Here is a 57,671-nt window from a genome sequence, read left to right as displayed (position 1 = left end):
GGCTGAATAATTCTTATGCAACGACCGAGTTTGCAATGGCTGAAATGGGATTTAGAAGCGAAGCTGAAGCCGTTGGTTTAGCGCTTGCTACCTATCCACCCGCTGCCGATGGTGCGCCGCCAATTAAATACCAAGGTTTGCAAGCCGCCGTGATTACCCTAGATGGGATTGAGTTTTATGATTATCGATTAGATCCTAATTGGGATTGGACCAAGGGATTAAGGCCGCGCAGACGTGAATGGTATAAAAACCAGCATTTTATACCCTTGCTCGAAGGTGGAGTGGGCGTCCCCACTTACAGCCCAGATGGAAATCATTTGTTTGTGAATGCTCGACACGGACGCGGGGTTCTTCATTTCCAACGTGATCCTTCAAGTGGGAATCTACAGCGGTCTGGTCATGTTGCGAGTGATCTGTCCGGCGTGCTTGGTGTCGCAGCATGTGAATTCAACGACAGACTACAGATTCGGATTGCGACCGAAACGATGTTCAAACTGTTCGAGCGAGATGAAGCAGGTAACTGGTCTGAATTGGGGTAATGATTGATCACTACCGTCAAGCAAAGTAGTCCTATGAAAATAGGAGTGCAGCCAAAACGGGCGGCAGCTTTATGTCGCCCATTTCGTCGTGGAAAGCAAAACTGTCGATGTTCCGAGGTTGAATTTGCCTACAAAAATAGATGCGTCATAGGGAAGGGGAACAAAAAGTGAAAGCAATTTTGCTTTCCGCTACGTCCGGGAAAGAGCAAATAACAGAACAGTATGGCAAAGCCAAGCCGGTTGCGGTCGCACCGGCGTTGATCGATCAATGCTAAAAGAAACGAAGGCAAGAACTGCGAGAATCGCCAACGCCAGCGCATAACCACGCTAAACCATCACGTATGCTGCCCGAGCTACTCTAAATGTGGGCGAGGGATGATGGCTCTACGGCGGGCAGCATCAGGTGGTTCCCTGCCAAGTGCCAACCACATTAAGATTAGAAATGGTGATAGTACAATCAGACTGATCGGTGGGACAGGTATTCAGTACAAAGAAATAGCCTGTTTCAGAGCCGGTGGGCCCTGCCAATGTCGCCGTGCCTATGTTACTGTTGACGCTGTTGGAGACGCTGACCGCAATCGTGCCATCGGAATTGGTGGAAAAGTTTGCAGTGATGGAACCTGTCCAAGGTCCAGTTGCGCTGCCAGGATAGATGACGACCTGTTCGCCTTGGCCTGCAAAATTGCTGTTCAACCCATCGCCAGGTCCCCACCGGCTTTCAATGAAATCGACTTCCTGGGTGTTCTGCCAAGCCTTGCAATAAATCCAGAATGCAAGCCAAATGGCGCTGCCGTCCGACTTGGTGTAGTTGACCACCTCGAAATCGAAAGTGATCTGGGTAACTCCACCGGTTCCCAGGAGGAAGTTGCATAAATTATTGGTGCAGATGGTGCGACAGTCGTCGCCCGCGTTGATGGCGATACTATCGGCGTTAATCGTGGTGTATTGCAACCAGTTGGGGTTGCATGTGCCACCTGGCTTTCCGTCTGGAGTCTGTTGCATACACCCGACGGTGCCGTCATCGCCGCACACACTGCCAGTAAACAGTGCTGGCCAATTGGAGGGCCACTGACTTTGCACGCTATCACACGGACAGGCGTTGGTTCCCCACGCTACATTGGTCTGGATGAAGAGGCCTGCCACCACATTTTCTGCGGCAACATCGCAAACATTGTAATAATTCGGAGCGCCCTGAATAGAAATTGCGAGACCTGGCGTAACACTGACAGTGCCAATGGTTGGGATGATGGAAGACTGCGCAGCGGATACAGTACCCATTACGATACTGTTCTGCGTAATTTGAATTTCGCCTAGTGAACTGTAATTTGCGACAGAAATAGAAACAAGATTGTTTGCCATAAATTGCTCCGAGGTGGTTTGCTGGTCGCTGTGGATGCTGGTGCCTATCATCATAAATCCGCTCAGATGGCCTTTCGTGTTGGCGTAGTAAGGAAACATACTTACAGCCTGGAAACGCGAGAAGCTGGGGAGGTCGATTGCTTCATTTATAAAGTGCAAAACTTGGCAATTAATTATTATTTAAGTTAGCTATTATTACAAGTGAAAAAAGGTTAACTTTTTTAGCCCCGTTCCATCAATCGAATCTTCATTCCATTCCACGTATCAGAACCAAATTCTAGAAGCTTACAGATTATTCAAGCTAGCGAAGGCTGCGAACTTAGAGCCCCTGAGAGCAAAAATCCATTTCTGAACAATGTCACTCGGCGCTTAAGTTTGGGCGTCCAAAAAACAAATTATCTACGCACACGAGGTTGGACAAAAGGGCAAACGATTTGGCGGCTTTGGGGCGATTCCGGCCCTTCGCTGAGTGCCGCAGTGGGCTGGAACTCGCCATCTGGAAAACAACCTTATGCATATGCAAGGAATCTGTGGCCGTCCGCCAGTCGCAGTTATTGTCGGTTCGCGCCGATGGATTGCAGGTCGGCGCAGCTGAATGCAGGTCGGAGCGTTTTCAAACGCAGGTTGCTACAGCTAAGCCCTGGTTTATGAACTGGGTAAGCTGTACACGAGGACAGGAAGTCCAGAGTCCATCACGTTTAATTTGGCTGATCTGAATATACGGGAGCTGGTCGGCGAGGATGGTGACGACCTGGCAGAGCTGTCCAGGAAAGAGTTGATCGCACGCTGTATGGCCATGGTCGCGCTGAGCCTATTTGATTCGTGGCAATAGGTACCGGATGTTTACGTTTGCACCCAATTTCTTTGGAGGTGCTTCCAATACCTCGTCGCCTGGCTCCATTTCCGCGTACATCACATTGCAACAAGTAGGCATCAAATGGTTAGGACCAGGATAACCGCCAACCGTTCTGTGCAGTGCGCCAGCGTGGACGTCAAGGTGGGCTACTCCTGCATCAATTGCCTCATTGAACATTTTCTGTAATGCAGTTTGGAAATCCAGTTTTGCGAGGCGAAATTCCTCTATCTGGCTTTGGTCCCGCATCGACGATCCTGGTCGACTGCATGTCGGTGTAGCCACTTCCTGGCGTGGTGATTGTTGGAATGTCGCTGCCTTGCCAGTAAGTGGGTCGAACTGGCACACTTCCATTTCAGGTAACTGGTCGGTGACGATCTCACCAATCTGTTGTCGGCCTTGACGGCGTTCGTCAAAGTTGCCCAGCGATATGTGTACTATGTACACTACAGTGGGATCGGATGGTTGATCATCACTCTCGAGAAACCGCACGGGTCGTGCAGGTGATGCGATGCCCGGTTTGTCGACGATTCATTGTTCATTGCCTGCACCTATGCAGCAACTGTCGAAGAACTCTCGACGCACACTGTCCAAGAAAACGGCCGCAACCCATCATTATTGCCCTGGCTGCTCGCCGCTATTGTGGTATCGCCCGTGCAGACTCAAGTGGGAACGGAAATTTTGACGGACGTGTATATCGGTGTCGAAGATGTTCACGTCGACAATGCGGACCACGTCTTTGATTTCGTGGCAAAGCATCGAACGATACGAATTGAAGATCAGTTCAAGGCACTGGTAGACAGGGGTGAAATTGATATCGCCGCCGCAAGCAAGACCGGGATTGGGCAGAGAACGATAAAGCGTCTCTCGCGGCTGCTGGACGCGGAGTAATATCACAAGGCGAAAGGGGGGGCGTGAGCCCCCATTCTTTATTTCAGCAGGCACACGATTGTAGTGCGACCTGACCTACAGAATTCCTGAAATCACTACATAGATCATAACAAGATGACTTTTGGTAATTTTTAGGCTTACAAGCAATTTCCGGCCATAACTCGGCGGCCCCAATTTCACGTGGCGTAGTGGAAAGCAAATTTGTCGACGTTGTGAGGCCCAATTTGTCTACAAAAATGGTCGCTTAATAGGGGAGGTAACAAAAAGTGTAGGCAAATTTGGTTTCCGCTACGATTTTCCATTAGACTTCATATCTTTACATAATTACAATTTGCTGGGGTAGCGGCGAAATAAAAAAAGAATGAAAAAAAATATCTTGGAATTCTGGCGAATCATGGAGTTGGCCAACTTGCCTGATGCGCCGAACGGCAAAATAGAAGAGCAGCTTCCGTGGAAAAAAGAAACAACAGGCAAAGCGGAGACAAATTTCTTGTATGTTGTCTATATTGGTATCTCTTCCAAGCGTAATATCGTGGAATGGTGGCAAAACGCCGTCCTCGAACCATCGACTCTCGACGAGGATACCTATGAGCGGGTAGGGCCAGGAGATAGTTGGCTAGCCGCGTTTGCTGTAGATTCAACCGGGAAGATAATGCCCGACACCTACATTCAGGCAGGCTACTCTGCTACACCAAGTTTGATGAAACTCGGTCAACTCGATCGTATTTCAGGACTACTGTCGGATGCCACGCAAGACTTTAAAGATCGGCACACGAATAGTCCTCTTGTCGACGCAGTGGATGAAACGGATATATGTAACGAATTCAAATTTTTAAAAGATCGAACTGATGTTGCAGAGCTGAAAATCAAGTACGATTATCAGATCAAAAAGATCTACATCAAATCTTCCGTAGACGCTTCAACACAAATCATTCAATTCTTAAATTCGTTCTTTCTTGATGATCTTCAGATCGCAATCAAGGAGGTTGACACTGAATTGAGTGCGCCACTTAGCAGGTATCTCAATAGTGAAAAGCCTCCAGAACGTGTAACTGACTTGTTAGAGAATACCCATTCGTTGGTCGCACATGTCAATCCAACACAATTTGGCATTGGCCGTTGGCCCGCATCTGCAAAATATCATTTAGCTGTGGCACAGCAGGCCGCAGTAAGCGAAATACTGAAGCTCTCTGATACATCTGGGTTGGTTGCTGTGAATGGGCCGCCTGGTACGGGAAAGACCACGCTGCTTTGCGATGTCATTGCAGATATAATTGTCCAGCGAGGACTAAGACTTGCAGCATTGTCCAATCCAGATGGGCTATTTCTTGCCGGGATTAAAATTAGTGATTCAAGTTTTTATCCAATTGCTCCAGAGATAATGGACGGCAGTGAAATTGTCGTTGCTAGCAGCAATAATTCAGCTGTAGAAAACATTAGCCTTGATCTTCCAAACATCAAGAAAATCGATGGAATCGAGCATCCCTCTGCAACATATTTTGTGAGAAATGTTGGAGCGTTGCTGAAACGGCAATCGATCAACAACCCAAGCGTTGACGACAATGAATATATTGAGTCAACAGATCGACCGGAAATTGAAGGTTGGGGCATCATTGCCGCTGCTGCTGGGAAGAGCAGCAATCGGAAGAAAATAGCTAACGTGGTTAGTGACATCAAAAATGAATTATTTTATAGTACTCAACAGATTCAATCTGAACAAGTCGCTGATTGGCTAAAGGCTAAATGGCAAGAAGAAAAGGATCACTTGCTGCGAAGCGTACTCGCTTTCAAAGAGGAGCAGGTAAAACTGAATGAACTGTTTGAGGCAGTAATCCTGCTGAACTATGTGAAGCACAAAGAGAAAGTCGAACACGCCATAACATCCGCCCAAGTTTTACGCAATAAATTGAGAAGCGATCCGAGAAATTCGTTTTTTAGCGTTTGGCAAAACACGAAACTAGCCTTTGAAAGCAAACGTAAACTACTTGACGCGAGAAAGCCGAATGGATTTTTGGAGTTCGTGCTTCGACTATTTTGGCGTAAATCGAAGGCTGAAAAAGCATGGGACGCCGAAGAACTAGCATTCAAAAAGTCCGTTTGGGCACTTGACTATGCTACAGCATGCGCACGTTTAGAGGAGAGGGAGAAGATATTTGACAATCGAATACAAAGTATTCAGCTTCATTGGCGAATGTATTCTGATACGTACAAATCAAATTATCCAACGCTAGATACATCGCATCTCTTCTCGTCACAGGAATACCAAAACCGAATAGAACTGATTAGAAATGTACGTTTCAAGTCGGATAAGAAAAACGATTTCATCGACATCGCGGACAAAGTTTTTTTCTCCACTAGGCTGAAGAGACACAATCGCAGTCTATGGGTGTCAAGAGATTTTGATTTGTTGCGTGCACAAATATTTGTGCACGCAGTACGGCTGCATGAATTGACGATCCGAGTTCAAGCCGGGAAATTTTCAGCGAATCTTGAAATCGTTCAGCAGATGCTATTCGGCGCAAGTGCCAGTCAAAAAATTGGCGCAACCCAATTTCCTGTCGTGTGGCAATCCTTATTTTTCCTAATTCCAGTCATATCGACCACATTGGCTTCGATGTCAAAACTGATGCGCAATATAGGGAAGGAGCAAATAGGCTGGATGTTGATCGACGAGGCTGGGCAAGCAACTCCGCAATCGCTCGTGGGCGCACTTCAAAGAAGCCGCCGTGCCGTGATAGTTGGAGATCCGCTACAGATCGAACCAGTTGTCACAACTTCGCCAAAGATAGCAAGCATGCTTCAGCAGCATTTCAAAGTGACGAATGCATGGAATCCACTCATTCAGTCCGCACAGACGCTCGCCGACCGAACCATGAACATCGGTGCCAACGTGAATTCGAAATGGACAGGACTTCCGCTGCGGTCACACAGACGCTGTGATGATCCTATGTTCTCAATTTCAAATATAGTTGCTTACAACGAGCAGATGGTGTCGGCGACTAACAATGATTGTCTGATCTGCGCAATTCCTAACAGCATTTGGATCGACGTACAAACCCATTCACCGACAAAGGTCAACAACCAAGAACTAAATGCATTGAAAGAAATAATTTCTACATTTTCTCAAAACTGGCCGACGACGATAGACAGTAAAGGAGGAAAAACGGTCGCTAAAGTGTATGTGATTACACCATTTCGCGACGTAAAGGACGCAATTGAAGAAACTTTAAAACCTTTCATGAAGAAAGGGGTCGGCCTGCTGGAATTTGGGACTACTCATACCTTTCAAGGTAAAGAGGCTCCTGTGGTGATATTCGTTTTGGGGTCAATTACAGGCGACAAGGGACTCGGTAGTCGGACATGGGCATCGAAATCTCCGAACCTTTTAAACGTCGCTGTAAGCCGAGCAAAGTCTTTGTTTGTGGTAATTGGAAATTACAAGGATTGGTCATCATTGGAACACTTCAAAGTTCTTGCACGGAAAATTCGTCGTGTTGAGCGCAGCTTTGTCTCCGAAATACTATCTCAGCAAACACTCATAACCTCTCCCGAATCTCAGAATATTGACCAGGTTTTCCACTCCGTCAAGCAAAGTAATCCTGTGAAAAAAACGAAGTAAAAGTGCCAACAAATGGATGGATTTTTTCAATCAGTCGAACAGAACCAATACAAAGCATCCACTTACCAATTTTGGTTTGTTCGCAGAATTACTTCGCTTGACGCTAATCTTCGTCCGCTGATGTATCAGCACTTCCGTCCGGGCTGGAGAGTTCTTCCTGGAACTGAACCATCATGTTTGCTTGTAAGCGGGTCGATTGGTCAACGGATAGAAAGTCAATCCGTCCGTTCGGCAACATCCGAACTCGCTGCAGACCGTCGATGCCACGAACGACGTTCGATGAAAAATACATTTTTCCCTGCCGAAGCTGTTCTCGAAGCAGATGCAACCGCCGTTCGAATTCAGCGCGCGTCTGCGGGGATTTCATTGGTTTTATCATGGTGCTAGTTTAACTTGTTTAGTTTATTGTCGATCACAAGGACAGGCTCTTGATTGACCATTACAGTCCAGACTAGAAAGCTTCCAGCCGGAAGCTGAATAGCAGCTTTGCGGACTCCAAGCATGCATCCCTCGTTTTCAGGCATGCCAACATTATGGACCTCGAACGAGCGCCCATTCCGCCAAGTTTTTTGTATGATATCGCAGCCAGCCACGGCGGCGGCGCTCATGAAGGACGGTGAAGGGACGGCCGGCGGGAACGTGCCGAACAGGGTCTCGTGATACTGAGCCGCGAGTGGTCGCTGCAAAAAGGGAAAGTCATCGTCTTTAGTGCTGCTCCCCAATGGACCGGATAGCGGGTGGAATGCGCCCCAATTCCGCCCGTCCTGTGTCTATGCCTGTAAGCCCGACAAGTTGGGTGGGAGCTGTTGTTGTATCGATGCCGCCTCTGATGAGAGCGAGGTCACAAGTTCGAGTTGAGACTGGAGCTCCTAGCTGTGAAATTTCCAGTTCCGCCCCCCTGTTGTTGCCGTCTATCTTTCCAAATGAGCGGACCTCTCCGGAGAGAATTTCAAATTGACTATTCTTGCCACGAGGTTCCAGTATTTTGTGGAATAGGTGTACAAGAAAACGATTAAGTGCATAGGCTTTCGTAAAGTGGCCCTTGAGAGTAACAATGGTTACTTTTTTTACGTCCTTACGAAGCATTGAGCGAATGGCGCGGCGTAGCCTATATCCCTCAATCTTTACGAGTTCGGAAACGATATCCTTAAAGACCTGGTCAAGGGATTCAAAAATATGTTTCCCAGAGGTCCAGATAGCTCCGCCCATGGTGTACCCATCTGCCGCACCAACCTTCGCCAATGCCTTGTCGATATGGCGTGAGTGTTTGAGTGGGGGCCTACTCCCTTGCTTGTGCGCTAAGATTTCATCCCAAATGGCAAGTGGGTGAGGCCACTCAGGGGCCACCAAACATCTCAAAGCATCTTGTAAAGCGCCATCGCCAGAACCCAGTATGCCCACAGCAGGAGGCTTACAAAAACCTAAATTATCGTCAAGGATTAAATCTGGTTCCCAGAACGAAACATGCTCGTAATCATCGTAAGGAACTTTGTCTTCGGCATATTCTCTTGTCTCGGTGCCAAATCCGACCGCATAAATAATGTATTCAAATTTGAATGGATCGGCTTGTAAACCGGCTATTTCGAGTACGACTTCGGGAAGATTTGTGTCATTTAAGGGTATGCCGTGAATGCTGATGTGGCCAGCCAACGTATCCAATAGTTCTCCCTTGGTTTGCTCAGCCAAAGATGTATTGGCGAAAAATATCTCCCGGGATGATAAGTTTTTCGTTGTGAGAAGCTGTTTTCCGTTTTCCGTCCAATCTATTAGACTCGGTGCTAGTGCTCTAGTTAAAACTTTGCCAAAATCTTGAACAGTCAAAGGCTTCTCAATAGTTAGCTCGAGGGACGGAGCACGCATATTGCCGAGTAAATTCGGACTAGCAAGCGGAAAAGCGTGCTGCGTGTGGTTTGGGTGAGGCCACTCATACATTGCGGTACTGACATATCGTTGCGCTTTGCTGCGCAACACTCCACCTGGCGCATTTTCTGATTTTTCAATGATTACAAAGCTAAGGCCGCACGCTGAAGCCTCCTTTGCTGCCGCGAGTCCAGCTGCTCCAGCGCCGACTATAAGTAGTTGGAAATTGCTATCAGTCTCATCGTTTTTTCGAGCAACCAAGCCCTGTTCAAACAGGGCGCGAATTAGTGTTTGAGCGCGGACGATTTGGTCGCGTAAACTTATGCTCGAGAATCGATAGCTGAGGTCAAACTGACGAGGTGCAACTTTGCACGCCAGGAGAGGGAGAGCATCAGAGGGGCAGTCTAAAGGCTTCATTATTATGTATTTTCCAGAATAGACCGTAGTGTTTTTCTGTCTGAAGTGAACAGCACGGGATGATTTAGCATTTCTCGAACACCTCCGGCTCCAGGTGCTTGGCCTTCTGGACCATTCCCTCCGCCTTCGCCTCCACCACGGCCTCCTCCAAAGCCTCCACTTCCACCGTCCCCAATTGAGCTTAGTCCAAAGAAAGCTGCAGACGATTCCTCATCTGTCCGCCGTTGAATCGGTTCTGATGAATTTTTTTCGAAGTCAGACACTGTGTCTTGCGCGAAGCGAGAAGTAACGAGCTCCAATGAATCGTGCTGCCATAGACCGTTATGCAGCTCAATTAGTCCATTATCTCCTGCTTTAAGTGCTATGAGATGAAGTCTTCCCAATTTAGGCTCGATCCAATCAGACCACCATTCAAGGCCTCTAAATCGCTCTGTAACCTCATGCTTCTCGTTCACAAAAAGAACCTCCACCCATACGAGGTTGTTGCTACCGTATTGACTAATAAAGAGATTCCCATGGGGCTGGCTTTTCAATATATGAGGCTGTTCCCAAAGCTCCAGGCCGTAAAGTTTAGCTCCAAGGACGGCAGCAGAAGTCATTTTCTCGAGGGTAGTGAATCGTGACTTCGGTGTATGGACTAGCCGTAAAATTTCATCCGCATAGGGATTTGTGTTTGGGTTAAACCTTGACGTCATTGTTTTTTGCGTATTTGGTTGGTTTAGACTGAATACATTAATTACGTGATTTTTTGAATTTGCTCTTCACGTAGTATGTCAGACTTCTGTGCGAACAAGAAGGCTCGCCTGACAGTCTGGATGAAGGGGAAGCTCTGTTGGAGGTCTGCGCGATTCTTGACGGTGACGAGATAGTTGCTGCGGTTGCTAATAGTAGCCATGACGGGTTCTCAAAAGTTGATGGAAATCTGTGAAGAAAATGGACTCAATTCATAAATATCTTATACAAACAAGTGCCTGAGTCCTACAGCTTCCCTCCCTTAGAACTAAATTTTTATGGATAATGAATGATCTGCGGTTGCAGCTCGCGCTGTGCACCTAGATCTTGACGCGCAATCTCTTGGAGTTCGAGTGCGAACTGGCTAACATGTGCCCCATATTTGCGTCCACCGTCAGGGTCAATGACGTCTAGCACAGGATCGGGATCTTCATTCGACCCCGCAAGCCAGTAAGAATTCGAACGTGCCTATAAGGTGCCGTGGCCGAGAAGATAGCGGTTCCCACCCATAGCGGGCCCTTTGACGACAACAACGAACGGTAGCCTTTCGGCGACAGTGAGCTGGGAGGCTCTGCAATGAGATTCAGTTGCTGTGCTAGTTCAGCGATCTCAGCGCCCGTAACACCTTGATTCGTGCGAAAGGCGATTAAGAAATTGTTACCCGCGATTTCCGCGGCCCTATCTTCCGAGATGACAAAGCCCTGCTTCCAGGACATCAGCATCGCTGTAGCTGCTGCCCAACAGCTCATTGTCTTAGACTGGGCGATTACGGGTACTTGGTAAATGATATCTGGCATGATCCAACCTTTCATGGTGTATATCGAGAACTCACTATCGCACATGCGACAGCTCCGGCACTGAAATTCTAAGATTCCTCCACAATACTCACAACATCGTCACTTCTTTACACTGGTCCTCCATATTGATAGAGGGATCCAAAGGCAGAATTTTAGACTGCAGGTCCCCATCGCTCCAACGCCTCCAGTACCAAATGCAGCTCTTCAGCTCCTTGGCAAGGGGTAGTCGCGCCGCCTGCAGACCATTCACCATGACCAGAAACACCCACCCACATACAACGTCTACATCACCTATCCGATTGTACTCTTGACATTCTGGACGTTCGGGCGGTAATCGCAGCAACCGTAGGCTGCGAGGCATAGTCGCAGGAGGCTGATTTCGTGCGCATCCTTTTCTACCACGGCGTGCAAGCAGTAGTACAGTCCGCAGGCGCACCGCGGAGTACAAAGGAAATCGGGGCAGCGCGAGAATGAAGTCGAGCAATCGATTCATGATGTGGTCTATTGGCTAAATTGGGAGACCGGTTGCGGGCGCAAGGAACTCTTCTTGCGACTCCGGCAAGTACAGCTGGCCGTTGCGGTCCGATTTAATAACGTACAGCGAAGACGGGCCAAGGTCAGTGGCCGGACGGCTCATGTACCAGACAAAATCGGCGTGGCGCTGCATCAGGCCTAAGCGAAAACCTCTCGCCGGATCGACCAGGTCTATCCGGCGCGGCAGTGGCGACTGCGCATGCTGGGGAACTGCGATCCGCCAGGTCTTCTCGTTATCGCCTGCTGTGCGTAGCAAGGTCGCATACAGCGCTGGCGGCGGTTCGACCACGGGTTCGTCGGTCATGTTAATGCGCAGGGTGTGGCTTGGTGCCTCTTCGCCCTTCCAGTCCAATCTGACCTGATCGAATTTTCGATACTCATCATTCCACAGCTCTACTTCCCGCTCCTTTTTCAGGCTCACTTTAAGACACAGCATGTCTCCAGCTGAAAAGCGCGCCGGACTTCCGTCCGCCTCGCGCAGCGCCGCCAGCGGTAGTTCGTACACTTTCGCCAGATTCAGCTCTACTATTTCCTTGCTAAAGATGTGCAGGTTACGCTGCTTTCCATTCCGATCCTCCAGCTTGGCGCACAATTCCGAAGTATAGGTTTTAAGGTCAAATTTTTCCTTAGGTTTGATGTCACCGCCGCTGCTGACTTTCTCGGATTCGGCGAAGGCCTGGGCAATATCCTCCATCGGTCGCTCATAGCGCAGGTCGGCCATGAACGTGACGACCCCAAGACGCTGGACTTTGCCGCGGTCGGCCGACAAGGAAAACACACATTCCCCGCGCGCGGACTGGCGCGGCGCGGGCTGCAAAAGTGCAAGTCGCGCTGCCTCGGTAACCGGTGGCCCAGCCAGATCGCGGTTGTAAGACGGATCGCTAAAAATCAGCGTTGCCTGGGTCAGCGGCATGGCGCCGCGTTCCTGCGTTACCGCGTAAAGTGGGGTGCGCAAGGTCAGCGGGGCGCGCCTCCAGCCGGAAGCCAGCGATTCCTGTCCCTCGACGGGGACGTCGAGCCGAAGCCACTTGGAGATTTCTAATACCGGCGGCGTGCCGGGCTCGGGATGCACAGTCCATTGTAACTCGATGGCGGGCAGCGGTCCAGGCTGGCGAAGAGCCTGCACCAGAGCATCCAGGGGGAGTACCGGGTCCTCGTGTTGGTTCTGGCGCGGGTCGAGTATCACGGTCACTTTTGCGCCGTGGTTGAAGGGCTTGAGAGGTATGGTTTTGATGGTTTTGAACTCGGCGTCCACTTCGCTGACCTTGAACCAGCGCATCGGGATATCAAGGTCCCCAACGTGCAGGCTGGCCCGTGTTTTCATAGCGCCATCGATATTTTCCAGCAGAAGGCGAGCGAATACTTCTAGCGGCTTAATTGGGAACAAATCTACCGCGTTAACGGTAAGTATTTCGATATGACATTCGACCTTGAGAGCACCATTCCAACGCTCACTGACCACGCCATTGGTCCCCGGGCTGGCAACAACGGTGACGCTCCAGGCGACGACTTCTTTCACGTCGAAAGGTGCCGAGGTACCCTGCACAATATCTGCGGTGCTTCGCCAAGCGGCAAATGCCTGTAGCCGATGAACAGCCGACGCCTGGATGCGCCGGTCGGAACTTGCGCGCTCGAGTAAGTCGGCATTCTGTGGTAAAGGGCCTGGCCGTGGTGTGCGCAGCTTACGGGCGAACGACGAACCTGCCTGGGCCGGAGCGCCGAAACGCGTGTTGGTGGGGTCGAACGCGAAGATGCCAGCAGCGGCGTCCGCATCGAGGCGGGTAAGCAAGCGTGCTCGGCGCAAGGTCAGAATGCCCGCGCGTTCACCCACCGATGTGGTACTGGCCAACGCCGGCAAGAATGGCTGGACGGAGCGACCTGTGGCTGCGCTGCCGTGAATCGTGGCAAGCGCTCCGGCAACATCCACGTCCGCAGGCAGACGCACCAGCGGGCTTGCGTCGTTGAGCCAGCCGATCGGCGGACCAGCGAGCGGCAGGGTTTGCAAAGGCAGGTAGAGCGGCACCTGAGTTTGAGATACCCAGACCAATCTCGGTGTGGTGGCCTTGGATGCGAGTTCGACAACTGAACCGGCATGCGCAGGCAGGTGCATGGAGCGGGTAAGCCCGGCCAGACCAGAGCGCACCCAGGGTGCCTTGTCATTTACATCGCGGATTGGCTCGCTACGCCCTTCCTGCGGCGGCGACAGCCAGGCCAGAATACCGTTTGACGCTGGCAGCGCGGCCGCACCACGCGAAGCGTCGGCAAACACATTTTGCCCAGGAGACGCCGCTAGAAACTGGTCTAGTGCAAGCGCCCCCACCAGGCCCGCGCTTGCCGTGCCGTCCGACTGACTGAGCATGTAGGCACGTGGTGCCACGTCACGCCGCATCGCGTGTTTGCGCAGAAGCGGTGCCAGACTCTCGCCGCTTTCCTGCGGACCTCGCCACTCGCTGTCGCTCAGAGCATCGCCGAGGACCCAAAGGCGCGCAGGCTGTGATACCTTGACAAGCTGCGGTTCCTCGGAAGACTGCGGTGGTGAGTTGCGCATGGTGATCGCAGCCGCCATCGAAACACCCCCTCCATCGGTGCGGAACGCCCCCGAAACCAGCGACAGGGCTTCAGGATGCTGGAAGGGCACATCCATGGACTCGAACAGCTGGTGTACAGATACTGCCGCCGCCACGAAAAACGGGGTGGTCGCGAGTGGATAAACCACGTTGGTGGCCCGCGTGTCGAAACTTTGTTCTACCAATGCGGCAGTGACCAGTCTGGCATCGGCCAGCTTTCCGTTGGCCAATGCTGCCGTCAGGGCACCGTACGACGAATTAGACGGCGACGCAACTGTGGCTCGCGTGTGCGCGACGAGGCGAGCGGCAGCGCTGTCATTCCAGGCCACTTCGATCGTCTGCGAAACTTCGCTGCACTGTCCCAGCGTCTTGCCCAGGCCGGCCAAGATGGGCAGGCGCAACAAAGGTGCCGCCTCGTCCCGGTTGATTCGCAGAATACCGAGAAAACCACCACCGATCATGATGGCATCGGCCGTCTGCGCAGTCCAGACAGCGTTGCGCAGTTTCGCTCCAAGTGCGCCCTCCAGAACAGTCGCGCTGGCTCCAAGGCCCCGATAGCGCATACCCGGATCGTTACCCGCATCGCCCCCGCCAGCCTTGTTTGCCATGTAGCGCGCTGCAAACGTCGAGCTGTCCGCCTCCGCATTCGCGGCAGGGCGCGGAATCAGTCCCCCGGTTCGTCCGATCGCAACTGCCTCCACGCCTGACCACGCGAGCGCCGTCCCGTTGCGCTCGAGAGCATGGCTGACGACCGCTACTGTCAGCCAGGTCGCGGTTGAACCCGGCTTCAAGATCGACGCAACCAGGGTCATTGCGACGGGATGGTCGTTGAGTTCCCAGGTCGCTGTATGCGTCGCTGTCGCCGAATTATCCAGTTGCACGGCAATCCGTCCGGACACTGGCTTGGGGTCGGCCGGGACAGGTACTATGACGGAGCTTGATTTCGCCGCTGGCCACTCGATGTCGCTTTTCGCCGTGAGCTTCGCGCTGATGGTTGCCTCGCCAGACCATTTGGCACCTGCCTTTTTCGCCTGAAGTGCGAATAGCAGGCTTGCATCATTGAACGCTATGCCCTTGCCGACCAAGGTGCCTTCGCCCTCGATGGCAGTCTTTGGGCTCAGTTGGATCAGTGTTCCTTCGCATCGTCCTGCACTCAAGGCCATGCTACCTGGTTGCGCTTGCATGCCTGTGTCGAGCCGGGCGATCAGGGTGGTCCTCAGCATACCGGCCGTGCCGAAATCTCCCCCGCTTGGATGATCAAGGCACTATTGTCGTCCTTGAAATCGGCGAATGCTTGCGATGGAAGGTAACCGAACAGTCTGCACGGGTCACCTCTGGACTCCCACAGCACGATGGGCAGATCGTCTTTTTGTTCCGGCCCCACGGGATGGATGCTGACTTGCCGGTTCCATTCGAGACGCGGCACTAGGGATTTGAGGCTGCCGTCAGCCAAATCGTGGCTGGTGGTGATCATCACTGTCTTTATGCGCAGCCACGCTTCGCCCGGTTTGCCGGTCTGATTCGACGGGTTGGTGACGCTGATGATGACAGTTCCGGACAGCACTGGTGGACCCGAGCTGATTTGCGGGATGCCAGCATTGAACGGCACTCCGCCCATATCGACGTCCAGGCTCTTCCCCGCCAGGACCAATCTCTTCCCCGCTTGCAGTTCCGCGGCGATGACGATCCGGCGCTCCTCTTGTTTCTCGTCAAGGGCCTGCAGCACGAAGCGCAGGTCCGCCTTGAGAAAATTGGCAACCGCCGGGCCGCCGGTTCGCGGCACACTGATCGCCAGCGTGATCAGATTGCCAGCGGCACCGCTAGCGCCAGCCTGAGCGACTAGGTCGAGCCGGCAGACAATCTCGATCTTGGACAATTCGCCCGCTTCCAGCTCGACTCTCTGCAAATGGACGGGTTCCAGCAAAAAACCTTCGCATGCAATTTCGCTGCGGCCCTGCAACAACGTCGCGCCGCCTTCCGGCCCGGCATCGGCGAAGCGCCATTCCATGCCTTGGCAGGCGAGCGCCGCGGCATCAAACATGCCGTTGAAATCGTTCTTCCCCGGACTGGCCGGCAACCGCGCCAAGATTTCGTCCAGAAACAGCACATCCTTGAACCACAGTTGCAAACCGATACCGTTTATTTCGACTTCCAGCGGCCTGGCCAGTGTGGCCAAGAATGCACTCGGCCCAGCACCGTCAAAGTTGACCGGACGCTTGATCAAAAGGCCGCTAGCCTCTGCCGGCAGGGCACCTGCTCCGGCATTATCCAGTTCGTAGCCATTCGAGGTATACGTTGCGGGACTGTAGCCGACGATATCGACTGACTCGCCGCCCGCGGCGCTGATGTGGCCCGTGTATCCGAGCAGGGCGGCATTACCCGATAGAGTGTCCTGGTCCAGTGTCAAAGTACCATAAGGCAAGGGACCTTCACCCTCGTCGATGCGTAGTTCGGGATTCCAAGTAGTGCCATGCAGCAGAGTGGTAGCTACAAAGTGCTTGGATGAGCCAAGTGCCGTGTAGTCGCTCATATAGCTTTGAGCGACGCGACAATTCTGATGTTTGCGCTCCTGCTCGTCCCAATAGTCGCACAATATCGGCCAATCCAGCACACTGGGAACCGGTATCGGCGGCGCGTCGGCGCTCGCGCCATCGGCGGTGCCAGGCGGGAGGGAGGCGGTTGCGAATGCTTCGTCGAGCAACGGCAAGTCGAAGCGCGCAGCACCAAGCAGTTGGTTTTGCGGCGTCCGCCGGGTCCCTGACAGTTCTATCCCCGGCAAGCCGACACAGGCGAAAGCGATACCTCGTTCGGCCAGCGGGACCGGCTTGCCCGGCCAGCGTGCCACGCCTGTCAGGTCAAGTCCGGAGCCATCGAGTGCGAGTTTCAGCAAGGGACTGACCGGATTGCGCACCAGCCTCGCAAGCGGTATCGGCGCGTCTTGGGGAGCGGGCACCGGCTGGAACAAGGCAAACGGCATCAGATCGCGGCTCTCCAGCGGCCGCGGCGATCCTGCCGCGCGCGTCATCGGCATGGTGGCGACCAGTGGCATGCTTGCATGGCGCAGCCATGCGACTGCCGGCCAGGGAACCGTCGATCCGGGGCTGGCCAGGCCCACAATGCACTTTTTCCATGCTTCCAGCTCGCGCAGCGCTTCCGCAGGCTTGATCACCTCCTCGGACCAGCGCTGCGCGCCGGTGTTGAAGGACAAGGTGAGGTCCTTCCAATCGAGCAAGGGATCGTCGTCGGGGTTCGGAATGGACAAGGTCAACTCACGCAAGCCAGCGTGAATAGGCGCGATCAGTGGAGGTGCAGGCGTGGCCATGGCAACATCGATGAACGATCCAGGGCCTGCGCCCAGACGCGGCAATCCCTCGTACGCATCCGGGCAGTCTCCCGATACCCACAACAGGCCGCGCGTGGCGATGGTGACACCCTTGAGTTGTACCCTCGCGTCAGCCAGCTTGGCGGCAGCCCCCGGCTTGATGGTGAGCGTGGCTTTCACAGCAGCGGCAGTTTCGATGGTAATTTGCCACGGCGGCGTTGCAGGCGGCTTGGCCAGTACCGTGCTTTCGGCAGACTCCGGTCCCCGCGCCATATTCGTGCTTTGGTAGCGCAAAAATCCATTTAGAACGCTGGCCGGCTGACCAGCCGCGAGCGTTTTTGCAGCTAGCACCTGATCGCTTTCAGTATCGAGCGGCCCCAGGTTCGGTACCGGCAGTTGCAGCCAGCCATCGTCCAGCGCCACAAAGGCAGGTAGCAAGGGTCGGCCATAGGCTGCGCCAAGGGACTGCCCTGTGTCGGCCTTGTACGGAACAGGAGGGGGTGCGGACAGTCCATATGCGCCCCGCAAGTCCCCTGCGAGACGGTGCAGGTCCGGATCGAGTGAGAGCCCGGTACCGAACTTGAGCTTGCTACCGCCCGGGTTGGCAACGAGTTCCAGCTCGTTGCCAACCCACGTTCCGCTCTCGAACAACAGTTCCACATCTGTCCCCGCACGCTTCCCGCTTAGCCTGGCATTGCGCAGCGTGGCCACACCATCGATTCTTCCCGGCTCGCCCGGACTGACCAGTGCCAGTTCGCAGTCTTGCGCGGGGATATCGACCGAGTCTGCGAGCCGGTCGGGCACGCCTTTTTTCATCTGCAGCGTCCATTCGAAAGCAGGCACCGCGCCGCTTCGCCGGGCTGTCACGCGCAGGCCGGGCAAAACGGCTGTCTCCTTGTCTTGCGGCGTCATCGCGGCCCAGGCCGCCATCCATGCATCCGGTGCCACAGCTTCAAGCAGACGCAGCTTGAATTCGGGTTCATCCTTCTGGCCCTGGCTGGCGTACAGGAGCACCCGCCCGCGCAGGCCTTGCATCTTGCTGGGCAACGGCAACTCGGCCTCGAACTCGATGCCGTCCTGGACCAGCCACATAGTCGCCCACACCGCATCGTTCGGGTCGCCCACTTTGAGGTCGCTGATCCACTTCGCTCGCGCTTTTTTGCGATTGACCTGCAGCCCGATACGTCCGGCGACCAGCGAATACGGCGGAATCGGTAAGCTGTGTTTGTCGCCAGGGGGCTCCGGCCAGCGGTTCGTGTCTTTCGGCAGCGCATCGGCCACGACATGAACGAATGGTGCCGTCGGGGCCGTGCCATGCTGCTGCTCGGGGAACGTTCGCAATACTTTTCCGTACTCTGCTCCGAGAATGTAGTCGTCCGTATCCCATCCAAGGGACAGTAGATTGTGATCAACCTCCGGTTCATCCGGTTCGCGCAGCGCCTTCTGATAATGCTTGCCTGTCGCGCCCACGATGAGGTGGATATCGAACAGGCGCGGGCGGTGCCAGTTGTCCTTGTCCGGTGCATCCACAGTCAGCACGCGCAATGGATGCACATGGTCGGCTGTCACCCCGATCCGGTTGCCTGCCGCGTCGAGCGCGTAGCGGGCACCAAAATACGGCGCGGCTGCCGACAGCGCCCACAAGTGGCGAGCTCTCTCCCCGCGTCCAATCAAAGGCCCGGCCAGAGTAACAACTCGCAACGGCAGGGGCTCATCGGTCCGATCGTCGATCATACCCATACTTGATTCTCCTTCTGCGCAAAGACGGGGAGCGCAATTTCAACCTCTGTTTCGCCCGGTACCTGCCAGACGTTACCATTTTTCTGGATCGCGTTGCGGGTGTCGACAGCCCGTACGACAAAGCGGTTCGCCGCGCCCAACAGCCTTTCGCGGCAGGCGACCCAGAGAGGACTATCCCATGCAGTGCCGCCAGCGGGATGGCCGCTGGCCCGCACTTCTATCTCCTCGATGGCGAGGGGCAAGGCGTGCACCGTCAACACTTCCAAATTGTTGAACGTTGCAGTCAGCGTGAAGTTGGCTTCATGAATGACGACATGGTTGTCAAAACCCTGGGCCATCACTGCAAACGAGCGTAATTCGAGGAGCTGGGGCGGAATCACTTCAATCGGACCTGGAGGAAGTGCGTCGATGATGGTTTTGTACACGTCCAGGACGGGCAGCAAGGCTTCTCTTGCGACGGAGTCGGTCAATCCGTTCACACTGTTCAACAGAATAGTGTACTCCTGTTCCAGCCATGCCTTGCGCATGGCATGGTCGTCCGGTGCATTTTGGAACGACTTCAGTACAAGTTCGTAGCTGGCGGACAGGCTAGCAAAATTCGTGGCCGCGCGGTTGAAGGCCCGGCGCTCTGTCAGCAAGTCGTTAGCGGCCGGCAGGCGAATGCTGCGTGCCATTGCGGCCGGATCCCGATCCTTCGACTTGAGGTCAAAGCCGAGGTCGAACCGATTCGTGCTGTACGTGACCACGGGGTTCTTCCGCACGTCACCGTCCTGGCTCGCTGCGGCCTCCACGAAGCGGGTGCCTCGGCAACGCACCACCACTGCGGCAGTCGAACCGTTGACGGGACCCTCGGCGACCAACGAGACGCTCGCATCCTCCTCCTCGAAGGTGGACTGGTTCGGCGCTGGCCCCCGGCGCAGCAGGGTGTAGCGCACGTTGGGATCAGGCCACCAGACGATGTCATTTTCGTCGGGAGCAGACGGAAGCGAATCGAGCATGGCGATGTCGGCATGCGCAATCAGGCGCAGTCCGCCAATATGGATCCCGCGTACGCCCCCGATGTCCGCGACGCTCAGTGTTGGCTTGCCAAGAGATACGGTGTCGCCACGCTGGTCAACATTGAGCGCGCGCCGTGGCGTGGCGTCCTGCACCGCGCCGACCACCCGCGATACGACGATGCCGGCACGGGCCACGCCGAGAGCGGAGACGCGATAGTGCGGCGGCAGGTGGCCGATGCGCCATATGTCGGCACCTTTCCAGAGCGCTGGGAACTTGTCCGCCAGATCACCGAGGTCGCCGCCTCTCAGTACCTTAGCATTGGCTGGCACCCCCACCGGAAGACTGGCCTCGCTTTTCGGGTACATGATCGCATCGGGTGCTGCTCCTTCGATGACGTGAGCCAACCGTGCGGGCCAATTGTGGTTGCGGTACTCGCGTACGAAACTGATGGCTGTTCCTTGCGTGCCTAGGCGGGCGAACAAAGGCCGGTTGCTGAACGCAAGCGCCTCTTCGCCATGGCGCGCCACCACCAGTTCCCACTCCTGCGCATCGGTCAAGCGCGAACCCAGGATGACCGGCGGCTCGATGCGCTCGGTACGTGGTGAGACCGCCAGCGCGTACCCGACCTGCAACTTGAATTTGTCACCCTGGTACAGGGCCGGTGTGACGAGGCGCTCGCTGTCGCTCTGATCGGGGAAGTAACCCGCGCCCAACGCCAGGTTCTGGTAGCGAGGAGTGGGGCGCACGGCGTATGCGCGCGCATGCGCCCATCTGTCCGAATGTAGCAGCGACAGGCCGATCTGGCCGTTGCTGTTGGCCGCCAGATGCAAGGGATTGCCCCCCTTCGGCGCCGCAAACGCAATGGCAACCGCGTGGCGCGGCTGTGGCCCGGGCGCTGCACCGTGTTCCAGCAGGCGGTCGCACCAGTCCAAATAGGCAGACATGAAAATCTGGCAGTCTGCAAAGCGCAGCGGACCGTCTTTGCCCGGCCACAACAGCTCCGGTGCGCTGGCCAGCAGGTTGGCGCGCAGGCTGGCAAGGGCCGCCGCCGCGTGGGGAAGGTCGGTGCTGCGCGGTGCACCGGCAGGTTTGGTATTGTCTCCGGTAACCGGGGCGGTCATGATACTGGACCACTGATCGGCGCTGAGCGCCTTGAATTTTCCGAATGCGTTCACACACTGCGATGCCGCTGGCGTGTCGATCGGTTCCAGGGCCATGTCGACGCCATGCTCGGGAAAGCCGACGATATCCTCGGCAACATTCTTCAATTCCGCCAGAGTCATCAGTGCGATCTGCGCGTCCTCCCCGTTCCCGCTGCGTACGATCGCACGTAGCCGGGGCAGCCCAAAAATGGTGGCATGCCGGAGCAAAAAACGCATCTCGCAGCATGTCTCGGCACTGGCGAGAGACACGGGCCATCGCCTCAGCGGGACGTGCGCCGGCTGGCCGACCAGCACGTCTAGTATCCTGTCGTCCTCGACGCTGAGCACCTCATAGTTGCTCGTGGTCGTGGAAAATTCCAGCTCATAGCCGAGTAATTTATGGCCGGGGAGCAGCGTGCGTGGCCAATTTGCCTTTTCCCACTTCAGCGATATGACGGTGTACAAGCGGCCCGCCGCAGGCTTGGGCCGCAGCGAAATCTGCGCGATCGCTAGGCCTTCATCCTTGAGGTCGAGTGCGTCGCTCTCGGGCTCGATGTCGCCGTCTCGCAAGATCGCGTCGAAGGGGCCGGCCTTTCTGTCGCGACCTGGCTGAAGCAGAACTTCGACGAAGGGCTGGCCGAGATCCGTTCCCAGCTTCTGGTAGCGGAGCACCGCAGAGCGCAGCACTGGTTCGACGAGCGCATGTACTTCGCTCGCGTCGGCAAAACGGTCTTGTTCCTTGTCGAACAGTTTGAAGGTCCGCGCCAGCCCAAGGCATTGCAGAACCGACCAGCCGTACGGATCTGTTTCCCGCTGGGTATCGGACAAGAACGATGGCAGGTCCTTGGCGGCCACTGGCTGCACCGGCTGGTTCGCCACCACGTAACGGCGGTATAACAGATCGTTCGAGTAGCTGTATTCCAGTGCGCCCAAAACTTCCTCCAGCAATGGATGGGTCTCGCTCGTCAGCTTCAACGGTATGGCAACGTGAGTAGATGCTGAGGCTTCGGTACCCTCCACGATGCTATCGACAAACAACTCGAAGATGACATCCTTGCAGGCGAACGCTGTATGCCCGTCAATGCCGGAGAGCCGCGGCTCCCACGCCAAGCGTAGCAGGGTGCCGCGCACCCAGGCGGCGTTGAATGCTTCCATTTTCCAGCGCGTGATCGTGGTCGTGATGGATTTATCATTCGCATAGGTCAGCCTAAGCCTGCTTCCCGGGTAGGTGGCACATGGGAACACGTGCGCCAACAACAGCTTGCTGTTGGCGACAATATCGGCCGCGCGTTCCTGCGCCAACTTCGCGGCTGCGACGTCGAGGTCCGGACGTGGCCTCGCAACCAGCCTGGCCTCGAGGCGCTTGGGAAGTCCCTTAGCCAGCAGATCGCTGACATGACCCTCCGCAACAGTTGGCATGAGCCGCATCCGCACGACCCGAGTGGGAAAGCGGACCGTCGATTCGGCCGCCGAATACCAAGGTGCGAGCCTTGGCTGCGAATGCCCGGCTGGTACCAGGTGCCGGTTGATAAGGCGCCAGGTCTGGCTTGGATAATGCGCCAGCCAAGATGGCCAGTCCTTGTTCGCATCAGGCATCAGGCGTGCCGTTTCCGGGGATACGCGCTCCACCCGCGCTACGCGGCGGGCCCGGCGCCACGGGGCAACGCTGGTTTCCAATTCCTGCTTCACGGTGTCGAGTGGCGCCAGTTCGTCAACGTCCAGCTCATGCACATCGAAGCCAGCCACCGTTCGCGCATGAGCGGCATCCGGCATACCCAGACCGGCATCGAACGATAGGCGTGGTGCGGCCTCGAATTGCAGCGATGTCAGTAAGCGTCGCTCCGGATCGCGCATTAGCAAGGGCGGGTGGCGTTCAATCATGTCCCGATGCACAGCATAGGCTGCCGGCACGCGGAAACGGGCAAAGCCGCTGTGCACCCGAACCTGACCAGGCTGGTGTGCAGGGAATTCCAAGTGTACCGGCCACTCGAAAGCTTCCGGGCGCATCAAGCCGATTTCATAGTCGTCGCTGGCTGGTGCACCGGGGATGCGCTTCGGACGTCGCGGTTCGATACGCATCTCGATGGCGACCGGTGTCGGCTTCGAGTAGCTTTTGACGGTGATCATCTTGCCGGTGAACGAATTCTTCACCTTAAGGCTTTGCACCGTCACCAGTGTAAAACGTGTCGCGACGCGCTCGCCGCTGCCGACGCGACGCCACAAGCTGGCGAGGAAATCCGCCATGATCTCCCCATCGTCCGTTACCAAAGGAGGTGGATGGCGCCCTTTTAACAAAGCTTCTGCGCGGTCCAGCCCGTCGCCCAGGTCCTCGCCGTCCAGCCAGCACCATAATGGGAATTTGCGTTGGGTATCGTGGTCCGGCTCAATGGGGTCGAGGTCGGTGCCACCCCGGGCGATCTCGCCGTCTGGGTTGGTGACCTTGATGAACTGGCCGCCGTCGGTCTCCAGCTTCCACACCATGGCCGCGGCGCTGTGCCCGTCCGCGTTGCCGATACCAAGGCGCCGCTCGGTCAATCCATCACTGCCGTAGTGCCCTGACGGGCTGATATTTTCCGGCTCGGCAATCAGGTGATAGTAGCGTTTGATTTCGTCTCCGGGCTTGCTTGCCGAAGCGTCCTTGACCGCGATGAGTACAGCCAGCGCATCGGCTGGTGGCGTGCCTTTGATGAATGGCGTCGCGGTGTTGGGTTTGCCGTTGAGGTTCTTGACAATAAATCGCAGCTCTGCTTCCGCCGGCCGCAGCGGCGCCTTGGGTTTGCGAATGTCGATCAAGAAGGACTTGGCAAGGCCGGGTGTACCGGCGATGTCGAAGGGCGTGACGGTGTAGGTGACGCTGACCGATTCCTTGTCGCCGTAGATTCTGGCCCAGGCCTTGGCCCCCTCCAGCGCCAGCTTGTCGTCGCTGTGCGGCAGCAGTGCGTTGCGCAGCTCGGCAGTGAGGTCGGACAGATCGTCGACAAACTGGCATTCCGGACGCAGCAGGGTTACCTCCCCGTTTTCCGCGCCGCCGATCGTCGCCGACGGCTTGACCTGCATCGTCCGCGGCTTGAATTCGGCACCCTCGCACGTCCGCACAATCTCGTAATGGTGCAAGAAATGCTCATGCGAAGTGCCGGTAAAGCGGGTTTGCAGGACCCAGTCAAGTTTGATCCCGTCAGCGTCGACGCGAGAGGTATCGGCCCCGAGGACCGGATCCTGGCGCTCGAACCAGTTTTGCTGTGGGTTCAGGAGGGTAATCGTCCCTTCATGCCTGGCCATACCTTCGAGTTTCTCGATAGTGGCACCAGCGAGCGCCTCAAGTGCATCGAGCGGTCCGTAAAACAGCAGACCAACGTCGCGCACGTGTGCATTGCCTCCGGCCGCTGGAAGCCCTTGTTCGCAGAGTTTTTCGAACTGCTGGACGAACATGGCCATGACAGTGGAACGTGCCTGGTGCACAGCTTCGACCACGGGATTGGTGCGTGCAGTGGTCTCGCGTTGCCGCTGTACCATGTCGCGCTGGGCGCTGCGCTCCTCGACGGAACCGGCTACGACCGCCTGCGCTTCGCCGTAGGCGCGTGGCGCAGGTTCCGCCCACTTCTCGGTGATGCGATAGAACTTGCTGGCGTCGCCCTTCCAGATTGTATCGGACAGGAAGCACTCGTCGAACAAATAGCCGAGTGTGAGCGTGCCGCCATCGACAGTGGCGACGGGCCGGTTCCACCCGGTGCTTATATCGACCACCTTTGCTGCCTGTCCGTACAGGTCATGTACGAGCTCGCCGCTGTTGGCCTTGACCCGGCCCACCAGTTGCATGGCGGGATGACTCGCGACGGCAGCGGTAATCTTCAAGCTATAGGAGGGGGTTGACTCGTCGCGCAGGCCGTCCGCGGCAAAGGCCATGCCCGCGGCGTAGAAACCGCAGCGCCTGTCCGACGCTTTGCGCAGCAAGGGTTTGACGGGGCGCGCTTCGCGCGGTATCAGCACGGCATAGCCGTAGCCTGCCGGCGCGGGGGTGCCGTCGGGCGCGCGTATGGCCCTGCGCAAGGCGAGCCAGAAATCGGTCGGGCATAGTGATTCACCCAGATAGGAACGATTGCTGCCCGCTGGTAACCCCGGCACCACTGGGTCAGTCTTCTTAGGTGGTACCGCGTTCAGCGGTGCCTGCGCATGCTGGGCGTCCGCCTCGATCCGCTGGTCACCGGTCTTGCTGGCTTGCTCGGGCAATGTATCCGGCTCTTCGGCCGTGATCGACATCGCCAAGAAGCGCTGGACCCGGGAGCGGGCACTTTCGAGCTGACCGGTGCCAAACTCGAATCCAACGCTGACCGAAAGCGTGCAGCCAAAGACCGACACGGCCACGCGCGCATGCACTCGAGCACCCACGCCTTCGGTGGAAATGGCGACTTCCACGGCGGCGGAGAACTGCAGTTTTACAGTGAATCCGATGTCGATATTGAAGCTGGTGAAACCCAGATCGACTTCCATCCAGGCCCGCACTGCCACGGCCAAGGTGGCGTCAAGGGCAATCAAGCCATACACCAGCGAACCTTTTACGCGCCACGTGAGGTAGCACAACAACCGGGCGACCAAACTCGCAGTGAGCGTCGCGCGCGCACACAGTCCAATCGGGCCGGCCTGGTACTGGCCACCAAATTCGAAATAGGCGTCGGCCTCGATGTTATAGCCCCACAGTAAACCATCGTCCGCAGCGCGGAAAATCATCCCCCCTCGCACTGTCACGCGCATGTTCTTCTCATCGAACAGACGCACTACCAGCTGGTTGGGCCAGCCAAGTTCGTAGTGGAACAGCCCGGGCTTGATGAACAGCGTTGCCGACCAGTCGACCGACTTCAAGGCGCGCCGCAGTGGCGGATCGTCGCCATTGCCTTCCGCTTTTTTTAGGGCCGGCAAGCGATCGCCTATATACCCTTTGCTGTCGCCGATCATGCGTGCAAGCAGGCGCTGTTGCGGGGCCGAAATGTACAAGTAGCCACGCAAGCCTGGGTTCGAGCGAAGATTATCCTTGTCTTTCAGATAATCGATGTAGTTGGTGCCGATCCAGCCGCGCAACCCCATGAAGAGCGTCATGTCGGAGCGGATGGCCGCCACCAGGTCGAACAAGAAAGGATTCTGGGCCGCTTCCTCCTCCTCCTCATCCCATGTTTTGCTGGCAGGGTAGACTTGTATCGCCCCCTTCAAAGCTAAGGTGACCCGGTCACCCTCCGGCTCCGACTTCCACGCTGAGAATTTGTGCAGGTCGCCCTGGACTTTGGCCACGTCGTCCAGCGCCTTGATCAGCTTGGGAACGGAAGGCTGGCGGTCGGCGGCGGCGATGGCGTCGAGTGTATAGCGAAACCCCAGGCCAAAGCCAGCTTCGCGCAGGTAAAAATTCCAGACCACGGTTGGAATTTCGATGGCCAGCTTTTTCTGGTCGGCGTAAAAATAGAATGACTTACGTCGCTCGCCCGGCTTATCCTTACGCTCCAGCTCCATAAAGCCCAGGCTTGCGCCCATACTGCCCCAGCCCGGGATATCGAATTCACCCCGCCCCAGGAATCCGTAGGTGTTATAGCCGTCCGGTGCCAGCTTGCCGCCTTCGACTGTCTTGGTGTCTGGATCGACAGCGATGACGGTGCCTCGCACTCGGATCGCGCCTTTCAAATTAAGGTCTATGCCCAGACCGTCCGCCTTGATGCGCGGCAGCGACTGACCTTCAGCAGGCGGGGCGATCCACAAGCCGTGGAAGTCGATAGATGGCTGCATGATGTCGCCGATCTCGACAAATTTGATCTGGCCTGAGAGGTTGACGGCAGGCTTGCCATCGAACTTCGGCGAGGCAGGATGGTATCCGAAGCCGCGCAGCTCGAAAGTGAAGAGATTGAAGAGGTTAAAACTCTTTTTCGGGTTGAGGGCTTTTTGAAACGAGATGTGCTTGGCCAGTACGCGCGGGTCGGCCGACAACGGCGTGCGTTCAAGGTCCAACTCCACACCATCCAAGTACTGCAGCAGTCCGCTGTTGAATTCGCCGTCCTTGGGAGTGAATCGTAGCGAACCGGTAACCAAATAATAGAAATGGTATCCTCCGTCACGTACGAAAGCTAGGTCAAGGTCGGTGACCGTGAGGGTGAACCGTGAGGCATGGCAAATGATGGGTTCGTTTTTCTTATCCAGTTCGACCTTACCGGACTGCAGGACGATGCCATTGGCACCGTCTTCGGCAAAGTCCAGCACAATGCTGCAGTCAGCTTCACCGATCAGCGCTGGAGGGAGGGTGCCGCGCCCGCCTATACTGGCCTTGACCAGTTTGCCGGCCTTGATTTCAAGCGAACCTGAAGTAAAGCGGAACGGCACATCGACGCCATTGAGCTTGACGGCGCGGTCACTGACCTTTGCCGTCAAATCTAGTCCGCCCGGGCCGATCTTCAGCGTTGTCACCTCAAACACCACGCCCTTTCCGTCCGACGAAAGGCCATTGAAGTGGAGTTCCATACGGGCTTCTTTATGGTTCAGCTCAAAACCGCTCTGGCCGCCCGAGAACGCCAGCTGGAACATTTTGACGGGGGTATCAATCTTACGCGCCGTGTCATCCGTTTGTTCGACGATCCAGATCAGGCCGAGGGCTTCTTCCTCGATGCGTGGCGAGAGAATCGGGAATACGTCGCTGGCGTCGAGCGTCAGCTCAAGTGTATTGAGCGAAATTTTGCCCTCGAGCGTAATGCTGGTCTGCAGTCCCGCTGCTTTCAGGCCCAGCACCAGATTGACAGTGACCGCGCGCTCGGCCAGGCTGCCATCGGTAGTGCAACTCTCGACCCACACGACGTTCGACAGTGAATTCTGCAGCTTGCTGAGGAAGCCGCCCGGCACTGGCGTGTTTTCGGACGGTTCGCCCATGCCCAGCAGCGGCAGTACGCGTTTCGACTCGAATGTGACGTCGACATCGAAGCCGGTATCGAGATCCTCCAAGTCAAAGTCGTCTCCGGCCAGCACGACGCTGCTGCCGGTAAGCGGCGCTACCGTCCCTTTCAACTCCTTGAAGAAGACCGGCTGTCCGCGCTGCAATCCTGCAAGCACTATCATGGTTTGCGCTGGAGTTCCTGCCGCGCGCGTCAGCGCGAGCTTGAGTAGAGGTTCCTCTGGCGCATCGCCGGTCTCGCCGTCCGCATCGCGCAGGGCGCTCGTCTGGGAGTTTCCGCCGTTCCCGGTGCGCTTGAGCCAAAGATCGGTACTTAATGTAGCGACCTCTGTAGCTGCGTCCACGTCCGCGCTGCTCAATACCAGGAATGCGCCTGGGTGTCTAGCCACGTCGATTAATAGACCGGGCCGCCATACCGGCGGCGCGGTGAACGAAAAGCCGAGAGCGCCCACCTTCGACATGCCGCTCGGTTTGCGCTGGCTGATCAGGATTTGCTGCAGCTCCAGAGGCGAGGTCCCGATACGCAACTGCACGTCCAGCCCGGTTATCGTCATCATGTTCGAGAGCGACTGCAGCAGGTTGCCGATCAGCTCCGCACCGGCGGCGAGGGCACCTGCCGACAGTTCGGCCAGCGCACCCGCAGCATTCGACACCATGTCGTCCACAAACACGGCTGCCTTACCAACCGCCGTCGCAATGCGGCCCAATATGCCGAACAGCGCACGCCATTGCGCATCCGTGGCGACAGCGAGATCGAATACCACCTGGATGACAGAGGCACCAGCGCGCACGACTTCATCTGCAGCCTGCGCTATGAGCTTCAGCAGAGGGAAATTGGGCATGATCAACTCCAGGCTGACCAGCCGTGTACCGGAGGGATCCATTTCCAGCGAACCGCTGAAAGTTAGCACCGCATCGCTGTCATTGACCGCGCATATGCTCAAGCGTTCGAAGGCAATCAGCAAACGCAAGCTGGCGTTCGTGGGCGGTGCTTCTTCACCAACACCGCCTGTCGCTGCGACGATTGGTTGCATGGTGATGCGCTGCCAACTGATCTCCAGAGGGCCGATGCGGCGCATGCGCGGTGCCGCGTCGAATATCGGAGACGGATTGCTGGCCGCCTGGATTTGCGCCTGACCATCGACCACGTTGAGGTTGGTGCCTTGCGCTACGCGCATATCGCGCAGCAAGATACTCGCACCGGCGAGCAGGAAATCCGCCTCGATCGTGGCCAACGCTGCGGCCTGGCCACCCCACGGCTGTCCTATATCGAACTGATTCGTGACAAGCGCCCAATCCAGGCCGCCTCCTGGCGACGGCATGACAGCAAGGCTGATAGGCCTGTCGTTGCTTTCCCGATACGCCACAGCGGCTTGTGTGCCAAGCGACTGCGCCGCCCTGGCAATTCCGGCGAATACTGTGGGCATCACCAGCTTCCAGCCAGCACCTGGCATTGCTAGCTCGGGCAGTTTGAATCGCGGCAGACTGACGTTAAAATTGTCGACGTCGATATGAAGAGTTGCGGTGTCACGGTACGTGAACACCATTCCAAGCGAACGTTTAAGTATAACGGTATCGATGCCAGTTATGGAGAGGTGCGCCAGCAGGGCAACTTCGACACTAAAGTTGACGTTGCCGGTAACGCTGGCATCGATTGCCAGTCGCAATTCTGCCCCGGCATAGGCTTGGGCCGCCCCCAGGTTTTTAATCCCCAAAAACGTCGAAGCCCCCCTGTACGGTTGAGCCTGACGCTGCGCAACCGCCTCAACCCTTCGTCTCGCAAGGCATAAAACTTAGCCTTGATGTCGCTAGCAACAGCGCGGAGTTCGAAGGCGATCTGCTCGCCAGTGCGAAAGGTAGTGGCGTTGTTCACCGCCTGCTCGACGAGTCCTCCGGGAATATGCACTGGGGCGACGAATCCAAACTGGAAGAAACTTCCCGCCACATCCGGGGACGCGGCAATAAAGAACTGGTTAACAACAATCTCACTGCGGTTCACCGCACCGTCCACCACCGCTTTACCAAGTGCCCCTGTGGAATCACCACTGAGATAAAGATTGGCATTAGTGCCGCTGAGCGGCCCGACAAGAATTGTGACTGGCACGCGACTCTCCAATTGCCTTGCGCGAGGGCGCGAAACAGCAATGCCGCCTTACGGCAGCGCGATCAGGAAAACAGGAAGACTGGCGCGGCCAGCCGTGCAAAGTTAGATAGTTTGCTTCGGCCATCGGCCGTTCGGATCTGGAATTACGATAGAGATATCTGCGCTGGGCATGATCATTTCGTGAGGATTGCAACCGGAATCGTTGCACAGGCGGCAGGGTGCGCCATCGTCGCGCCAGTAGAAGGTAAAACTCATGCCTTCAGGCATCCTCGTTACGTCATCAGTCTTGCCGGGCGCAATTTCCAAATTTTCGGTTGCATTGCTGAATACGGCAACCTGAACTTTGCGCGCGTTATTGTTGGTGAATCGAATTCGATAGTTCATATTTCCCCTAGGTGCTAGTATGGACCGCTTACCACGACGAGAATTTAACAACAATGCCGACGATAGATGTACTTTAGAAGTTAGCCGACTTGTCATATAGTTATGTAAATATTTTGCAATGTCAAGAACAATATTTTCGAAATTAATGCGTATCAATGCTAGCCTGCCAGTGGCTTTACCTGAGCATTAATAATTAAATTTAGTATTGTTGACTCCTCCGCCAGCTAGCACATTTACTTTGGATTTCCTTAAGTTCGGGTATTGCTTTGCTGAACCGCTGAGTAATATCCGAACAAGAAAAAAATTTCAATGATCGCAAAATCATAAACTGACAAAGTTTAGTTTGTTCACAGAAAAGCTTTGCTTGACCGCATCCTTAGTTCGGAAGGAACTACGTCGAGAACTTGGTGAACAATTTGAGAGCCTCAGGAAAAGTGCTGTCTCGATAAATGGCGGATGAACATATTGGAACAACGTCTCCTAAAGAAAAATCTGGCCCAAGTTACATTCCAAATTTGATTAACTCTTTCGTAAGCGTCCAGCCGCCCCACCTATAAAAAGAAGTTATAGCTGTGTAGAGTTCGGAAATGGCAGCAGCGAATCGATCTGGTTGTTAGGGCATGTCGGGAGACGTTCCAGGACGCTGGTCAGCCATTGCATCGGATCAAGGCCATTGAGCCTGGCGGTGCACAGCAAGGTCTGAATGGCGGCAGCACGGCGGCCGGCGCGTTCTGAGCCGGCGAACAGCCAGTTCTTCTTGCCTATGGCAATCGGACGTATCGCGTTTTCGACCGCATTGTTATCGATCGGCAGCGTGCCCGAATCGATATAGCGCACCAGCGCCGGCCAGCGTTTGAGTGCGTGCTCAATGGCCTTGCCCGTGCCGCTGCCTGGTGCGACAGCTTGTTGCATCGTCTGCAGCCAGGCATGCAGTTCAACCAGTACCGGCCTGGCTTGCGCTTGCCGTAGTTGCAGGCGCGCTTCGGCCGTCTCGCTCGCAGCCTGTTGCTCAATGGCGTACAGTGTTGCGATGCGGCGTAGTGCCTCGGCCGCCACCGGGCTGCCGTTGGCCGCATGTAGCTCGAAGAACCTGCGCCGCACATGGGCCAGGCAAGCCAGTTCGGTCACGCCATCGGCGAACAGTGCCTTGTAGCCGGCATAGTCATCCACCATAAGATGGCCGCGCCAGGTACCGAGGAAGGCGCGTGCGTGAGCACCGGCACGGCCGCTCTGGTAGTCAAACACGATAATGGGTGGCCCCTGGTCCAGATGGTTGGAGCGATAGGCCCACAAATAGGCGTGTTTGGTCTTGCCCTGGCCGGGATCAAGTTGGCGTACCGGGGTTTCGTCGGCATGCAGGCAAGGCCGTTGCCGCAGCAGTTCGGCCAGTCTCTCACTTAAGGGCTGCAATACCACGCCGAGCTTACCTATCCATCCTGCCAACGTAGAACGCGCCAGCGGCACACCCTGGCGGGCGGCGATCTGTTCCAGCCGGTACAGCGGCAAATGATCGGCAAACTTGCTGACCGCAACCCAGGCCAACAAACCGGGAGCGGCGAGGCCACCATCGATCACCGCTGGCGGGATCGCCGCAGCGGTGACCGTGTCGCAGCCACGGCAGGCATATTGAGGACGAATATGGCGATGCACAAAGAAGCGTGCTGGTTCGACATCAAGTTGTTCGCTGACGTCTTCGCCGATCTTGACCAGGTCGCGCCCGCAGGCTGCACATTGGCAAGAGCTTGGTTCATGGCGGTACTCAATGCGCGGCAGTTCGCTGGGCAGCGGCTGGCGACCGGCACGGCTGCGCGGCTTGGCCGGACGTGGCGCTTGTAGCGCCTCCAGTTCGGCCTCCATCGCCGCCAGGTCCGTATCGATGGTTTCGTTGAACATATCCAGTTGCTCGCCGCTGTAGGCTTCGCTGGCCTTGCCGAAACGGATGCGCTTGTGATGCGCCAGTTCCAGCGTAAGTGCATTGATCTTGATGTCCTTGGCGTGCCCAGCGGCACTCAACGCATCCTGCTGTCTCTGCAGGACGTGTAGTTGGGCATCCTTCGCAGCGATCAGCTCGTCCTTCTGGGCCAGCATGGCCTGCAACTGCGCAAGGAGCGCAGGGTCGGCGTTGGTATGGGCGAGTTGTTCGAGCAGATCGATGGCGCCATGTTAACAGAATCGCGTCGAAGTTAACAGGGACTTGCTACAGTGCCCAGGCTGCCGGAGCCGGTGCCGACAAGCGCTGCCAATCGACGCCGGCCACCAGCCACTGCCATTGCTCGGCGGTCAATTGCCAACTGAGCTCGCCAGGCTTGGGCCAGACGAATTGACCACGGTGCAGGCGGCGCACGCACATCCACACGCCGTTGCCATCCCAGCACACCACTTTGAGGCGTGTGTGGCGCAGGTTGCTGAATACGTAGGCAGTACCGTCGCAAGGTGCACGCCCCAGGGCTTGCTGGACGTAGGTTGACAGGCGGTCGATCCCGGCGCGGATGTCGACCGGCTGCACTGCCAGCCAGATGGCATCTGCCTGCCATTGCATCACAGGCCACGCAGCAGGTCGGACAGCCAGTCCGCCTTGACCTCGGGTGGCAGACGCAGTTCCCAGCCTTGCGGGCTGCGCAACACCAGTCCCATGGAACCAGACCCAGCAGGCGTCACTTGCAAGGGTAATAGCTGGATGCCGGGCTGCTGCGATTGGGATTGCTTATTCTCAACGGACTGTTCGGCGATGAGTGCGCGCCGCCAATAGTCGAAGGTGGCGAACTTGAGGCCTGCACTTACGCAAAAGGCGCGCTGGCTCAGTGCACTCTGCTGCCATTGGGCGATGTGTAGCTGCCACTGCTGCCGCTTGGTTTGATCTCGTTTCATGTCGCTCCTCTTTACTTGTGATGGGAGCGTGAGTCTGGATGAGGTCATCGTTCAATGCTAGGTGGGGCGGCTGGACGCTTACACTCTTTCATCAGGTCAGCGGCTTCTATAATTCGATCCTCGATATCGATACCATTTTTCTGTCCGACTATGGTTATCCATTGAGAAGTATTTTCTAGGTGGGCATTAGTATCGTAGTAATAAAACAAAAACGGAACCATAATTGTTCCGTTTTTTATACTAGGCTAGTGATACAGCAACAATGACTTTGTATGAAGCTACATAGCGATCAAGCCATTACATTCTTTATTTCCGCAGGCACACGATTGTAGTGCGACCTGACCTACCGTCAAGCGAAGTAATCAATTGTGCCATAGGCTATTTAGGTCAACGTCGATTACTGCGCTTTCATGTAGTTCAACGCATTTTCGTGAAAAAACTGTTCACGATAGTTGGCGAGTGGGCCGCCTGCATCGAATATTTCAAGAAAGACTTGTAGGTATTGTTTTGGGTGCGTCACCATAGACGGCATGTTCCAGTCAGATCCAAATGCCATCTTATTCTCAAATTTATATGGTGCTTCGACAGCTTGCGATTCATGTATGACATACACAAGGTTGTCGACTAGGCATGCGCGAGCTTTTGCGCATTCGTCACCGTGGCCTTCAATTAGGTCGGTGATATATGCGAATTCACAGTAGACGTTTTCGTAGGTTCGACACAGCCTTACGACGTCTTTTGCAAAATTATAGTAAGTGACTCCTTTGATGACATAGTCATCTGGCCCATTCCATTCATCTTTGGTGGCACTCCATCCAAGGGAAATTAAATCAACTTTACCGCCTGTATCTTTGGATGTTACATGCGTTTGCTTACCGCCACCTGCGTGGCCAAAACAAAGTCTTAATTTGGGGAAGGCTTCTAATACTGCATCCCAATTTTTGGGCTTTGCATTGAGCCCTAATTTCGCGCGCGTTTGGAACCCTTGCGCAGTACAGTGGGTAAATACAGGAATGTCTAACGCCGCACATTTTTCAAAAAAAGTGTGGACTCTATCTCTGATTTCCGCAACGGGATCATTGGCAGGTAAATAGCCCATTGACGTATAGAATTTGAAGCCTTTGAATTCTCCATTTTGGACAAATTTAAAGACATCCATGCAGTTTTCTCGACGTGGATCAAATGCTAAAAAGCCGATTGTTTGCGGATATTGTGCGTGAACTTGTTTCATGCGGGAGATTTGATCTCCATTGTTTTCGTCCTCTTGTTGGACGTACTCGCAATAAAAAGGGTAATACGGTGACACCATCTCCTGGGTCGTATCTGGTTTGACTACATAAGCCATTTGCATGTCCATCATGTGATGGACTAGCGTGATAGGCGGATAGTCTGGTGCGATGACGCCGTAACGCTCGATGAGTGTTTCCGCCATGTGTTTTTCAGCAGACAACATGCTATAGATGAAAGCTCCATAGTTCTCAATGTCGTCGGCAACATCTTGTTCCTTATTTAAAATTCTGATTGCTACCCCGATGATCATTTCGATCCAACCGGAAAAACTCTGTTTCGTAAATTGAAGATTTTCAGGGACTTCTTTCAGTGAAGTAACTGCTTCTCTAATTTCACAGTCTTGATTATTTTCATATTCATCAATGAGTGCCTTCTGCAAATTCTTTAAGTCCTGAGTAATGTCGTGTGCTACCACGAGTGGATGTTTTTCTTGGTCGGCTAGTTCACGAAACTGAACATTCCTCGCCTCTATTTCCCCCACGATGTGCGCTTCAATCGTGTCTGAGAGTCGGTCCACATAGTCGGTATCGACGAGGAAATTTTCTTGTAGATTCTCAGGGGAGTATTCCGATTCGGTAATCTTAAAGATGATCGTTGAGAGGTGCCTGGCAACCCAGCTATTGTCGGCATCCTTATTGAGTGCGTTCGCAAAAATTCCTGGAAGGGGAAGACAGCGTGCATTGAAAAGGTGGGTATGGAGATCAACGATCTTGTTCGGTAACGTAGGCATTTAACTTCCTTCAAATCAGAGATTGAACTTGTTTTGCATGCTAGGAGTTGTTACGTCAGCGTCACTCACGAGCCCTTTATCTCGGGTTGCCAAGGCGTAAAATTGGCCAAATCTCTTTGAGAGGGTGAAATGTCGTCGAGCACCCGAATAAGTTCACTCAGTGTGGTAACTTGTTCTAGACGCGCGAGCCCTTCGAGCGTGTACCTAAAACCAAAGTCCACCTCGGGGAGATAGTGCCCCCTGATCGAGTATGCAGTTGGGACTGATAACTTCTCGGTCTGGCTGCATAGGCAGAAGGCACTAAGGTGATTGTCCTTTTCTTTCGGTTCGACAAAACTCATGGACGCTGTCATCGGTGCCCTACCAGAAAGTTTTAACTGACCACTGACAAGGAAGCCGTTGACCGTTACCATTGGCAAAAATACCGGTCGTTCACGAAGTGTGTCTGCCCAACTATTTAAGTGCAATGCAGTGATCCATCGCAATTTCGTGCCTCCTTCATTTTTATGTAAGTAATCATCGATCACTCATATTAAAAAGTCAAGGAATAGTGTACAAGCAAAGTTCAGTTTCAAAATCGCTATTCACCAACCCCATCCGGATCCGTCTCCCGTTGTCCTATTTTTCCAATATCCCCATTGCCAGTCGTTTTCAAACCATCTTCAAGACCACCCGCATCCAACAAATCCAACTGCCGACCATCTTCTTCAACGGCCAGGGCAGGGGAGAGAGCAACGGACGCCAGAGCCAATTCCTTAATCATCGCATCCCTCTGCAAATTCAAGGCAGTCAACTGTCCCTTCAACGCATTGATCTCCCCCCTGGACGCATCGATCGTAGAACGTGCATTTTGCAACTGCCTTTTCACGAGATCCACCTCGGTCTGATTTCTAGAACGCAGAGAAAGCGCTTCACCCTCCCAGTGCAGCGACTTGGCCCGAGCCTCCTCAATCTGCTGCAGCATATGCCGTTCCATTCCCCGATAGCGCTGCTCATTCTGTACACCGGCCGCTTCAAACTCTGCCAGCCGGCTCTTATGGTCCGCATTCAGATTGGCCAGGCTGTCCTGATATTGGGATGACAGAAGCTGCATCGCTTCCGTATGCCGCCTGTCGCGCTCGTCAATCGCCTGCTGCATAGCCTCCAGTCGCTGTACCAGCACCCCTTGTTCCGCTTTCAGACCATCATTCATTTGCAAGGCTTGCTGCAGGCGCTCCTGAGAAACCGCCAGGCTCGTCGCCTGGCCAGCCAATTCGCCTTGCACTTGCTCAAGATGCTTTTGTTTCTCCTGAACAAGCTCGACCATTTGGACATGCTCCTGGGTAAGCTGAGCGCGCTCCTGGTTCAGCAAGGACTTTTCGTGGGCGAGATGCCCCTGGGCCGCCGCAGTGGCCGTCGCCCATAACTGACGCATGAGTTCCGCCACTTCATCGGGCATCCCCTGGCCAGCCGCTTGTGCGCAGTGATGACTGAACAAACGCTCATACCAGGCGTGGATATCGGCCTGAACGTCCGTATCCGATCCCCCTTTGTAATAGCCACGCACTTTAGAAACAGAAGGCTTTTCTGATGCGGCAGCCAGGGAATTACACGCAGCCCAGACTGCTTCACGCCTGGTGTAAGAACGGTCTGAAAGAACAGAAGTAGACATACGTATTTCCTGAAGGAAGAAAAGCTAAAAAATTGCCATTAGCTCAATGAAATCGGCGACAACCCGCAAAAGAAGGGAATTTTCTTATTGGGAACGATCAAATAATAAATATATTATTTTATTTCGTCAATATTTTGACGTTTAAACTAATATTTGCATGATTATCTTACTTATCATGTATTATTTAAAGTGAGTTCCTTGCAAAGAATTTATAACTGCTTTGGAAGCGATCAACTGCGTGAAACATTCACGCGGATTAGACAGGGGAATTTGCTGAAAGCCTTATCTGGTAAGGCTTTACGGCGAGTTGAGCAGCTCAAATGATAGAAATGAATGTTTCACGGTCTTCATAATCTGCTTAGCCATGAACGCTATTTCGAAAGGTCAAAAAAGAGCTTGATTTTGTCGTCTCAAGCCCATAGAGATATTTAACCCATTGTCTTGCGGAAATATCGCTCAGATACAAAGTGGACCTGAACTTATTCAACTATAGTTAGACTTTTACGATCTATAGCCATATTAAAGACGTCTGATATTCCTCCTCTTGCAAGAGAAGTGGAAATATATAGTCTCGTTTCCGCACGACTACATCCGAGATATATATTCGATATAAATTTTCTTTTAATACCTATTCGAGCATCTTTAGGGGCTTGACTAATATCGGCATGTATTAAAAATACGGTATCAAATTGTAATCCTGCGACGTATTCTGGCAAGCTGAAAATGAATCGTTTACCAGCGTGTCTTAACTCCGATGGGTCACGATCAACAATACATAAAACTTTTCCTGCAAATTGTCCCTCAACTATTGGGAGATATTTATCAAAAATATCTCTACTTGGACATAAGACGGCCACCCTACGGCCTCCCCCATGAATCGAGCGCGCTCGCTGGATTGCCAGAGACATAACCTGTGTAAGTTGACTCTTATCGTCCACATATACTCTTAGTTCAGGTTTCGGTCCATCATCCAGCTTACTTGTGCCGATATAGCTCTCCCATTCTTCTGGTATTTCAATTCCAGGAAATCTTGCGTCGAGATCCCGTAAAAAATCGATAATCTGGGGGTATACCTGAAGACAGTTTCTAACTGAATTAAATCAGAATTTTGCAATCCAGAAGATTTTGTGAAGAGTGCTCCAGTTGAATCATCATACTGAGTAAAAGAATCGTTTGTGCTTTGTTTTAGATCGTATGCCATAAAAAGCGCAGGTCTTACTGGACGATCATTTTCTTCTTCGAGAGTTCTGCACATCAACTTGTGGAATGTTTGACGTTCCATTACGTTGAATAAATGCAGCTCATCAACAAACAATGCATCGTAGCCCGAACGATCCCGGATTTGATCCCATGTGTTTGAGTCTAGAAAATTATTAAAATCCGCGATCATTTGATCTGTGCTTATGATGTCCATATCCCGAAGTAATGATCTATAACGACGATGGACATCTAGTACGAAACGCTTATCTTGCTCACTATTTAAAGGCATTAACCATGCAGCTCGTTTTAAAGAGCTAGTCGCATATTTTTCACCTTTTGAATCACCTGCTCGGATATTTTCAATATCAAGTACGTTTGCGAATTCATTCATTAATTCAGAAATGAGAATGCCATCTTTGCTGATTACAGCATTTTCCCAATTCGTTCGGATAGATTTTGATAGGTCAGAAAATCGAGATCTTATAACATTTGATTCCCACATTTCGATCAATGCACTGTCAATTAGCTCTTTTTGCATCTTGCGTCCCTCTGTTCCATCTAATGACAGAGGGTGTAATTGTCTAAGTTCAAAATTAAGGAACTCTTGCGCTAAGTCATACAGCGTCCTAATTTCCATATGGCAATATTTGCTATTTCCATATAGCATTCCCATTGGATCCAGATTCTCTGCCAACGATCTTACCGCGTCCATTGCTGCAGAACTGTGCGAAAGAAAACAAAGCCTTCTATTCTTCTTCTCAGCTTCAAATTGATTACCATCACGTAATAATTTTATTGCAAGACTAATTGTTTTCCCTGTTCCAGCAACACCACGCAGTCTTACAGGGCCATCATATTTTTTATCAACAAAGCTACGTTGCGCGCTTGTTAGCATTGATGTGTACCATTGTTGAAGGGACGCTCCAGGTCGGAACCCTTGTGGCAAAATTTCTGCTAACTCGATTCCAGCTCTGAATTTAGTGTCAGTTGGGGAGGCAGGCGTGAGAACGGCATCTGTAAATTTAAGTCGCACTTGTTCATGAAGTGTCGACATGTCAGGAAGGTCATCAAAATTTATCGCCCGATCAGTGTATGCGAAGGCGAAAAGATCGTTACGACCATTTGGTCTTAAATGAAAATTTATTCTACTTTTTAGCCCTTGAAATCGTGTTTCCGCACATACCGACAATGTACTCTGTTCAGTGTATGGTCGCCATGGTGGGGGAATTTTGACTGATCTACTGAACTGCGCATCTGAAACAGTTCTAATACGTTCCAGAATTAAACCATTGTCTTTGTTTGGAGAGAAAACAGAATATTCAGTCTCAAGATTAATTGCAACCAATGGCCCTGAGTCGTCTTCAAGGGAAGATTCAATGATATAAACTATGTTATCAAATGCCACTCTCTTTAAGCCAACCGCATTCGGAGGAAGGAAATATTCTGAAAACCAATCAGACGAAATATCAAAACGTGTTAACTGACTAATTGAATACGGCGTAAAAACAATTGCCTTCAACATACAATAGCTCCTGCAAATTGTTGAGCCATATCCTCAATGACCAGTTGACCTAAGTCTGTAATGTCATTTGGCAACCCAACTCTTGAATATTGGCTTGCGAACAATTGTGCCACTTTGAATTGATACAAGGGTGTAAGGCGTACTTTACGCGCTGCTGTAGTTACTGTTCCGGTTGCCTTTGTGCGCATTTCAGCTTCACTTCGAAAGCAAAAATCTGCTTGAATCGTATATATCCGGCGCATTCGGATTACAAACCCGATTCGTTTCTCGTCAATAATATCGCTTAAAAAGAAATGATCGTCGGGCATGCTTTTCTTTGCGTCCAATACCATTTTTATAGCCGCATCATTATGCGCAGGTTTTTTTAACTCACAAAAATAAGTCAGTATCTCAAGATTGTTTAAGTCCGCAGTTAAACATTTGTAAAGTGTAGTCAATTCTATGATTGCTGCTGTTTTGTTTTTGGAGTTTAGTTTGGAAATATCAGGATCCAGTTTTGCGATAACTTTTTCTAGTGGATCACTTGATAGCCAGTCTTTTAAATCAGACTGCTCTTGATCGTTGTAAACTAAAAAAGAAGAAAATTTTTTTAAAGAATTTTCTAGCTTGCTTGCAACGAAAGTACGAAGCCAAAATTTAGTTAAATATTCTTCGAAGCTGAAAATTGGAAGGTATGCAATCACGCCATCTAATTTATTATTTTCAAGATCACAATCAGCATTAATAATTACACCAAGCGAAGGGTGCTGTTGAGTGTCAACGTTAAAGATCTTGATAATGTCACCTTGGCGCAAATTTTGCGCTGGTGAACAACGTTCCGTTTCATTCATTGTAATTTCGATTTCGTATTTGTTTTATAGATCGCAGAAACATTCGATATACAAACTTTAATAATGAAGTTTGTATTTGATTGTTGTGTATATTGAATGCAAACTAGATTTTATGCAAATGGCACTTATACAACGTGCACCTGAAGCTGGCTTAATCGTGCATTCAAATAGAGGGAGCCAGTCCGCCAGCGCCTCCTATCAGCGTGCGCTGCCGAAGTATGGATGTATTTGCAGCATGAGCAGAAAAGGAAATTGCTGGGACACTCACCCATCTTGACGTAATAATCAGTCATACTGGAAGGTTGCTAGGAACACTTGCTACACCTACAAATACCAATGGTTATTTGAAATTAATAGCTTGGGCATGTTCACTAGACACTGTCAAACGCGCAGGTGTGGAAGGAACTGGCACATATGGTGCAGGCCTTGCTCGCGTATTACGCGAGCAAGGAATCGATGTGCTGGAGGTAAATCGTCCAGATCGTTCTAAACGCAGACTGGAAGGCAAATCCGACCCTTCAGATGCAGAAAATGCTGCTCGTTCAGTCCTCGCTGGTACGGCACCACTATACCCAAAGCTCAGTCTGGGGCAGCTGAAGCCATGCGTGCGATCTCTATTGCCAGGCGTAGTGCCGTCAAAGCTAAAACACAAGCGATTAACCAGTTAAGTGCTATCCTTGTTTGTGCTCCACAAGATATCCGTGAGCGATTCTGGAAAACCAAACCTGAAGATTGCACTGCAATATGTGCACGTATCCGCAGCCTGGGGGAAACGACGCTTTTGCGTGCCTTAACTAAAACACTTAAATTATTGGCTCAGCGCTGGCTCCGCTTGGCAGAAGAATTAAGACAGATTGATGCTACTTTGGAGCAACTAACAAAGCAGTATGCTCCTCACCTCCGGGAACAGTTCGGTGTCGGTCCTCAGACTGCAGCTACCTTGATTGCAGTAGTTGGCGATAATTCAGAACGACTTCATAGTGAAGCAGCTTTGGCGGCACTATGCGGGGTATCCCCGCTTCCAGCATCGTCAGGAAAAACGGTACGGCATCGTTTAAACTGTGGTGGAGATCGATCGGCCAATAACGCCTTGTGGACTATTGCCATAGTGCGAATGAGAAGTGAGCCACGTACCAGGGCATATGTGGAGCGCCGCACAGCAGAAGGAATGTCCAATAAAGAAATTCAACGTTGTTTGAAACGTTACATTATCCGAGAGCTTTATCCATTTATCTTGGCAGGTTTGGTAGCAGCTTCAGTCACTTCTTGACATAGGAGCGTCAACGCTCCTTCCGAGAGCTGGTTTAATAGCTTCAAGAATGAGCGTTATCATGGAATTCGTTACGCAACCCATGATGCGATGAAGGCAGCAAGCTTTGAATATATTGAAGTTTTTTATAATCGAACCCGCCAGCACTCAACATTAGGTTATCGTTCGCCAGTGCAATATCTCGAAGACTGGATGAACAAGTAAAATCAAGAGGATCTGGCTGCATAACATTCACCTTATGGTGAACTAATTACCGAGGGAAGCTCAATGAGCTACATCGCGTCGACCTTTTCCTCGACGTTTTTTGTCCGCATGAATGCTCAAACGGAAAGCTGCGTTTGAACGCAGCGATTTTGACGAGATGTGTCTTTAGTCACGAACACGGTTCAGGAAATCGAGGCTAGACGCCTCGCACTCCCTACAAACTTTATTCACAAACAGCGATTGGCGCGTCTTTGGCTACGTCAGCGTCGAATGCCCAGCCCGTAACGTATTGATCAATTAGCTCCTGTCGATTCAGTAGGAATAGTTGATATTCTTTCGGGTTCTTAGTACCAGTCGGTGTAGTGTCGATATGCCAATGTCGGAGGAAGTAAGGTACCAAGCACAAGCTCATCGCAACTATTTTGGTCTCACCTTCCATGTCATAGTCGAAGCGGATAGTTTCTGGATGTTCTGCTTTTGGATGCGGTCCAAGGATAACTGCTACTTCCTTGGTCCACTCGGGATCTTGGTCTATCGATTTTTCCGAAGGACCACTCTCGGCTACCGCATGGAAGCGTGCGAGGTTGAAATCCGTGAACCTTCCCTTCGCATGGTTGAAACAGCGAATATGCCAACGCAGACCATCATGGACCAACGCCGCTGGCGACAAGGTGCGCTCACCTGCGCCGCTTTCAAGTGAGGCATAAGTTGCTGAAATCTGCTTATGTTGATACATCGCACGGGTAAGCGCGGCGACAAGGCTTACCGGCACTTTCCTCTTTATTGAAGCCTGCACGCTGCTCGACAACCGCTTGGCATGCTCCGAGTTGAGCGCAATTGCGCGTTCACCAGAGAGGGAATACAGCGATTGGTCAACATCATGGGTGAAGAGTGGAGTTCCGCCGGCATAGACATAGCAGCGCTGCCGCAGGTCATATTCCAACATGGTTGGGGCCATCTCTGCATAAAGTGACAGGTCCTTTGTCGCGGCGGGCTCACTGATGCCGAAGCGGGTTACCAAGTCCTTTCGCGCAACCTGGCCGATAAAAAATGCTAAAAAATCAATGTAAAACAGGCGTTCCCGTTGCGTATCGCGCTGCAATTCCATAAACAACTCCCCCAAGGTAGCTCGCGATTATACATTAGTCTAACTTTCTATAAAATAAAATATGACGTGATAATTTTTATTGCCACATAATGAATATGCTGATACAGTTAACTCATCGGCCAGCTCCGGCCCCCATCTTTGATGAAAGACGACTATCTATGCCAACCCAAAAACGTATTACCATTAATATCGACGGCCAACAGCATCAGGTCATCCCTGGCGCTACACGTGGCAACTTACTGCACGCTCTCGCAGCCATCACAGAACTGGATCAGCTCTATCTGGAAGTTCCACGTGAGCCTGATGTTCCAGTCAACCCGTCGGACTTGATGTTCCTGCGCGGCGGCGAAATCTTCAGCATCGGTGTGAATGATCCCAAGTTTCCTGAGAATCCAATTCGTCGCAACGCGATCACGTTCAATCTGAACGACCAGGACGTCAAACTGCTGCACGAACAGCACGCCCACACTAAAGCCACGGGCGCCCAAATCAAAGCGCTCGTGGGCAGTTCACACCTAGATCTCTGGGCTGATCTGGAAGGTATTCCAGATGCTCTTGTCGAAGATCACGACATCATCATTCTCCAGCCGAATGAAGTGTTTTTCACTGTCGAGCGCGACCAAAACGAGGAACAAGACCGCTTCTTTGAAGTGACCGCCGTCTTCAACGGTGAACAGCGCTCTATACGTCTGCCAATGCTAATGCGCGTTAACGAAGCCATCCGCCGGATTCTGCCTGATGACATTCGCGTATTCACGGAATACTACATAATGCGCGATGGCAACCAGGGCGGCATCGTTCTAGCTGGCGATCGCACCTTGCGTGATGCAGGCATAATGGATGGCCATGTAATCACGGTCGCTAAGAGCGATCCCGAACTGCATCTCTTCTTCGTCAACAGCAAACCACGTTCGTTCAAAGGCGAGCGTATCAGCTACGAAGACCTGGTTCGCCTGGCAGAACCAAACGCTACCTTCGAGTTCCTGTACACAGTGTCATACACTACGCTGAGCGGCCAGACCGGCACCCTCGCTCCAAATCAAACCGAAGGTGTTGAAGATGGGGAGGATTTCCGTGTCCGTAAAACCAATCGCTCCTGATTCTGGTCTTCAGCAACTGAAAGACCTCGGGTTGGAAGTAGAAGTGCGCCAGCAGCATCTTCTGGTGTATTCTGTTCCATATGTCACTACCCAACGCGATATCGCACGTGCAACGATGGTCTGCAAATATATGGAGAACGGGGACACTATCTTGGCTCCGAATTCCATCGCAGATAATCATCAGGTCTGGTGGTCCGGTGGATTCCCGTGCCGTGCAGACGGAACACCTCTGACAGAACTGGTAGCTAGTACCACTGAGCAGCCTGCTACGCCAGTGGACGGCTGCTCCACAAAATTCCAGTTCTCGAACAAGCCTGAGGAGTACATGAACACTGGCTACCCCGATCATTTCGAGAAGATCACGCACTATGTGACACTTATCGAAAGTCAAGCACGTGTCATTGATCCAGACGTTACGGCTTACACGCGGAAGATCGTCGAATCCCAAGACTCAGAATCGGTCTTCCGCTACGCAGATACTGCATCGGTTCGTTCTGAGATCGTTGCAGTATCTAATCGCCTGAAAGGCCTGAAAATCGGCATTATCGGCGCAGGTGGAACTGGAGCTTACATCCTGGACCAGGTCGCTAAAACCCCAGTAGCTGAAATTCATCTCTTCGATGGTGACGACTTCAAACAACATAACGCTTTCCGCGCGCCGGGTGCAGCAACCCGTGAGAAGATCGCTGCGCATTTGAAGAAGGTTGATTATTTCCATCAAGCTTACGACCCGATGCATAAGGGCATAGTTCCGCATCCCTATTTCATCGACGCCGCAAATATCGCTGAACTCGAACCGTTTGATTTTGTTTTCATCTCTGTCGACAAAGGGCCTGCACGAAAACTGGTATCGGATTATCTGCGGTCGATGTCGATTCCATTTGTTGATGTTGGTATGGACGTTGATCTGAATGCAGAAACGGCCCTGCTTGATGGCACTTGCCGTGTAACCGCAGGAACGAAGTCGAAGTACAACCATCTAGAAATGTGTCTGCCCACAACCGATGACAACGAGGATGCTCTTTACCGTAAGAACATCCAGATTGCAGATCTGAATGCACTGAATGCGCAATTGGCTGTCATCAGGTGGAAGCAGATTTTTGGTTTCTATGAGGACGCCATGCGCGCGCATCAGATCGTGTTCACCGTTGCCACTACCTCGCTGGCGCGCGAGGAACGCTCGACTGGAAAAAAATAATGAGACTAGTAGCCATTCGCCCAAAGTATGTGCAGCATGTACCCGACCAACTCGAAGAAGGTGTGCTGTATATTAGTGAACGCTTTAGAATTTGCTCTCATTTATGCGCTTGCGGCTGTAAGGAAGAGGTTGTCACTCCTCTTTCTCATGCAGAGTGGCACCTCTTCAAGGAAGGGGAACTCGTATCGTTGCTCCCATCTATCGGGAATTGGAACTACGATTGTAAGTCTCACTATTTTATCGAGCATAACGGCATTCGTTGGCTGCCAAAACTGAGTGCTCAGAGGATCAAGCGTGTGCAACAAAAAGATGCTCTTGATCTTAAACGTATGCTTGACCAAGACAACGATGGACAGAAAAGCGGCTCTTCTCGGGCGTCCCCTGGAATGCCCCTTAGTTCGAGAAGTAATGTCGACAACAGTAGCCCAACTAGAAATATGACTTTGCGACAACTGATGACTGCGCTGAAAAACATTTTTCGTTGATCTTTGGCGACTGGCATCACCTTATTTTCTGCGCGCCAACACATTTGGAATATTGTTCCCGGTGCGCAAATTGATGCTGTTTGCTTATTTAGGTAGGTATAACCGTATTCTAAGTGAGTATGTTTGAGTCTCCACGCTCTTGAAATCCAGATAGACACGCGTAGGCCCGTCATGGTCAGCTTGTAAAGAGCAGAAAGTGGCTGATTAGGTAGCTGCTAACCCTTCAATCGTCAGATTATCGATGTTTTAAGTTTCACCGGAGGGTAATACCAAGCCTCGGCCGAGAGATCGTGGCTTTTTCATTTCTTCGTTATAACACTCTGCTCTGCAATGTGTCGGACTACGGTTGCGTGCAGTGACTTATCAGTTGTTCATACCGTAAGGCCTGACACGTGAAGTCCTTGCAGTTGCATTAAGTTGACTAATAGTCCACATGGGTATCTCGCGCCAACAATCTGGCACATAAAATGGCACAAATTCATTTGCGCGCCACTTTATTTGGCGCGATAATGGCATGAACAGCACTATGCCTACCCCAAAATGCCAAAACCCACCCTCCCCCAAGAGCTAGACCACCTGGTTGAGCTGATTTCCTTGTACGACAACGGTATTGGCATAGACGCCCTCTTACAAGCCCTCAGTGATCAAATTCCACGCCGCACCTTACAGCGTCGACTGGCCCTCCTCATCGAGCAAGGCCGTATTCAATCGAGCGGGGTAAGTCGTGCATTACGCTATATGCGCCGCCAAACAGGTCCAGCTGCATCAAATGACGATCAGCTCACGACGGCAGGCACCCTATCTTCCGAAATGTATGTACCCACTTCACCGGAAAGCGAGAAGATTAAAGCCTACGTGCGTCAGCCACGTCAGGTACGTACGCCGGTTGGCTACAAACTCGAATTTCTTGAACAGTACCACCCCAACCTGACAGCTTACGTCCCACTGGGCCTGCGCGAGCAACTACACAAGCTGGGACGTTCGCCAGCTGAACAGGCCCCCGCTGGCACCTTCGCCCGCGACGTGCTGAATCGCTTGTTAATCGATCTGTCATGGGCCTCTTCACAACTCGAAGGGAACACCTACAGTCGTCTCGATACAGAGCGGCTGATCGAATTCGGCCAGGCTGCCGAAGGTAAGAATGCATTTGAAACCCAGATGATCCTGAACCACAAAGAGGCCATCGAATATCTGGTGTGCAATCCAGAGCATGCACAACTCAATACGGACACGATTATTGCCTTGCATGCCTTCTTGTCGGATGGATTAATGGCGGATCCTTCGGCTTGTGGCCGTATCCGTAGCCGTGCCGTGGAAATAGGCGGCAGTGTGTATTTGCCTGTCGCCTTGCCACAGCGCCTGGAAGAATTATTTGGCATAGTCATCAAGATGGCTGCTGAGATTCAGGATCCGTTCGAGCAAGCCTTTTTCCTGATGGTCCACCTACCCTATCTGCAGCCCTTTGAAGACGTCAATAAACGCGTGTCAAGGCTGGCAGCCAATATTCCTTTCATCCGCCACAACCTGTGCCCCCTGTCCTTTATCGATGTGCCGCAGCAAGCCTATGTCGATGCCATGCTTGGGGTGTATGAGCTAAATCGCGTCGACCTTTTGCTCGATGTTTTTGTGTGGGCGTATGAACGCTCTTGTCAGCAATATGTCGCCGTGAAACAAAACCTGATTCCACCAGATATCTTTCGACTGCGCTACCGCCAGGCGCTGGCAGAGCTTGTGGCCACCATCGTTCGCAGCGACGCATCTGCCACAGAAAAGGTCATACGTGCCAAAATACCTGCTCAGGTTGCCGAAGCGGACAAGGATCATTTCACCGAATTAGCATTGGCCGAATTCAAAACCCTGCATGCCGGCAATGCTGTTCGTTTTGGTCTCAGACCTCTGGAGTTTGCGGCCTGGCAGGAGAAACATGGCGGTGCGACGTGATTGAGATTCACTTTATGATCGAGCAGACGAATTGACTGAACCCATGCCAGAGATAGACGAAACAGCTGCACCAGCACCCTTCTTTGCCCTAAGCAAACTGGACAATACCCCCGCGTCCAGTCTCGACGGAACATCAGGCATCAACCGGGCAACGTTGACGCCATGGATTACGGCAAGTAACGATTCAGAAGCTATCAAAGCCTGGTTGCGGAATTTTGATGCGGAATCGCATACCTACCGTGCCTATGAAAAAGAATCTCTGCGGCTGTTACTGTGGGCAGTCCTGGAACAAAAAAAACCCTTATCCAGTCTGGTGACAGATGATTTTGAGGATTACTTTAAATTCCTGGCCAACCCGCCGACGCATTGGATAAGCACAGCCAGAGTGGAAAGGGAGTCACCAGAATGGGCTCCCCTGCGTGCCCCCCTCAAGCCAAGCAGCATCAAGCAAGCGAAGGTCATCTTAAACGCCATGATGATCTGGTTAGTCAACGCCAGGTATCTGGCTGGCAACCCGCTAGCCATCGTCCGCCAGAAAAGATCAAGTCAAATCAAACGCCCTAGCCGTTATTTGCCAATGACTACGTGGGAATTCTTTTGGGATTGGCTGGAAACCTGGCCGGAAATAACCGACAGACAGCAACGCGACAAACTGCGTATCCAAATGCTCTTCAGCCTACTCTATGTCACTGCTGCGCGCCTCTCAGACGTGGCACAGGCGACCATGGGTGATCTACGTCAAGATGATGATGGATACTGGTGGTGGCATGTTGTAGGTAAAGGTGATAAAGAAGGGGAAATCCCAATTACGCCAGAATTGCTGGGCTGGATTAAGCGCTATCGGGTATTGAACGGACTCACTCGCCTCCCCTCCCCTGGAGAAAAAATAGCGCTGTTCTTCCGCAGTAATGGCCCAAGTGAAGACCGGCTTAGTGACAGCGTCATTTATCGGACAGTAACAAAAACCATGCGCAAGGCAGCGGCCGAGGCTGATCTGCGGGAACAGTTTGATATTTCTGCCAGATTACGTGATGCCTCTACACATTGGATGCGGCATACCGCCCTCACCCACCAGGCACAGGCCGGCATGAACATCGTGACGATCAAGGCGAATGCCCGGCACAACTCCATCGCTACTACCTCGAAATATTTGCATGATGAAGAAAAGCTACGTCACAAAGAAAACCGCGACCAGGTGCATATTCGGAGATCCCAAGGTAACTAGAAAGCATGCAAGTACCTGTTAAAGGCCAATTTGTAATAGCTTTCCGGTCAATACTTGCACGTCCAATAAAAAGAATGCTATTATTTTTAAGCCTTGAAAGGCATGAAATCCAAAAGTAGAAATCTCAAGCAATCGTCGAAGAATACCCATCCTTCTGGTATGGATGGAATTGCCGTTGTCTCAACAACTCCCTCTTTTCAAAAAACACCGTTCATCTATAGCCATCTATTGATGAGCTGACGCTCAAGCTTTTCATCGCCGTTTACCGGCAACTACTCCAAAAAACCGCCCTCGGGAACAATCGCTCCCGTCGGATGCATTGTTTCCGCGCCTTTCAAAACGAGGAAATAATGATCGAAGCAGCTATCCAAGAAGTATCGACTCCAGCCATTCAAGGAGTAGTCAACACTACCCTCCCCTACCGTCTTCCAAACGGCCAGGTCGTCGATGAAAACACGACCACAGTGCCTCTCAAATTTCTCCAAACCAAAGAAAATCCCCGCACCAATTTTGATTACGACTCCAATGATGGATTCGATCAAAGTATTAAAGAGCACGGCGTCCAAACACCCGTACTGATCGCAGTCGACGAAGATGGCGATTTGATTGTGTTTGTTGGTGGCCGTCGCACCCGTAGCGCCAGGATGCACTTAGGCGAAGACTACGATATGCCAGTGCGATTCATGCGGCTCAATGCCATGCAACGGCAGGCAGCAGCCTTGATCGAAAACTACCATCGAGAAGATCCTTCGCTCACTGAGGAAGGCAACCATGCAGCAAAGGTGCTGGGTGCCCTTGGCAATAATCGCGATGCAACCGCCAAATACCTCGGCTGGACCCGTTCCAAACTCGATACACGACTGGCTATTTTGTCCCTCATCGACGTTGCACAAGTAGCCCTCAATTCCCGGCAAATCAGCTTGGGAGTTGCTGAGCTCCTGGCAACGCTGACCAAAGATAAGCAAGCCGCGGTCCTGGCCATCGTCCAGGACAAGAAGCTCACGGAAAGCCAGCTCAAGGAATGGATAATCAAAAATGCCAAGACCATGGCGAACGCAATTTTTGACAAAATCGACTGCGTCGCATGCCCTCATAACAGCGACCTGCAGGCCAGCCTGTTTGCCGAAAATATCGGTACTGGCTCATGTTCGAACCCCAGTTGCTTCGACAAAAAAACTGAAGAAGAGCTGGAAATCAGGAAGCTAGCCTTAGCTGACGAGTTCCCGACTGTTCGTTTTATCAGTGCCGGAGAAAAACATACCGTCATCAAGATACAAGCAGAAGCATGCAGGAGCTGCGCAGAATACGGAGGTGTCATCTCAATAATGCCAGACAGCTTCGGCACGCCATTCAAGAATCAGTGTTTCAACTTGATTTGTCACGCCGGCAAGGTGGCAGCAAACGTTGCGGCTACACAGCCAGTCGCCACCGAACAATCGTCCGAGGAAGCAGGCAGGACTGCACAAACATCTTCCAGCAGCAGTACTGGCAAATCTACGCCTACTAGCACGGCGGAACCAAAGGCAGCCACCACGTCCGTCATTGAATCCCAAAGGATCAAGGACTATCGGGTTGGAATTTGGCGTTCGGCGGCAAAGGCCGTGGTCCGAACACGTCCCATGGAAAGTGTCGACATCCTTTTTGCGCTGGCGATGACTAACACCCTGAGTAAGGTCGATTCGGCAAAGATCCGCGATGCATTAGGCACCATGACCGGCAGTCCGGTAACAAAAGTCAAAGGTATCAAAGAGTCTGCCAGTCTGGCCAATAAACTGGACGAGCAACAACGACAAAAATGCCTGACAGGCCTGGCCGTGACAGCGATGGATCACCTGGAAGTCGCGGATCTCGTCGGCGTACTCCAGTACCTGGAGCTTGATCTTACTCAGCACTGGACAATCAAAGATGAATTTTTACGGCTCTTAACCAAGTCCGAAATCGAATTCATTGCCAAAGAAATCGGCCTGGCCAAACACCTGGGCAAGACTTTCAGCAGTTTGATGAGCAAACCAAAAGAAGAATTCATCACCAGCTTGATGAAGAGCGGCTTCTCATTCGCCGGGGTTCTTCCGAAGGTCATGAAATACCCCACCAAATAAAGACAAGCACACATTCACCACTTTCAAAAAAAGGAATTTCCATGAGCAATTTTCAGACAATTCTCCCTCTTTTACAGCAATGCCAATCGCTCCACCTTCTGATGACTTTGGATGGCGGATTGGTCAACGTGCATGCTCATCCTGTTCCGTTGCCTGGTGCAACTGATGGTCTGCGTCCCCCGATGGCACTCAAAGGTTCGGGCCAAAAACTCGATGACGAGTTTGAAGCGGCGATTCTCTCTTATGTGGGTGGCAACCAAGCCATTATTGAGCAGATTGAAAAGGAGTTTTCGCTCCTTTTTATCAATTTACCCTAGTGCATCTTATTCGACTTATTCTAGTAGAATAAATTTTGGTCTACAGAGGGGATTTCTCAACGTACCTTTATCGTGCGGCAGCTAACATATAACCTAAACTGAACTTTCAAAATTATTCTACTAGAATAATAGAGTACCTTCGTTAGGTCATACTTGTGCGGTTAAGTGTAACGTTGTATGGAATCCAGTACTATGATCTTTAAGATATATGCGCCTGCATATAGGTATGTGAACCTACACCTCATCAACTATTTATTAATGCCAACCTGATTAATTTGAAGTCTAAGCAATTTAAAGGTATGGGGAAAATCGATTTTGAGCACGTAAAAGTCTTTTTAAAGAAAAGAGTCAATTCGCCAAATCTAAAGATAATCCGATGAGAGTTGTGACGTAACTAATATGTGCTACTCATGCCAGGGAAATACCTAGAGTCCTGCATCAGCGCAATAGATGCAGGGTTACAAAACGGGTCTAACTAAAACGACTACCGGTGCCTGCAAGTACAAAAACTGGTAAGAATTAAGCGCATCAAGGAAACGGACCAGGTTTAACGTCTGCATCCTCGTGCTAAGAATGTTGTCTTAGAATTTCGTTCTAGGATGCATGTATCTGTAAAAGATTACATGCTTGCGCAACAACTTGTAGATAAAGGCTCTTTCAGTACTTAGGTCTAGTCGATGATCTACATTCCTTCGAATTGTTTCAATGGCCGATATTACTAGACTTTGCCGAAAGGAAAGGGTATTTGTATCGTTATACACTGATAGCTTCTGAGCATTGACTTCAACGCAGGCTAGGCATGTACCATGACCAATTGTACCAGTTGACCTATGCAACGAAATTAATACAGTGCCAGCATGACAAGTATCCCTTCGACATAGTGGCCCCTCAAGACGCAGTTTTTCTCCTTACGACTCCAGTTTCACGGCCGCAAGTTGCTCGAAGGGAAGGTCAACAATAGTAAGTCAGCAAGTTTGCCGATCATTTGCCGCTGTACCGGCTGGAACAGATCGCCGCCCGCCAGGGTGTGCCGCTGGCGCGTTCTACGTTGGCAGGATGGATAGGTAAGCTCGGCGTGGTATTGCAGCCCTTAAGTGAGAGACTGGCCGAACTGCTGCGGCAACGGCCTTGCCTGCATGCCGACGAAACCCCGGTACGCCAACTTGATCCCGGCCAGGGCAGGACCAAACACGCCTATTTGTGGGCCTATCGCTCCAACCATCTGGACCAGGGGCCACCCATTATCGTGTTTGACTACCAGAGCGGCCGTGCCGGTGCTCACGCACGCGCCTTCCTCGGTACCTGGCGCGGCCATCTTATGGTGGATGACTATGCCGGCTACAAGGCACTGTTCGCCGATGGCGTGACCGAACTGGCTTGCCTGGCCCATGTGCGGCGCAGGTTCTTCGAGCTACATGCGGCCAACGGCAGCCCGGTGGCGGCCGAGGCACTACGCCGCATCGCAACACTGTACGCCATTGAGCAACAGGCTGCGAGCGAGACGGCCGAAGCGCGCCTGCAACTACGGCAAGCGCAAGCCAGGCCGGTACTGGTTGAACTGCATGCCTGGCTGCAGACGATGCAACAAGCTGTCGCACCAGGCAGCGGCACGGGCAAGGCCATTGAGCACGCACTCAAACGCTGGCCGGCGCTGGTGCGCTATATCGATTCGGGCACGCTGCCGATCGATAACAATGCGGTCGAAAACGCGATACGTCCGATTGCCATAGGCAAGAAGAACTGGCTGTTCGCCGGCTCAGAACGCGCCGGCCGCCGTGCTGCCGCCATTCAGACCTTGCTGTGCACCGCCAGGCTCAATGGCCTTGATCCGATGCAATGGCTGACCAGCGTCCTGGAACGTCTCCCGACATGCCCTAACAACCAGATCGATTCGCTGCTGCCATTTCCGAACTCTACACAGCTATAACTTCTTTTTATAGGTGCGGCGGCTGGACTCCTACGATCTAACAGCCACTTAGTAACGACTTCTTTGGCGCTAAAGAGCAATGCCGGTTAGCAGCAGACAGTCAAAGCAAACTGACTTTAGCTCCCATTGAACCGAGATATCCTTATGACTAAATCATCTGCAAACGCGAGTATTATAAGGACCCGCTTCCTACGAATATTATCTAATAGATACGTTAGAGTTACATTCTTTCAGCTAATAATAGAAACTGATTATTGCAAATATAATAACTATAGTACGATGAAGTAGATATGAAATCGTAAAGTTCCCGAGATTCAATAAACAGGCTATCTAATCTAAGTAGAAGTCGCAGGTCTAAATGACCTGGGCAGAAAGCAGAGATAACGCATATTGCGAGTTTATCTTCTTATTTTCAAAAGCTGTCTTATCAACAGCCTATTCGCTTCGACCGAAATAGGTAGAGTATCAATAGGCGCCTCAACAGAACTATACTGTTGAGGCGCTTTTAAAACACTACTTTTTGCGTCTCTACTTTGTTTTTTTGTTGTAGACGGCCGAGTTGCGCAATACAGTGAATCGTCTTGGTTAACCAATCGTTTATCTTCTATATCCTTGTAAAGTTTGTTCAGTGCGTTGCCAGAGACAGTAATCATGTCTCCATTCTGCTTGATAACCTCAGCAATTCCATCAAATATTCTGACTCTTACACCAGTTCCAACGAAATTCTTAAATCTATATTGCGTATGGTTAGGTGCTTCAACCTTAGAAATGGTAGTTACTTCGTCCATTCTGAGAATTTGAAGCGCTCGTTTTTCATAGTCGCTAGTTGTTTGAATCATTTTTGAAATATACAGGTAAAGACGATTACCGTTGACTCCGAACTTTTCGCAGTAAGATCTAGCAACAGTCCAAATATGCTCAAGTTTATAGCCTGCCGTATGCGCTAATCCCCTAAGTTTGCAAATACCCGATTCCTTTATGCCAAATTTCTCCATTTCACGTAATTCTTCTGGGAGGGTTATTGGGTTTTTCCCTTTGTTTTCTAAAGAAATCTTAAGTTGATCTTCTTTAAAACTAAGATCTATGTATACAGTACCGTCGGACAAAATTGTCTCATCCTCAATTTGATTTATTGTTTTAGATTTTGTGGGGAGTTTAACCAACGAACAAAAGTCGGCTGAAAACTGATAACGAAAAGAGCTAAAAGTGCCCCAGTCCGTCCTTCCTGGGGAAACAGGAGACAGCCAGGTGAGCGACTTAAGAATTCGCATCGTTCGTTGCACAGTTTTGTAACTTACGTCAGCTCCTTCCGCAACCAGATCTAATCTAGCTCTTATTGGAATCTCACCATTACCTTGGTTTACCCGAGTGAGCAGGCACTTTAGTACCCTTTTACCAGCCTTGGTCAGGATTGAGAATGCTGGGTGGGTCTCAACTCGGAGAATTGACTGCTGGATAACCTTTGGATACTTCTGATAGGGTTTAATAACATCATGTATAGTAGGGACGTGCATATACCACCTCGATCCAAGCAAAGCTTGAAAAAGTTTTGACAAATGGGTCTTAGGGGAATAAGATGAAGTTCTCAGGTTTCTTCTTATTTTCCGGCAGACTTGAAATACTTAAGTAGGCCCCAAAATATCAAAAGCCCCGATTTTCCAGATCGGGGCTTTTGTATTTAAGACTTTTCAAATTTGTTATATCATTTTTGGAATCCTTAATTATTCTAGTAGAATAATTTATTCAATTTCAACATTACTAGATTTGCTTATCTCGGACAATTTCTCCGATACACGTTTTTGCACCATATTTGCATCAATGGTTGGGTCACTGATTTTCACAGTGAGTACCCTACCGTCAAGTACCGCAGAAAATATTTGTTTGCCAGAGTCATCCGTTATAACGAGTGGAGTAGGGCCCTTTTTACGGGAACCTATACCAATCATCTGTTCGACCCAGCTGCGAATACCGTTTTGGTCTGCGCCAGAGTTCAATCTGGCAACTGCCTCAGTGATCAACTCAAGTCTATCTGGATACTCAGCAACAAGCTTATGTATTGTTTCAGAGCAGTTATAACCAAATAAATCGTGCTTGCTTTCTAGCATTTGAACAATTGGCTGTGGTAACTTGCTCATGCCAATGCACTTGGAAACAACAGCTTGGCTAGTAGCAAATTTCGCAGCACAATCTGATTGATTTTTGGCTAGACCTCTACTTAGTGCACGGGAAAATGCCTTTCCTCTTTCGTAATCGCAAAGGTCTTCTCTACCTTCATTGTGAACAAGGGTAGCAAGTTCAGCCTCTTGGTCATTCATATGAATGACGTAAGCCTTGATTTTTGTCCATCCCAAGTTTCGAGCTGCGCGCAAACGCCTATGCCCAGCAATCAATTCATATCTTGTTCCAACTGGTCGAACTTGAATTGGCTCTTTTTGTCCTGCTGAAGCTAATGTATGTCCAAGGTCATCAATCGACTCGCCGCGATAGACGGATCTAGGTTGATATGGACTATCGTCAATTAGATCAAGAGGAAGATCTACATAGTGCTTGCTCTCATTTGTTGGAACATCCATTGTGGCGACAATTCCAACAATGTCATCATCCTGAATCGGTCCAGGATCCTTAATGGTTCCTGCCGCAATGAGACCGGATACTTTTATTTGTTTGCTTGCCATAACTGCACTTTTTATGATTTCTGACCCGAAAGGGGAATATTGTGAAATTTAATTAATGACTTAGATAAATCAATAATATCCCGGGCACCCACGCTACCTGGTTCGCGTTCGAGAACGGGGCCAGAGTTGGTGTCATCAAATAGATCTGTCTGTCGAAGGAATCCAATGAAATCCCGGACGATAGTGTCGTTAATCTTGCCGTTGTACTCTCCGATTATGAATTGGAGCGATTCTTGGTGTGGTTTCTTGGTCTGGTTGAATTTATTGACAATAATATGCATGTCGAGGTTAAAGCCCCTCTGCGTCATTGCACTATTTATTTCGAGTATATTTGACTTCAACACATCCAATGCTTTGACGGATTCAGGTTCCGGATTGACCACAGCCATGATAGTTTTTGATGCAATCATGAAACTTTGAGTGAGCAACGAGGAGGCAGGCGCAGAGTCGATAATTATTGCTTCATACTGACAAAAGAAATCTTTTTCTTTTTCAAGTAATCTCAAAAAGGTATTCTCTCTACCGATCGCAGAGATTAACCAGGTATCAGCATTTGCTAGAGTTATATCTGCGGGTATTAAATCAAGCATTCCATGTGAATAAATCGGAACAATGGCATCTTGAACTTTCGGTAGTTCACCTTTTGATGCCCTTTGCATCAAGGTGCCAATATGGGTAATCTCTTGGCTAACATCAACACCAAACATTTTGCTAAGAGATCCTTGAGGATCTCCGTCAATCAGCAGTACCTTGTGACCAAATTGCGCCAGACATGCGGCGATATTGCCTGCGATAGTAGTTTTGCCGGTACCGCCTTTCGCCATTCGAAAATTGATTACTGGAGGTAAAGAACGTTGTTCTTTATCCTCTAATCCGAGCAAATGTAATCTGATTTTTCTGATCTCGAATGGTTGGTAATATTTATGCGCCGAATTCTGGTCTTCGCCGCGATAAGTATCCCTGAATTTCCGATCTGAATCGGTAAAACCCGAGAATTCTTTCGCTAATTTAAGACGAACCCCAAGATAATTGCGCATAACAATCCTTTTTTTCTATATCAGATCGCATAATAAGTTACATACCGTACATTTGCAAGAAAATTCAAAATAAAAAAACATGCGTCAATAAAATGTACGGGAGTTTAAATATTGGTCTTGAGTTGCAATGTTAACCTTGTGTTCAATTTGTAGTAAGCCTCAAAAATTCAGTAATATTGCTTGAAATGCGCTTTACGCTTCTTTTTTAAGCGAAATGAA

33 protein-coding genes and 4 pseudogenes (1 of these 37 running past the window's edge) are annotated in these 57,671 nt (G+C 52.0%); 14 read left to right on the top strand and 23 right to left on the bottom strand.

The window, feature by feature from the left end; translation table 11 throughout:
- On the top strand, positions 1-539 hold the 3' portion of the coding sequence (locus UNDYM_RS29865) for a hypothetical protein (RefSeq protein WP_162044877.1). The gene continues 406 nt to the left of window position 1, outside the view; the window shows 539 of its 945 coding nt (coding positions 407-945); the start codon falls outside the window, past its left edge; its stop codon occupies positions 537-539.
- Between the two features lie 399 nt (positions 540-938).
- On the opposite strand, the gene UNDYM_RS29860 is transcribed toward UNDYM_RS29865, so the two are convergent.
- Positions 939-1,997 carry a hypothetical protein gene (locus UNDYM_RS29860; RefSeq protein WP_162044876.1) on the bottom strand — a complete coding sequence of 353 codons (1,059 nt, stop codon included), beginning with the start codon at positions 1,995-1,997 and terminating at the stop codon, positions 939-941.
- A 1,288-nt stretch (positions 1,998-3,285) separates the two neighbouring features.
- Here UNDYM_RS29860 and UNDYM_RS29855 point away from each other — a divergent pair.
- Complete coding sequence (locus UNDYM_RS29855) at positions 3,286-3,642, top strand: hypothetical protein (RefSeq protein WP_162044875.1); 357 nt, start codon at positions 3,286-3,288, stop codon at positions 3,640-3,642.
- Between the two features lie 361 nt (positions 3,643-4,003).
- Positions 4,004-7,261 carry an ATP-binding protein gene (locus UNDYM_RS29850; protein WP_162044874.1) on the top strand — a complete coding sequence of 1,086 codons (3,258 nt, stop codon included), beginning with the start codon at positions 4,004-4,006 and terminating at the stop codon, positions 7,259-7,261.
- 103 nt (positions 7,262-7,364) lie between these two features.
- Here UNDYM_RS29850 and avs1c read toward each other — a convergent pair whose 3' ends face one another.
- The 18 genes from avs1c to UNDYM_RS29760 all read right to left on the bottom strand — a co-directional run bounded on the left by avs1c (position 7,365) and on the right by UNDYM_RS29760 (position 40,866).
- Complete coding sequence (avs1c, locus tag UNDYM_RS29845) at positions 7,365-7,640, bottom strand: AVAST type 1 anti-phage system protein Avs1c (protein ID WP_162044873.1); 276 nt, start codon at positions 7,638-7,640, stop codon at positions 7,365-7,367.
- Positions 7,641-7,966: 326 nt separating this feature from the next.
- Positions 7,967-9,538, bottom strand: coding sequence for an NAD(P)-binding protein (locus UNDYM_RS29840; protein WP_162044872.1), 1,572 nt, complete (start codon positions 9,536-9,538; stop codon positions 7,967-7,969).
- Positions 9,539-9,540: 2 nt separating this feature from the next.
- A complete protein-coding gene (locus tag UNDYM_RS31285; RefSeq protein ID WP_162044845.1) occupies positions 9,541-10,137 on the bottom strand; it encodes a hypothetical protein in 597 nt (198 codons plus the stop codon).
- 137 nt (positions 10,138-10,274) lie between these two features.
- Positions 10,275-10,433: a hypothetical protein gene (locus tag UNDYM_RS29830; protein WP_162044871.1), complete on the bottom strand. Its 159-nt coding sequence runs from the start codon at positions 10,431-10,433 to the stop codon at positions 10,275-10,277.
- Between the two features lie 247 nt (positions 10,434-10,680).
- Positions 10,681-11,067 (bottom strand): papain-like cysteine protease family protein, encoded by a 387-nt coding sequence (locus UNDYM_RS31435; RefSeq protein WP_162044870.1) that lies wholly within the window; start codon positions 11,065-11,067, stop codon positions 10,681-10,683.
- A gap of 508 nt (positions 11,068-11,575) precedes the next feature.
- A complete protein-coding gene (locus UNDYM_RS29820) occupies positions 11,576-15,391 on the bottom strand; it encodes a hypothetical protein (protein WP_162044869.1) in 3,816 nt (1,271 codons plus the stop codon).
- Positions 15,385-19,230, bottom strand: coding sequence for a hypothetical protein (locus tag UNDYM_RS29815; protein WP_162044868.1), 3,846 nt, complete (start codon positions 19,228-19,230; stop codon positions 15,385-15,387). The genes UNDYM_RS29820 and UNDYM_RS29815 overlap by 7 nt, the downstream gene beginning before the upstream one ends.
- Entirely contained in the window at positions 19,221-29,954 is a 10,734-nt protein-coding gene (locus tag UNDYM_RS29810; protein WP_162044867.1) for a hypothetical protein, read from the bottom strand. Before UNDYM_RS29810 ends, UNDYM_RS29815 begins: the two co-directional genes overlap by 10 nt.
- Positions 29,873-30,391 carry a hypothetical protein gene (locus UNDYM_RS29805; RefSeq protein ID WP_162044866.1) on the bottom strand — a complete coding sequence of 173 codons (519 nt, stop codon included), beginning with the start codon at positions 30,389-30,391 and terminating at the stop codon, positions 29,873-29,875. The genes UNDYM_RS29810 and UNDYM_RS29805 overlap by 82 nt, the downstream gene beginning before the upstream one ends.
- Before the next feature lie 102 nt (positions 30,392-30,493).
- Positions 30,494-30,775: a hypothetical protein gene (locus UNDYM_RS29800; RefSeq protein ID WP_162044865.1), complete on the bottom strand. Its 282-nt coding sequence runs from the start codon at positions 30,773-30,775 to the stop codon at positions 30,494-30,496.
- Between the two features lie 564 nt (positions 30,776-31,339).
- Positions 31,340-32,929 carry an IS66 family transposase gene (locus tag UNDYM_RS29795; protein WP_162044937.1) on the bottom strand — a complete coding sequence of 530 codons (1,590 nt, stop codon included), beginning with the start codon at positions 32,927-32,929 and terminating at the stop codon, positions 31,340-31,342.
- A 43-nt stretch (positions 32,930-32,972) separates the two neighbouring features.
- Positions 32,973-33,314, bottom strand: coding sequence for an IS66 family insertion sequence element accessory protein TnpB (gene tnpB, locus UNDYM_RS29790; RefSeq protein ID WP_162044864.1), 342 nt, complete (start codon positions 33,312-33,314; stop codon positions 32,973-32,975).
- A complete protein-coding gene (locus tag UNDYM_RS29785; RefSeq protein WP_162044863.1) occupies positions 33,314-33,643 on the bottom strand; it encodes a hypothetical protein in 330 nt (109 codons plus the stop codon). Before UNDYM_RS29785 ends, tnpB begins: the two co-directional genes overlap by 1 nt.
- A 397-nt stretch (positions 33,644-34,040) precedes the next feature.
- Positions 34,041-35,663, bottom strand: a complete 1,623-nt coding sequence (locus UNDYM_RS29780) for an amidohydrolase family protein (protein ID WP_162044862.1) — start codon at positions 35,661-35,663, stop codon at positions 34,041-34,043.
- 580 nt (positions 35,664-36,243) lie between these two features.
- Positions 36,244-37,314, bottom strand: coding sequence for a DNA-binding protein (locus tag UNDYM_RS29775; protein WP_162044861.1), 1,071 nt, complete (start codon positions 37,312-37,314; stop codon positions 36,244-36,246).
- A gap of 479 nt (positions 37,315-37,793) precedes the next feature.
- Positions 37,794-38,252: a hypothetical protein gene (locus tag UNDYM_RS29770; protein WP_162044860.1), complete on the bottom strand. Its 459-nt coding sequence runs from the start codon at positions 38,250-38,252 to the stop codon at positions 37,794-37,796.
- 8 nt (positions 38,253-38,260) lie between these two features.
- On the bottom strand, positions 38,261-40,036 hold the full coding sequence (locus tag UNDYM_RS29765; RefSeq protein WP_162044859.1) for a UvrD-helicase domain-containing protein: 1,776 nt from the start codon (positions 40,034-40,036) through the stop codon (positions 38,261-38,263).
- Positions 40,030-40,866, bottom strand: coding sequence for a hypothetical protein (locus UNDYM_RS29760; protein WP_162044858.1), 837 nt, complete (start codon positions 40,864-40,866; stop codon positions 40,030-40,032). Before UNDYM_RS29760 ends, UNDYM_RS29765 begins: the two co-directional genes overlap by 7 nt.
- 103 nt (positions 40,867-40,969) lie before the next feature.
- On the opposite strand from UNDYM_RS29760, the pseudogene UNDYM_RS30980 reads away from it, so the two are divergent.
- The 3 pseudogenes from UNDYM_RS30980 to UNDYM_RS29750 form a co-directional block, all read left to right on the top strand.
- A pseudogene (locus UNDYM_RS30980) lies at positions 40,970-41,128 on the top strand (IS3 family transposase); the annotation flags it as partial.
- A pseudogene (locus UNDYM_RS29755) lies at positions 41,118-42,136 on the top strand (IS110 family transposase). The pseudogenes UNDYM_RS30980 and UNDYM_RS29755, both read left to right, overlap by 11 nt.
- Positions 42,137-42,148: 12 nt before the next feature.
- Positions 42,149-42,340, top strand: a pseudogene (locus tag UNDYM_RS29750) (IS3 family transposase); the annotation flags it as partial.
- 223 nt (positions 42,341-42,563) lie between these two features.
- Here UNDYM_RS29750 and UNDYM_RS29745 read toward each other — a convergent pair.
- Positions 42,564-43,448, bottom strand: a complete 885-nt coding sequence (locus tag UNDYM_RS29745; protein WP_162044857.1) for a WYL domain-containing protein — start codon at positions 43,446-43,448, stop codon at positions 42,564-42,566.
- 158 nt (positions 43,449-43,606) lie between these two features.
- Here UNDYM_RS29745 and UNDYM_RS29740 point away from each other — a divergent pair, with 158 nt between their 5' ends.
- The 8 genes and pseudogenes from UNDYM_RS29740 to UNDYM_RS29705 all read left to right on the top strand — a co-directional run.
- On the top strand, positions 43,607-44,548 hold the full coding sequence (locus UNDYM_RS29740) for a multiubiquitin domain-containing protein (protein ID WP_162044856.1): 942 nt from the start codon (positions 43,607-43,609) through the stop codon (positions 44,546-44,548).
- Positions 44,523-45,746 carry a ThiF family adenylyltransferase gene (locus tag UNDYM_RS29735; protein ID WP_162044855.1) on the top strand — a complete coding sequence of 408 codons (1,224 nt, stop codon included), beginning with the start codon at positions 44,523-44,525 and terminating at the stop codon, positions 45,744-45,746. The genes UNDYM_RS29740 and UNDYM_RS29735 overlap by 26 nt, the downstream gene beginning before the upstream one ends.
- The gene (locus UNDYM_RS29730; RefSeq protein WP_162044854.1) at positions 45,746-46,231 is read left to right on the top strand and encodes a DUF6527 family protein; all 486 of its coding nucleotides are present in this window, start codon (positions 45,746-45,748) and stop codon (positions 46,229-46,231) included. Before UNDYM_RS29735 ends, UNDYM_RS29730 begins: the two co-directional genes overlap by 1 nt.
- Before the next feature lie 540 nt (positions 46,232-46,771).
- Positions 46,772-48,172: a Fic family protein gene (locus tag UNDYM_RS29725; RefSeq protein ID WP_162044853.1), complete on the top strand. Its 1,401-nt coding sequence runs from the start codon at positions 46,772-46,774 to the stop codon at positions 48,170-48,172.
- A 31-nt stretch (positions 48,173-48,203) separates the two neighbouring features.
- On the top strand, positions 48,204-49,397 hold the full coding sequence (locus tag UNDYM_RS29720; protein WP_162044852.1) for a site-specific integrase: 1,194 nt from the start codon (positions 48,204-48,206) through the stop codon (positions 49,395-49,397).
- Positions 49,398-49,747: 350 nt separating this feature from the next.
- Positions 49,748-51,496 carry a PRTRC system ParB family protein gene (locus UNDYM_RS29715; RefSeq protein ID WP_162044851.1) on the top strand — a complete coding sequence of 583 codons (1,749 nt, stop codon included), beginning with the start codon at positions 49,748-49,750 and terminating at the stop codon, positions 51,494-51,496.
- Between the two features lie 41 nt (positions 51,497-51,537).
- Positions 51,538-51,813: a PRTRC system protein E gene (locus UNDYM_RS29710; RefSeq protein ID WP_162044850.1), complete on the top strand. Its 276-nt coding sequence runs from the start codon at positions 51,538-51,540 to the stop codon at positions 51,811-51,813.
- Between the two features lie 964 nt (positions 51,814-52,777).
- A pseudogene (locus UNDYM_RS29705) lies at positions 52,778-53,740 on the top strand (IS66 family transposase); the annotation flags it as partial.
- Between the two features lie 398 nt (positions 53,741-54,138).
- Here the strand turns inward: UNDYM_RS29705 and UNDYM_RS29700 are convergent.
- The 3 genes from UNDYM_RS29700 to UNDYM_RS29690 all read right to left on the bottom strand — a co-directional run bounded on the left by UNDYM_RS29700 (position 54,139) and on the right by UNDYM_RS29690 (position 57,452).
- Entirely contained in the window at positions 54,139-55,254 is a 1,116-nt protein-coding gene (locus UNDYM_RS29700; RefSeq protein WP_162044849.1) for a hypothetical protein, read from the bottom strand.
- Positions 55,255-55,479: 225 nt separating this feature from the next.
- Positions 55,480-56,415, bottom strand: a complete 936-nt coding sequence (locus tag UNDYM_RS29695; protein ID WP_162044848.1) for a ParB/RepB/Spo0J family partition protein — start codon at positions 56,413-56,415, stop codon at positions 55,480-55,482.
- A gap of 11 nt (positions 56,416-56,426) precedes the next feature.
- On the bottom strand, positions 56,427-57,452 hold the full coding sequence (locus UNDYM_RS29690) for a ParA family protein (RefSeq protein ID WP_162044847.1): 1,026 nt from the start codon (positions 57,450-57,452) through the stop codon (positions 56,427-56,429).
- Positions 57,453-57,671 lie beyond the last annotated feature (219 nt).

The sequence above is a fragment of the Undibacterium sp. YM2 genome, from assembly GCF_009937975.1.
Taxonomy (GTDB): domain Bacteria; phylum Pseudomonadota; class Gammaproteobacteria; order Burkholderiales; family Burkholderiaceae_D; genus Undibacterium.
Note: the sequence above shows the minus strand (reverse complement) of the source record. Positions and strands in the feature narration are given on the sequence as shown.

Bases quoted from the DNA above. Each gene is read 5' to 3' on its own strand.
- UNDYM_RS29860 (WP_162044876.1), bottom strand. From the start codon at position 1,997: ATGTTTCCTTACTACGCCAACACGAAAGGCCATCTGAGCGGATTTATG.
- UNDYM_RS29820 (WP_162044869.1), bottom strand. From the start codon at position 15,391: ATGCTGAGGACCACCCTGATCGCCCGGCTCGACACAGGCATGCAAGCG.
- UNDYM_RS29830 (WP_162044871.1), bottom strand. From the start codon at position 10,433: ATGGCTACTATTAGCAACCGCAGCAACTATCTCGTCACCGTCAAGAAT.
- UNDYM_RS29765 (WP_162044859.1), bottom strand. From the start codon at position 40,036: ATGTTGAAGGCAATTGTTTTTACGCCGTATTCAATTAGTCAGTTAACA.
- avs1c (WP_162044873.1), bottom strand. From the start codon at position 7,640: ATGATAAAACCAATGAAATCCCCGCAGACGCGCGCTGAATTCGAACGG.
- UNDYM_RS29745 (WP_162044857.1), bottom strand. From the start codon at position 43,448: ATGGAATTGCAGCGCGATACGCAACGGGAACGCCTGTTTTACATTGAT.
- UNDYM_RS31285 (WP_162044845.1), bottom strand. From the start codon at position 10,137: ATGACTTCTGCTGCCGTCCTTGGAGCTAAACTTTACGGCCTGGAGCTT.
- UNDYM_RS29775 (WP_162044861.1), bottom strand. From the start codon at position 37,314: ATGTCTACTTCTGTTCTTTCAGACCGTTCTTACACCAGGCGTGAAGCA.
- UNDYM_RS29740 (WP_162044856.1), top strand. From the start codon at position 43,607: ATGCCAACCCAAAAACGTATTACCATTAATATCGACGGCCAACAGCAT.
- UNDYM_RS29840 (WP_162044872.1), bottom strand. From the start codon at position 9,538: ATGAAGCCTTTAGACTGCCCCTCTGATGCTCTCCCTCTCCTGGCGTGC.
- UNDYM_RS31435 (WP_162044870.1), bottom strand. From the start codon at position 11,067: ATGCCAGATATCATTTACCAAGTACCCGTAATCGCCCAGTCTAAGACA.
- tnpB (WP_162044864.1), bottom strand. From the start codon at position 33,314: ATGCAATGGCAGGCAGATGCCATCTGGCTGGCAGTGCAGCCGGTCGAC.
- UNDYM_RS29690 (WP_162044847.1), bottom strand. From the start codon at position 57,452: ATGCGCAATTATCTTGGGGTTCGTCTTAAATTAGCGAAAGAATTCTCG.
- UNDYM_RS29710 (WP_162044850.1), top strand. From the start codon at position 51,538: ATGAGCAATTTTCAGACAATTCTCCCTCTTTTACAGCAATGCCAATCG.
- UNDYM_RS29715 (WP_162044851.1), top strand. From the start codon at position 49,748: ATGATCGAAGCAGCTATCCAAGAAGTATCGACTCCAGCCATTCAAGGA.
- UNDYM_RS29695 (WP_162044848.1), bottom strand. From the start codon at position 56,415: ATGGCAAGCAAACAAATAAAAGTATCCGGTCTCATTGCGGCAGGAACC.
- UNDYM_RS29785 (WP_162044863.1), bottom strand. From the start codon at position 33,643: ATGAAACGAGATCAAACCAAGCGGCAGCAGTGGCAGCTACACATCGCC.
- UNDYM_RS29730 (WP_162044854.1), top strand. From the start codon at position 45,746: ATGAGACTAGTAGCCATTCGCCCAAAGTATGTGCAGCATGTACCCGAC.
- UNDYM_RS29800 (WP_162044865.1), bottom strand. From the start codon at position 30,775: ATGAACTATCGAATTCGATTCACCAACAATAACGCGCGCAAAGTTCAG.
- UNDYM_RS29760 (WP_162044858.1), bottom strand. From the start codon at position 40,866: ATGAATGAAACGGAACGTTGTTCACCAGCGCAAAATTTGCGCCAAGGT.
- UNDYM_RS29815 (WP_162044868.1), bottom strand. From the start codon at position 19,230: ATGGGTATGATCGACGATCGGACCGATGAGCCCCTGCCGTTGCGAGTT.
- UNDYM_RS29780 (WP_162044862.1), bottom strand. From the start codon at position 35,663: ATGCCTACGTTACCGAACAAGATCGTTGATCTCCATACCCACCTTTTC.
- UNDYM_RS29700 (WP_162044849.1), bottom strand. From the start codon at position 55,254: ATGCACGTCCCTACTATACATGATGTTATTAAACCCTATCAGAAGTAT.
- UNDYM_RS29725 (WP_162044853.1), top strand. From the start codon at position 46,772: ATGCCAAAACCCACCCTCCCCCAAGAGCTAGACCACCTGGTTGAGCTG.
- UNDYM_RS29850 (WP_162044874.1), top strand. From the start codon at position 4,004: ATGAAAAAAAATATCTTGGAATTCTGGCGAATCATGGAGTTGGCCAAC.